The sequence below is a fragment of the Streptomyces mesophilus genome (genome assembly GCF_040300965.1).
In the GTDB taxonomy this organism is placed as follows: Bacteria; Actinomycetota; Actinomycetes; order Streptomycetales; family Streptomycetaceae; genus Streptomyces; species Streptomyces mesophilus_A.
The window spans coordinates 1-48,073 of record NZ_JBEPEW010000057.1; the positions used below are offsets into that span (position 1 = coordinate 1).

Consider the following 48,073-nt stretch of genomic DNA (forward strand, 5'->3'; position numbering starts at 1 on the left):
CCCGCACCGGGTACGTGCCGGTGTCCGTGGCCGCCCCGGGTACGTGCCGCGAGCCACACGCCCAGGGGCAGCGCGGCCAGCATCGGCACCCCGGCCACGACACCGAGCAGCGCGAGCCCTTCACCTCTGCGCTCCGGCGGGATCAGCGGCACCGTCAGCGCGCTGCCCGCGACGAGCGTCAGGGCGAAGCCGAGACCGCGGACGAGACAGAGCGCGACGATCCAGCCGATCTGTCCGGAGGCGGGCAGCAGCAGCGCCGGAGCACCCAGCAGGAACAGGCCCGCCGCGAGCGTCGGACGATTGCCGAAGCGGGCGGTCAGGACGGGGCTGAGCAGGACGCCGGCGACCGTGGCGAACATCAGCGCGCCGGTGGTGAGACCGGCGGTGTCGCCGCTGCCGCCGGAGGCCTGTGCGTACAAGGGCACGACCGACAGCAGCAGGTAGTAGCTCGCGGACGCCCCGATGACCGAGACGCAGCGGATCAGAAGCGGCCGGGTGACCAACCGCGGTCTCCAGGCGGTGGGTTCGGTGGGCTGCGAGCCGGTCGCCTGGGCCATGCCGGGAACCTAGGGGGCGGCCCCGCCACGGGCAAGGTGATGTCCTGCCGTACACGGTCCGGATGCCGGTGCCACCCGTGCCGCCACCGGCGGGAGTTGACGGCGCCGTCCGTGCCGGCCACCGGCGGGAGTTGACGGTGCCGTCCGTGCCGCCACCGGCGGGAGTTGACGGTGCCGTCCGTGCCGTCACCAGCGGGAATCGTGCCTGGCCACTATTAGTCAGGCATTAGCTTCACAGCCCCCTTGACGGTGCTTTCACCCCGGCGGCAAGGTTCGGTCTCATCCGCAAGCAGTCGACGGCGCCCAGCGCGCGGTCGGAGGCTAATGCGCATTAGTCAGGGGAGTCGAGCATGGCCGAGGTCCGGTTGGCGAAGGCTCGGCGGGGGCGTCCGCGCCAGGCGGAGGTGGCCCGCCTCGCCGGGGTTTCGCAGACCACGGTGTCGCTGGTGCTCAGCGGCAACAAGCAGGGCATCGCGCTCCACCCGGACACCCGCGCCCGAGTGCTCCAGGCGGCACGGCAGCTGGGGTACGCACCCGACCCCGCCGCGCAGCGCCTCGCCGCCGCCCGCAACGATCTGCTCGGGGTGTTCAGCTTCACCGCCACGTTCCCGACGGACGTGGCGCACTCGTACTACCCGATCCTCGTCGGAGTCGAGCAGGAGGCCGTGGCCCGCGGCTACGACCTGGTCCTGTTCACCGGCTCGAGCTCCGCGCCCGCCCAGGGCGGCCGGACGGACTCGCTCGACCGGGTGCGGCTCGCCGACGGGTGCCTGTTCCTCGGGCGGCATGTCCCGGCCGACGAGCTGCGCCGGCTCGTCGAACAGGGCTACCCCGCCGTGCACATCGGCCGCCGCGACGAACTCGACGGTCTCGCCTGGGTCGGCGCCGACTACGCCGAGGCCACCGCCGAAGTCGTACGAAGGCTCGCGGACCTCGGCCACCGCGGCATGGCGCTCGTGTGCGAGACCGACGAGGCGCTGGCCTCCACGGACCGGGAACGTGGATTCCGGGGCGCGCTCGCGCAGGCCGGGCTCTCCGGCGGCGTGGTCCGCGCCGCCGACCCCGCGGCCGAGATCACCGGCGACTGGGTACGGGCTCGACTCGCCGCGGGCATCACCGCGTTCGTGGCCGAGGAGACCGACACCTGCGCCGTCTGGCGGGCACTGCTCACGGCCGTCGAGGAGGCCGGTCTCACCGCGCCCGCGGAGGTCTCGCTCGCCCTGCTCGGCTCACCGCCCGCCGATCTGGCCCACCACCTGGAACCGACCGGCTTCGACATCCCCAAGGCGGAGCTCGGCGCTGCCGCCGTACGCACGCTCACGGCCCTGCTGACCGCCGGCGAGGCCGACTACTCGCCGCTGGTGCCTTGCGAGTTCAGGCCGGGCCTTACGGCCGGCCGGGCACCGGCCACGTAACCGAACAGCACCTCATCCGACGCGTTCCGCAGCCCATGCGCTGTGGCGCGCCCGCACGCCCTGACCCACCCACGCCCGCACGCCTGCCCAACCGACGAAGGAGCCGCACCCATGTCGTTCGACCGTCGCCGTTTCCTGCAGACCACCCTGACCTCAGGCACCGCACTCGCCTTCGGCGCCCTCGGCGCCCGCCCGGCACTCGCCGCACCGGGAGGCTTCCCCGACTACCGCTACGTCCGCACTCTCCTGACGCCTTCGCAGCTCGAGTACAACCCCACGGGCGAGATCATCTTCCCGTGCGTCCGCGGCGTGTACGACAAGTTGTCCTCACCGCTGGGCCGTTACTACCTCTACTACGCGCCCCACGACGCCCCCGGCGGCATCTGCCTCGCGTACGCGGACCGCCTCGAGGGCCCGTACACCGAGTACGCGAACAACCCGATCGTGAAGAACGACTGGTCCCCGCACTACAAGGTCAGCCATGTCTCGTCCCCGCACGTGATGTGGAACGCCGAACACCGCGAGCTGTGGCTGTACTTCCACGGCGAGAACACCACCACGCGCCTGGCCCGCTCCAAGGACGGCATCCACTTCACGTACGACAAGACGGTCCTCACCACGTCGATGCTGCCGTCCGGCACCACCGAGGCCTCGTACGCCCGCGTCTTCCGGCACGATCTGCCGAGCCGGGGCGCCCGCTACGTCATGGTCTTCATGCGCAACGACACCACCAACCACCGCGACATCGGCTGGGGTTGGTCGCCGGACGGGCGGGACTGGCAGTTCGCCGCCGAGCCGCTGATCGACCACGCGGCGGTCGGTGCGGTCAACGTGTCCGGTGCGCACCTGCTGACACGTGACGGCAGCACCTACGTCGTCTACCACACGGACAAGTCCAGCGGCGGCAACATCCTGATCACCGAGGTGGGCAACGACTTCACCCGCCGCAACCACCTCGGGGTCTTCTACGACTCCAGCTCCGCGGCCCCGGAGAGCGGCCGCGCGGCCGCACCGTGCTTCGGCACGGACGGCGGAGTCCCGTACATGATCTACGAGGCGGGCGACCGGCTGGCCGGCTCGATCGCGTTGGCGCGGGGCTGATGTGCGCGGCGGGCGGGGCGGTACGTCCTGCCCCGCCCGCCGCCTCACACCACCCTGACCCGCACCCCCGCCTCGCCGATCGCCGTCAACTCGCCCTCAGGAGCGCCCGAATCCGTGATGAGGGTGTGCACGGCGGACAGGGGGCAGATCTTCGCGAAGGTCGTGCGGCCGAGCTTGGTGTGGTCCGCGACCACGACCGTGCTGCCGGCATGGTGCGCGAAGGCGCGGTCGGTCGCGGCTTCCAGCTGGTCGTGGGTGGTGCAGCCGTGGGCCGCGCTGATGCCGTCCACGCCCAGGAAGGCGATGTCGGTGTGGTGGTCGGCGAGGGTCTTCTCGGCGATGGGGCCGACCAGTTCGTAACTCTCCTTGCGCGCGGTGCCGCCGATGACGATCAGCGTGACCTCCGGGTGCAGCACCATCGAGGCGGCGATGTTGACCGCGTTGGTGACGATCGTGACGGGGCCGCGCTCGGCGAGGAGCCGGGCCACCTCGCTGGTGGTGCTGCCGCCCGTGAGACCGACGACCGCACCCGCAGGGACGAGATCGGCGGCCGCACGGGCGATGGCCAGTTTCTGCGGGGAGCGCTGGTCCAGGCGGTGCTGCAAGGGCAGTTCGAGGCTCAGGCCCCCGCGTACCGCACCTCCGTGGGTGCGCTCCACGAGGCGCTGCTCGCTCAACTGCTGCAGATCCCGGCGCACGGTGGCCTGCGAGACGCCGAGCAGCAGGGCGAGCCGGCCGACGTCCGCGCTGCCATGCGCGGCGACGAGCTCGAGTATCCGCAGGTGACGGTCGCTTCTCAGCACGCGGTGAGCATAGTCCCGGGCGGCTCCCGCGGTCCCCGTATGAGCAAGAATGATGCGCGAATCTGCGCGAGTTGAGGACTGATCGCTCAAGTTCTGTCTCTTGACACGGCAGTCCGCGCTCGATTTACTCCCTGGCACGCCGATGTCGAACCTCGGCGCAGAGGTACGCCTAGCCGGTAGGTGGCCATTGCCACGAGCCCGGACTGAGTCGCCAGGACCGTTGAGGGTCCGAGGCGGGGACGTGCCCTCCACATGTGGAGCTCTGCGATGAGCCTCAATCGTGTGTCGAGCAAGTACACGGCGGCGGGTGCCGCCCTCGCGGCCGGCGCGGCCGTCTGTCTCCTTCTCCCGTCGACGGCATCGGCCGGGGCGGCGGCGGTGCCGCTGCCGCCGCCGCACGCCGGCTTCGACTACCAGATCGGCGGGGCGTACACCCCGCCGTCCGGGGTGCGGGTGGTCAGCCGTGACCACGAAGCGTCCCCGGCCCCCGGCCTGTACAACATCTGCTACGTGAACGCCTTCCAGGCGCAGCCCGGCGCCGAGGGGGAGTGGGACGACGACCTGCTTCTGCGGGACGGCGACGGCGAGGTCGTCTACGACGGCGACTGGGGCGAGGCCGTCCTGGACCTGCGCACGGCCGACAAGCGGCAGCGCATCGCCGCCAAGGTGGGCGCGTGGATCGACGGCTGCGCGGACAAGGGGTTCCAGGCCGTCGAGCCGGACAACTACGACACGTTCACGCGCTTCCCGGACCACCTCACGGCGAACCACGCGAAGGCCTTCATGGCCCTGCTCGCCGACCGCGCCCACGGCAACGGACTCGCGATCGCCCAGAAGAACACCGCCGAACTCGCCGGCGTGGGCAAGGAGACCGGCCTCGACTTCGCCGTGGTCGAGGAGTGCGGCGCGTACAACGAGTGCGGTGAGTTCACCGCCGAGTACGGCGACCACGTGGTCGTCGTCGAGTACAGCGCGAGCGGGCTGCGCAAGGCCTGCGACGGGTGGGGCGATCAGCTGAGCATCGTCCGCCGCGACGTGGACGTCTCACCCGCGGGCAGCAGCGGGTATCTGCGCCAGACCTGCTGACCGTCATTCCCCTGTAAGGGCACGGATCCGTGGGCACACCGTCCGGCGTGCCCACGGACATGCCCGCCCCTGCGAACCGCGAACCCCTTGGAGGCAGCCATGACCGCAGCACCCCGTGGACCCGGAGCGCCGGCCCGCCGCAGCGTGCTGCGCGCCGGTTCGGCGGCGGCGCTCGCGGGCGCACTCCCCGTCGCGCTCTCCGGCTGCGCCGGCGGCGCGTCCGACGGGGTCGGTGCCGACGGCAGCGTCACCATCCAGCTCTGGCACGGCCAGACGGACACCGCACTGAAGGTGATCAAGGACCTGGTCGCCGAGTTCCATCGCACCCACCCCCGTATCCATGTCGACCTGGGCGGTGGCGTGCTCGCCGACGCCATGCTGCAGAAGGTCACCGCGGCGCTCGCCTCGGGGGCCTACCCCGACGTGGCGTTCATCTTCGGCTCCGACCTGGCGAGCATCGCCCGCAGCCCGCAGGTAGTCGATCTCACCGAGCACGTACGCGGCGGCCCCACGCCCTGGACCAGCTACTGGCCGTCGGCCCGCGAGGCGGTCACCATCAACGGCCGGGTCCGTGCGGTGCCGGCGATGGTCGACTGCCTGGCCATGGTCTGCAACAAGAAACTGTTCGCCGAGGCCGGCCTCGACCTGCCCGAACCGGGCTGGACCTGGGCCGAGTTCACAGACCTTGCGCGCCGTCTCACCGACGCGGACAGAGGCCGCTTCGGCACCGGCTGGCCCGGCACCGGGGACGAGGACACGGTGTGGCGCCTGTGGCCCCTGATCTGGGGCGCGGGCGGCGAGGTGATCGCCGAGGACGGCAAGCACATCGGCTTCGCCGAGGAAGGCGTACGGGCCCTGGAGGTCGTACGTGACCTGGTGCGAGACAAGAGCGTGTACGTGGACCCGAAGCCCGGCAGCGAGCAGATGTACAAGGTGTTCCTGTCCGGACGGATGGCCATGGTGCCCACCGGGCCCTGGCAGCTGCCGGACATCACCCAGGCGAAGCTCGACTACCACGTGGTGCCGCTGCCCACCTTCGACGGCACCGCCGTCACCATCTCGGGCCCGGACACCTGGACGGTCTTCGACAACGGCGAGGCCCGCGCCGAGGCCGCCCGCACCTTCGTCACCTGGCTCACTCAGCCCGCCCAGGACAGCCGTTGGGACGTGGAGGCCGGCAGCCTGCCGCTGAGCAGCGGCAGCGAGAAGAGCCCCGCCTGGCGGCAGCATGCCACCGGCACACCGGGCATGCCCGTGTTCACCGAGGCGCTGACCTCGGCCCGGGTGCGTCCCGTGCACCCCGCGTACCCCCGTATCTCCCAGGCCCTTGGAGAGGCCATCGTCTCCGTGCTGCTCGGCCGCGCCACGCCCGCGGCGGCGATCCGCACCTGCGCCGAAGACGCCAACGCCGCCCTTCTGATACCGCGTTGAGGACCCCTGATGCCGAGACTTCCCACACCCCTGACCCTGCCACCCGACCGTGCAGTCAGCCGTGGTCTGCGCCGACGGCGCCGCGCCGAGGCCGCCACCGCCTGGGCCTTCGTCTCGCCGGCCGTGCTCGTCATCCTCGGCCTCAGCGTGGTCCCGGTGCTCTGGTCGCTGCTGCTCTCCTTCCGCGCCAGCGACCTGGTCACCCCCAGCCGCTGGGTCGGTCTGGACAACTACCGTGCCCTGGCGCAGGACCCGCACTTCCACGAGGCCGTACGGAACACCCTCGTCTACACGCTCCTGTACGTGCCCTTGAGCATCGTGGCCGGTCTCGCGCTCGCCCTGGTGCTCAACCGCAGGATCCGTTTCGTGGGGCTGTACCGCACCCTGTTCTTCGTCCCGTTCGTCGTCTCGGCCACCGCCCAGGGCGTGCTGTTCTCCTTCGTCCTCGATCCCGAGTTCGGCGCGGCCAACTCGGTCCTGCACCATCTCGGCGTCTCCGCCCAGGGCTTCCTCACCGACCCCTCCCAGGCCCTGTACGTCCTGGTCGCCATCACCCTGTGGAGCGGCACCGGTCTGTGCACGGTCGTCTATCTGGCGGCGCTGCAGGACGTGCCCCAGGAGCTGATCGAGGCGGCCCGCCTGGACGGAGCCCGGCGCCGGCACCTCCTGCGCCACGTCACCCTGCCGGCGCTCACCCCGGTGAGCGTGTTCCTGCTCCTGTGGCAGACCATCCAGGCCCTTCAGGTCTTCGACCTGGTGTATGTGACCACCAAGGGCGGTCCGCTCGGCTCGACCACGGTGATCGTCTACTTCATCTGGGAGCAGGCGTTCAAGAACTTCACCGCGGGATACGGAGCCGCCGCCGCGTACGTCCTCGCCCTGGCGCTGTTCGTGATGGCCGTGCTGCTGCGGGCCGTCCGTGGCCGCGCCCGTACGGAAGCAGCCGCCTCATGACCCTCACCGCCCTGCCCGAGGCCACCCGGCGTCCCGCCGCCGACACCACCGTCGCCCACCGCCGTATCCGACTCCCGTTCAGCGCTTGGCACTTGCTGCTCGCACCGCTCGCCCTGCTGTTCGCGCTGCCGCTGCTCTGGCTCCTTGTCAGCTCGGTGATGAGCGACGCCGAGATCAACCGCTTTCCGCCCGCCCTTTGGCCCTCCGACCTGGACCTCGGCGGCTACCGCTACGTCCTCGGCAACGCGATGTTCCCGCGCTGGCTGCTCAACTCCCTGATCGTCTCGGGGGTCGCGGTCGCCTCGAACCTCGTCTTCGGGGCACTCGGCGGCTATGCCTTCGCCCGGATGCGGTTCCGTGGCTCGCGGGCGCTGCTCGTGCTGATGCTGGCCACCATGGCGGTCCCGTTCCAGCTGACGATGATCCCCACCTTCCTGGTGATGAAGCAGCTCGGACTCATCGACACCCTGGGCGCGTTGATCGTGCCGTCCCTGGTCACACCGTTCGCGGTGTTCCTCCTGAGGCAGTTCTTCCTCTCGCTGCCACGGGAGCTGGAGGAGGCCGCGTGGATGGACGGCTGCTCCCGGCTGCGGGTGCTGTGGTCGATCGTGCTGCCGCTCGCCCGTCCCGCGCTCGCCACCGTCGCCGTCCTCACCTTCCTGACCACGTGGAACGACCTGTCCTGGCCGCTGATCGCGATCAATCACGACACCCAGTACACGCTGCAGCTGGGCCTGACCACGTTCCAGGGGCAGCACCACACCCGGTGGTCCGCGGTGATGGCCGGGAATGTGATCACCGTTCTGCCGGTGCTGCTCGCCTTCCTCGCCGCGCAGAAGACGTTCATCCGCTCCCTCACCTCCACCGGCCTGAAGGGCTGAGCCCCTTTCCCGTACGAGAAGGATCTCCATGCCGCACCAGTACGACCTGCTCGTCGTCGGGGACGCCAACCCCGATGTGATCCTCGGCCCGCTCACCGCACCCCTCGCCTTCGGACAGCGGGAACAGCTCGTGGAATCGGGCTCGTTCACCCTCGGCGGCTCGGCCGCGATCATGGCCTGCGGGGCCGCGCGCCTCGGCCTGCGGGTGGCCTTCGCGGGCCGCGTCGGGGACGACGACGCCGGGCGCTATCTGCGGGACACCCTCGCCGCGCGCGGCGTCGACACCCGTGGACTGAGCATGGACCCCGACCGGCCCACCCCGCTGACCGTCGTCCTCACCCGGGGCGACGACCGGGCCGTCCTCACCTCACCCGGCACGCTCGGAGCGATCAGCGGCGCGGACATCCCCGACGGACTCCTCGCCGACAGCCGGCACGTCCACGCCTCCTCGTACTTCCTGCAGCCGCGCCTGGCCGCCGACCTGCCCGGCGTCCTGCGCACCGCGCACGCCCACGGCGCGACGACCTCCCTCGACACCCAGGACGACCCGGCCGACCGGTGGCAGGGGCTCGACGCCGTGCTGGCGGAGACCGACATCCTGCTGCCCAACGCCCAGGAAGCTCTGCGCCTCGCGGGCCCCGGCGCGACCGGCGTGCAGGCGGCGGCCCAACTCCTCGCCGCGCGCGGCCCGTTGACCGTGGTCAAGAACGGCGCGGGCGGCGCACTGTGCCACGACGGCCGCACCTCGTACTCCGCACCCGGCCTGCCGGTCGAGGTCACGGACACGGTCGGCGCGGGCGACAGCTTCGACGCCGGCTTCGTCGCCGCGACGCTGGACGGTCGACCACCGCAGGAGGCACTCGAGTTCGCCGTCGTCTGCGGCGCCCTGTCCACCCGGGCCCACGGCGGCACCACGGCCCAGCCCACCTGGGACGAGGCCCTCACCCACCTCACCCGTACCGGAGCACCCCTCGCATGAGCCCCACCAGCCGTATGAACCGTCCGAAGATCGCCTTCATCGGCGCCGGCAGCGTCGTCTTCACCCAGGGCCTGCTCGCCGACCTCTTCGCCTTCCCGGAGCTGCGGGACGTCCATATCGCCCTGCACGACATCGACCCCGAGCGTCTGACCACCGCGCAGGCGGCCGCCGCCTACATAGCGCGCCACCGGGACGCCCACGCCACCGTCACCGCGCACACCGACCGCCGTGCGGCCCTCGCGGACGCCGACTTCGTCATCAACATCGTGCAGATCGGCATGGGCGAGGCCACCCGCACCGACTTCGACGTCCCCGCCGGCTACGGGATTCGCCAGACCATCGGCGACACGCTCGGCATCGGCGGCATCTTCCGCGCCCTGCGCACGTTCCCGTTCCTCGCGGAACTCGGTGAGGACATCGCCGAGATGTGCCCGGACGCGTGGCTGCTCAACTACACCAACCCCATGGCCATGAACGTCCAGTACCTCACCGCCGCCACCGGTCTCACCAACGTCGTGGGCCTGTGCCACTCGGTCTACTGGACGATGCAGGACCTGGCCAAGCTCGTGAACGTCCCGTACGAGGAGCTCACCTACCGGGCCGCCGGGGTCAACCACCAGGCCTGGGTCCTGCGCTTCGAGCACGAAGGCCGCGACCTCTACCCGCTCCTCGACGAACTGATCGCGTCCGACGCCCAGTTGAGGCGCCGGGTGCGCGTCGACATGTACCGGCGCCTCGGCTTCTACCCGACCGAGACCAGTGAGCACTCCAGCGAGTACGTGCCCTGGTACCTGCGCCACGACAGCGAGGTGGAGCGCCTGCGGCTGCCGATCGGCGCGTACGTCGGGATCGTCGACGACAACGTGGCCCAGTACCACCGTACGAAGGAAGCACTCGCCTCCGGCGAGCCGCTGGCCGTCGAGGGCACGATGGAGTACGCCCCGCAGATCATCCACAGCGTCGTCACCGGCACGCCGCGCACCGTCTACGGAAACGTCCCCAACCACGGTCTGATCGACAACCTGCCCGCACACGGAGTCGTCGAAGTGCCCTGCCTGGTCGACGCCTCCGGTGTCCAGCCCACCCGGATCGGCGCGCTGCCGCCCCAGCTGGCGGCGCTCAACCGCACGTATCTGAGCACGAACGATCTGGTGGTGCGGGCTGCGCTGGAGGACGAACCACGGCGCATACGGCACGCCGCCATGACCGACCCGGCCACGGCCGCCGCGCTCCCCGTCCAGCGGATCTGGCAGCTGTGCGACGACATGGTGCGGGCGCACGGCGAGCGGCTGCAGCCGGGACTGCGGGCGCTGCTCGGCGACTGAGGCCCGGGTGTGCAGCCTCTGGCTGGGCGGCTGAGGCCCGGGTGCACTGCCCTCGCTGCTCGGCGGCTGGCGCTCAGGCGCGCTGACCTCGCTCGAAATACGTGATGAGGTCCGCGTCGAGGTCGGGGACGGAGCGCGGTGTGCCGCCGTCCCGCAGCGACTCCGTGGCGCCCGCGCCCGCCGCCACGGCCATCCGCGCCGCGACCGGGGAGGTGTCGGTGCGGCCGCCCTCGCGGGCGAACCGTACGAACTCCGCCACGATCAGGGGATCGGCGCCGGCATGCCCGGCGTCGTCCCCGGCGTCGGGCACCGTGTACGCGGCGTCGGCCTCGCCCCGGTACTCCGAGCGGCGGGCGTTCCACACCTTCACCACCGAGCCCGGGCCGTCGCCGAAGTTCTCCAGGCGGCCCGCGTCGCCGATGACGGTGTAGTTGCGCCAGTAGTCCGGCGTGAAATGGCACTGCTGGTAGGCCGCCAGCACGCCGTTGTCCAGGCGCAGGTTGACCAGGGAGACGTCCTCCACGTCGATCACCGGGTTGAGGCCGCGCTGGGTGTGCGGTGGCCAGTGCCCGTCCTCGGTGTACCAGTCCGCGGACTTGGGCTCGCCCGGAGCCCGCCGGTGCGGCACATCCCCGTACACCATGAGCTCGCCGAGGGCCTGCACCTGCCGTGTGTACCCGCCCGCGAGCCAGTGCAGTACGTCGAGGTCATGGGCGGCCTTCTGCAGCAACAGGCCTGTCGTGAACCGGCGTTCGGCGTGCCAGTCCTTGAAGTACCAGTCCCCTCCGTACCCCACGAAGTGCCGTACCCACACCGTCCTGACCGTGCCGATCCCACCCCGCGCGATGAGGTCGCGCATCAGCCGGACGACCGGCATGTGCCGCATGTTGTGGCCGACATACAGCCGTGTGCCCGTCGCGCGGGCGGTCCGCAGCACCAAGTCGCAGCGTTCGACCGTGATGTCGAGGGGCTTCTCCACGAACACGGGCCTGCCCGCGCGCAGTGCCGCACAGGCAAGGTCCGCATGGGTGTGGTCCGGGGTGAGGACGAGGACCGCTTCGACGTCCGGGTGGCCGATCACCTCCCTGTGGTCGCCGGTGATCCGCGCGCCAGGGAAGTCCTTGGCGGCCCGGTCCCGTACGGCCTCGTCGTGGTCGGCCAGCGCGACCACTCGCGACCCGCTGCCCGGCCGGTGCGCGAGCCGGGCGAGCGAGCCGCGCAGCCCGTAGCCGAGTACGCCCAGGCGCAGGTCGGGGGAGGTGCCGGTCATCGGATGCCTGCCTTTCTGAACGGTGGGGCGAGTTCGAGGGCGCGCCGGACGCCCCGGGGAGGGGGCGGCCGGCGCGCCGGGGCGCAGACGGATCAGCCGACCGTGATCCGGTCGATGTCGGGTGCCCAGCCCGACGGGTTGGCGATGGTGATGCGATTGCCCGTGCCCGCCTGCAGGTTCAGCTGCACGGTGGCCGTCGAGGTCGTCCACCAGTCGGCAGTCGGGCCGAACTGGACGGTCCCTGCCGTGCCGTCGTTGGCCCGGACGGTGGCGCTGCGGGCCGTCGCGGTCGCGTAGTGCACGGTCACCGTGCGCGTACCGCCGCTGCCGCCGTCGACACCGTTGAACGTGAGCGTCGCTCCGTTGCCCAGATAGCCGACCTTGGCGCCACCGGAGCAGCCGGCGCACTCGGCGGTGACGGCGCCGCCCGCGAGGGTGTTGCCGGCTGACTCGGCCTCATAGCTCTTCGGATCGTTGCCCTGGCCCGCGCCGACGCTCATGTCCCCGAGGCCGAGCCAGCCGTCCGCCTGCTGCCCGGCATTGGCGAACCGCAGCTTCTTGGCCGCCGAACTCACGTCCTCCAGGGGGTTCTTGGCCTTCATGACCAGCTGGTAGTCGCCCGCGGCCACGGCCGAGAGGTCCACCGTCGTGTCGAAGTAGTACGGGCGGCCGTAGTCCAGATACGTGGGGTCGGAGCCGACACCCCAGTCCGGGAACGCGCGGATCTTCAACGGCATGACCTTGCGCAGATCCCAGGAGGTCTTCCAGGTCTTGACCAGGTTCCCGTCGGCGTCCTTCAGGCCGAGGCTGACCTCCCAGGGGTAGTAGAAGGGCGCCACACCGTTGTTGCCGATCTGCACGCCCACCTTGGTGCTGCCCTGGGCCGTGCCGTGGAAGTACGCGTTCCTGACGCCGAGGTCGTACCCCATGAGCCGGACCGCGGCGGCCACCTTGGGATCGGAGGCGGCGTACTCGCCACTGCGCTCGTTGATCTTCCATGTGGTGTGCTCCAGCTCGATGCACGCCTTCATGTTGTCCACGGAACCGGTGCCGCCGGGCCAGTCGGCGAACGCGGTGCTCTGGATCTCCGGCCGCACCTCACCGCCCATGGAGGCGGTGGTCCACTTGTTCTCCACGCCCTGTTCGAGGGCCTTCTGCAACTGGGCCCAGGGAGCTCCGCCCATCGAGACCGGCAGGGTCACGCCGGCCGCCGGACTGCCCTCGCGGTAGCAGAAGGAGTCGTCGTGGTAGCCGATGGCCGGGAGGCTGTTGGCCGCACCGCCCGCGGATTCGGGGTAGCGGACTTCCAGACGGGTCTTCTTGAAGGCGTTGTTGTACGCGTTGATCAGCTCGGCGCCGTTCGCGTCGGTCGGCATGTAGTTCGGGTACGAGTCGCCGCCCGTGTCCGTGTCGTAGGGCCAGGTGTGCCACTCGCCCCACAGGCCGACCAGGCCCAGGTGGATGTAGCCCAGGCGCGGATCGCCGTCGTAGCGCGCGCCGAACGCGGCGATGAAGTCCTTGAGCGCGGTGCGCAGATACGGGCTGTCGTAGTCGGGGCTCGTGGTGCCCCAGTAGGTGTTCTCACGGTTGGCGACGTGCCCGGCGAAGCAGGGCGGGATGGCGTTCGCGGGGTGGGTGCCGGTGCCGCCCGGATACTCCATGTAGAAGCGGATCGCCGCCTGATGGCCGGCCTGCGCGATCTCCTGCAGGGCGCTGTCGAGCACGCCCCAGTCGTAACTCCCGCAGTTCGATGCGCTGTTCATGACCTCCGAGAGGCCGAAGTACGCCCAGGTCAGGGAGTGCGGGTAGCCGGCGTTCTGGTTGCCGCCGGGCTGGTAGAAGCGGGCGAAGCCCTTGAGCGGATTGTCCACGGGGGAGTCGGCGGGGGCGAGGGCGTGCACCGGGAGCGCGGGGTCGGGGCTCGGTCCGGGTGCCGGGCGCTCGGGAACTCCCGCCGCTGTGACGGCCGGTGCCTTCTTACGGGCCTGTGCGTCGGGGTCCGCGGCCTGGGCGCCGGCGGGCAGCGCCACCAGGGCGAGCGCCGCGGCCGCGGCACACAGGGCTGCCGAGAGCCCTCTGCCGCGTCTGCGCAGGGACGTACGCATGGATCAACCTCCAAGTGGACGGGGGGAGTTGCAGGTCGGTTCCGTGAGCCCGGATCGTCACCGGGTTTATGCGCCAGCATTGACAAACTTTCGCTGTTGCTCATCAATATGTGTGCACGGCGCGGCACTGACAAGAGGTGCGGCACGAGATCTCTTCGGAGGCGTAACCATGGGCGCCAAGACGGCAGTTGCGCCGCCGGGCCAGAGCCCCGGCATACGGTCCGCCGCGGTCAAGGAGCCGAAAAGGCCAGGCAGGCGGCGTGACGACCGCAAGGCGGCCTGGCTGTTCCTGGCCCCGGCGCTGCTCGGCTTCCTGGTCTTCTACGCGTATCCGACGATCCGCGGCGTCCACTACTCGCTCACCGACTACAACATGCTCGCCCCGCCGAACTTCGTCGGCGCGGAGAACTACACGCAGCTGATCGGCGACGAGCAGTTCTGGAACGCCCTGAAGGTCACCGCCTACTACGTGGTCCTCAACATCGGCTCACAGACCCTGCTCGCCCTGCTCCTGGCCACCCTGATGCACCGGCTGACCCGGTCGGTGGCGCTGCGGGCGATGCTGCTCGTGCCGTGGCTGGTGCCCAATGTCACCGTGGGTCTCATCTGGCTGTGGCTGCTCGACACCAACCTGGGCTTCTTCAACCACATCCTCGAAGTCCTGGGCGTGGGGACCACCGGCTTCTTCAACTCGCCCGGTCTGGCCATGCCGACCATGGCGGCGATCAACACCTGGGCGTACACGGGCTACACGGCCCTGCTCCTGTACGCCGGAATGCTGCAGGTCCCCGAGCACCTCTACGAGAGCGCATCCCTCGACGGGGCCGGGGAATGGCGGATGTTCAGCCGGATCACCCTGCCGCTGCTTCGGCCCGTGCTCGCCCTCGTCCTGGTGGTCTCGCTGATCGGCTCGTTCCAGATCTTCGACACCATCGCGGTCACCACCCGGGGCGGGCCGATGGGCGCCACCCGGGTCATCTACTACTACATCTACGAACAGGCCTTCGCCCAGTTCCACATGGGCTACGCCTCGGCCGTCGCGGTGATCCTCGCGCTGCTGCTCGGCGTGCTCACCGCGGTGCAGATGCGCCTGCTGCGGGCCTCCCGCTCGGACCTGGCCTGAGGAGACGGACACCATGACCAGCACCCGTATCCGCAGGAAGCCCACGCCGGGCCGGATCGCCGCGTGGACCCTGCTCTTCCTCGCCCTCGTCGCGACCCTCTTCCCGTTCTACTGGATGATCCGCACCGCCCTCACGCCGGCGGCCGACCTGTACTCCGACTCCACGGGCCTCGTACCCGAGCACCCCACGATGATCAACTTTCTGCGGGTGCTCGGTCTGACCAGCCAGGAGGAGGCCGTCGCCGCCGGCGGATCCGGCGCCCAGGTGGACTTCCTGCGCTATCTGCTCAACTCGGTGGTCTACAGCGGTCTGATCGCCGGACTGCAGACGCTGTTCTGCGCGATGGCCGGGTACGCCTTCGCGCGGCTCAGGTTCCCGGGACGTGACGCGGTGTTCGGCGTGCTGATCGCCGCGCTCATGGTGCCGCCGATCTTCACGCTGCTGCCCAACTTCGTCCTGGTCAAGAACCTCGGCTGGCTGAACACCTTCACCGGCATGGTCGCGCCCACCCTCCTGATGACCCCGTTCGCCGTCTTCTTCCTGCGGCAGTTCTTCCTCTCCATCCCGCGCGAGGTGGAGGAGGCGGCCGTACTCGACGGGGTCGGACCCTGGGGCGTGTTCTGGCGGGTGGTGATGCCGATGAGCCGCGGCCCGCTGATCACCATCGGTCTGACGACCACGGTGTGGGCCTGGAAGGACTACCTCTGGCCGCTCCTGAGCGGCCGCGATGAGGAGACCCGGGTGCTCACGGTCGCGCTCGGCGTCTTCCTGCAGCAGTCGCCCAACACCCAGCCCGACTGGACCGGTCTCATGGCCGGCTCGGCGCTGTCGGTGCTGCCCGTGCTCCTGCTCCTGATCCTCGTGGGGCGCCGCCTGGTGGAGTCGCTCAACTTCACCGGGATCAAGTAACCGCTCTGCCGCAGTACCGCCCTCACCCACGCCCTCCCGTAACCCAATCCTTCAGAGAGGTTCGCCATCATGCGATCCACATACCGGCGCGCGGGCGCAGCCCTGCTGTGCCTGGCCGCCACCGCGGGTCTCGTTTCCTGCGGGGGTTCCGACAGCGCAGGAGGCAAGACCACGCTCGACTACTGGCTCTGGGACGACAAGCAGCTCCCCGCGTACAAGGAGTGCGCGGACGCCTTCGAGAAGGCCAACCCGGACATCGGCGTGAAGATCACGCAGACGGCCTGGAACCAGTACTGGCAGAACCTCACCACCCAGCTGGCCTCCGGCGACGCCCCGGACGTGTGGACGAACCAGAGCACGTACTACCCGCAGTTCGCGACCAACGGCCAACTCCTGGACGTGCAGCCGCTGGTCGACCGGGACAAGGTCGATCTGTCCGGCTACCAGTCCGGTCTTGCCGAGGTCTGGGTCAAGGACGGCAAGCGCTACGGGCTGCCGAAGGACTGGGACAGCATGGCGCTGGTCTACGACACCGCCCACCTGGAGAAGCAGGGCGTCTCCGCCGCGGACGTCGCCGACCTGACCTGGAACGCGGACGACGGCGGCACCTTGGAGCAGGTGATAGCCAAGGCCACGGTCGACAGCAAGGGACGCAACGGACTCGATCCCGGCTTCGACAAGAAGCACGTGAAGACGTACGGCTATCTGCCCGAGTGGAAGGACGGCTCGACCGGTCAGAACGGCTGGGGCCCGCTGGCCGCCGCGAACGGCTTCACGTATCTCGACAAGAACCCCTGGGGCACGCACTACAACTACGACGACCCCAAGCTCGCCGAGACCCTCGCCTGGTTCCGGCACATCATCGACAAGGGGTACGCGCCGGGCTTCGACAAGCAGTCGGAGGTGGCCAACGCCGAGCTGGTCACCGCCGGCAAGGGCGCGATCACCATCGTGGGTTCCTGGACCATCTCCACGTTCACCGACCCCAAGGCGAAGGACAGGTTCGCCTTCGCTCCGCTGCCCGCGGGCCCCGAGGGCCGCAAGAGCTCCCTCAACGGACTCTCCGACGCGATCTGGGCGGGCACCGAGCACAAGGAGGAGGCCTGGAAGTGGGTCAAGTTCCTCGCCTCGCCCGAGTGCCAGAACAAGGTCGGCGCCCGGGCCGTGGTCTTCCCCGCCCTCAAGTCCGGTACGGAGCAGGCCCTCGCGGCCCACAAGGCGGCCGGCCGTGACGTCAAGGCGTTCACCGACGTGGCCGCCGACAAGAACAGCACCTTCCTGCTGCCCGTCACCGAGCACGGCACCGAGATCAACCCGCTCGTGCAGGACGCCGTCCAGTCGGTGATCCTCGGGCAGGCGCAGCCCGGTCCGGCCATGAAGGGCGTCAACGACAAGGTCAACGGCCTCTTCAAGTAACGCACTTCACCAGCAGGGGCGGCAGGGCGTGCCTGCCGCCCGCTCCCTCCCGTACAGATGCAAGGAGATCCATGGCCCAGCTCCTGGACGTCGGCGCACACACCTTCGCCGTCGAACTCGAAGGCGACGGAGCCCCACGGCCCGTCGACGGCGGACTGCTGCTGCCGCCCGGACGCGTCGCCGTGCTGCACGGTCTCGGCGACGCACTCTTCTACCGGCACGGACACAACTCCTGGAGCCCGTGCGGATGGCGCCGGCTCTCCGAGGCGCCGCTGCGCATCGAAAGCGCCGAGCGCCGGCTGACCGCCGACGACACGGTCTGGGACGACCCCGCCCGCCACCACTCCTCCGCCCTCGCCGCGCTGGAGGGCCCCGACGGCCGGATCCTGCTGCTCGGCGCACTCGGCCTCGACGTACCGCGCCTGGCCGCCGACCAGGACACCCTCGTCGGCTGGTACGAGTCCGCGGGCGCGCCCTGGTTCCTCGCGTACGGCACCGAGGAGGAGGTCTTCGGGGCGTACGTGGCACAGCTCGCCGAGCGCCTGGGGCGCAGCACCAAGCGGGCCGGCAACGTGTGGTGCAGCTGGTACGCGTACTACGAGAACATCACCGAGGAACTGCTCACCAAGGACATCACCGCCCTGCGCGGACTGCCCTTCGACGTCGTGCAGGTGGACGACGGCTGGGAGCGGGCCGTGGGGGACTGGCACGCCAATGACAAATTCCCCTCCGGAATGCGGGCGTTGGTGGACCGCATCAACGACGCGGGGCTGCGTGCCGGCCTGTGGATCGCCCCGTTCATCGCGCTCCCCGACTCCGAAACCGCCCGCGAGCGGCCGGAGTTGCTGCTGCGCGGCGCGGACGGCGAACCGGTGGTCACCGGGCACAACTGGGGGACCGGCTACTACGCGCTCGACCTCACCCGGCCCGCCGCCCAGGACCACGTACGCGAGATGATCCGGCGGATCACCCAGGACTGGGGGTTCGGCTACCTCAAGGCCGACTTCATCGGCGCCGCCGCGGCCCCGGGCGTCCGCGCCTCGGGGGTCGGGCGCGAGGAGGCGTACCGGCTCGGTCTGGAGATCATCCGGGAGGCGGCCGGTCCCGACACCTATCTCCTCGGCAGCGGGGCGCCGTTGCTGCCTTCGCTCGGACTGCTCGACGGCATCCGCAGCGGACCCGATGTCGCACCCCAGTGGGAGCATTACGCGACCCAGGACCCCTCCGACGCACTGGCCCGCAACGCCGTGGTCAACACCCTGCACCGGCTGTGGCAGTCGCCGCTGCTCGAAGTCGACCCGGACGTCGTGTACTTCCGCAGCCGGCTCAATCTCCTCACGGAGCATCAGCAGAGCTGGCTGCGCGACCTCGCCGACATCTGCGGCTTCCGTGCGGTCTCGGACCCGCCGGGCTGGCTGCACCCCGATGAACTCCAGGCGCTCACCGAGTACTTGGCGGCCGCGCCGGAGATCCGCAGGCTCGGCCGGTACCGGTTCGCGCTGGACGGGCGCGAGGTCGACTTCACACCGGCCGTGGAGCCGGAGGCGCAGCAGCGCTATCCGATCTCCTGACACGATCGGCCCGGGGCCGGCTCCAGGGATTCTCCCGGGCGCCCCTCGGGAATTAGTAAACTGCCCAGCGATATCCAGCGGCGGGTACCGCGCGATCCCCACCAGGGAGTAGACCAGCATGGCGACCACGGGCACCGACCTGTCCCGGATGCGCGAGATGAACCAGCTGTCCATCGTGTGGGCGCTGCGCGGCAACCCGCCCTCGACCGTCACCGAACTCGCCGGCCGGACGGGCCTGTCCCGTCCCGCCGTCGACGTTCTGGTGCAGGCACTGGTCACCGACGGCTGGGCCGCGGTGGAGGAACCGGGCGCCAAGAGCGTGGTGGGGCGTCCGGCCCGCCGCTACCGCTTCCGCGCCGACGCCGGCCATGCGCTCGGCATCGACATCGGGGTGCACAAGGTCCTGGTGATGCTGAGCGATCTCGAGGGCAATCTGGTCAGGACCGTGCGCCGGCCCGCCGACCCGGACGCGGACCCCGCCGCCCGGCTCGCGACGGTCGACGAGACCATCGACGAGCTCCTGGCCGCGGCCGGCATGACCGAGTCCGACATCTGGGGCCTGACCGTCGGCGTGACCGGACCGGTCGACGCGAGCGGCCGTACCTCCCTGTTCACACCCCTGCCGGGCTGGGGCGAGGCCGACCCGGCCGGCCATCTCGCCGGCCGGTTCCGCTGCCCCATCCAGGTCGAGAACGACTGCAAACTCGCCGCGGTGGCCGAGCGCTGGAAGGGCGTGGCGCAGGACGCGGACGACATCGTGTACCTGCTCGCCGGCATCCGTACCGGGGCGGGCCTCATCCTCGACGGCACCCTGCGCCGCGGCCACGGCGGCGCGGCGGGCGAGATCGGTGCGCTCAAGGCGGTCCGCTGGCTCGATGCCCCCGGGCACCTGGCCGCCTGCCCGGGAGTGCCCGCGAGCGCCCGGCCGGGAGAGGCTGCCGCATGGGTGTTCCAGGCCGCCCGCGAGGGCAACCGCGAGGCGAAGACGGCCGTACGCCGGTATACGCGGGATCTCGCCGTCGGCGTCGCGGCGTTGGTGCTCGCCCTCGACCCCGAGATCGTGGTCCTCGGCGGCGGCTTCTCGCGGTCCGCGGACATCATCCTCGACCCCTTGCAACGCGAACTCACCAAGCACTGCCTGCGCCTTCCCGAGCTGCGCACCTCCACCCTCGGCGACGAGAGCGTGGCCCTGGGCGGACTGCGCCTGGCCCTCGACGACATCGACAACCGCATGCTCAGCGCGGAACTCGCGGCGCCCCGCGCACCGCGGGGATAGGTTCGGCGGGCACGCTGCGGGGATAGATTCGGCGGGCACGCCGCGGGTTGGATTCGGCGGGCACGCCGCGGCCCCTCGAAGAACCTCGCCTACGTGAGGAGCTCCATGCCCACCGCACTCACCGCCGATCAGTTCGCCGGGCGCCTCACGGAACTCGCCACGCCCGAGCGCCGGGCTCAGCTGCACCGGGCGCTGCAACCGGGCCGGGGCAGGGCCGAGGAGGACCTGCTCCTCGGGGTGCGTATGGGCAGTGTGTTCACGCTGGCCAAGGAGTTCATCGAGCTCGCGCCGCGGGAGATCGACCGGCTCCTCGACAGTCCCGTCCACGAGGTGCGTGTCGGCGCCGTGAGCATCATGGGCAAGCAGGCGCTGCACAAGAAGACCGGCCAGGACCGCCGCCGCGAACTGTACGAGCTCTATCTGCGGCGCACCGACGCCATCAACACCTGGGACCTGGTGGACGTCAGCGCCCACCAGGTGATCGGCGCCTACCTCCACGACTTCGACGAGCCCCGCACCGTACTCAGGGACCTCGCGGGGTCCCCGCGGTGGTGGGAGCGGCGCATCGCGATGTTCGCCACCTTGTACCTGCTGCGCAAGGGCGAGCTCGACGACACCTACGAGCTGGCCGAGTTGCTCGTGCACGACCCGCACGACCTCGTGCAGAAGGTCGTCGGCGGGATGCTCAGGGAGGCGGGCAAGCACGACCGCGACCGGCTGCTCGCCTTCCTCGACCGCCACGCGGCCACGGCCCCGCGCCCGTTGCTGCGGGACGCGGTCGAGCACCTCGAAAAGGAGCTGCGCGCCCACTACCTGGGCCTTGCCCGCTGACGCGCACGCGGGCGGCAACGTGCGCTTGCCCACTTCGGTTCCTCCTGGCAGGTAGCCGCCATGGCGGCTTCCCGCCTGCCTCAGGACATCGTTCTGCAACGTTCAACCACTGAGACTCTCCCCAGCACCCGGGAAACAACCCCCGCCCGGGGCTCGTCGCAGGAGAGGCAGTTCCATGAACAGAGCACCCTCGGGGCGCACGGCACGGCTGCTGACAGCCGGGCTCGCGCTCGTTCTGCTCCCGGCGGGACAGCAGGCAGTGGCCGCCGATGACCCGGCAGCCGTGCCCAGGACCCCCGTCAAGCAGGGCCATGCCGCGCACACCGTCACTCTGATCACCGGCGACAAGGTGACCGTCACCGACGTCGGCGGCAAGAAGGCGGTCTCGGTCGAGCGGGCCAAGGGCGCTCACGGCAAGGTCTTCACGACGACCGACCACGACGGAGACATCAGCGTCGTACCGGACGAGGCGCGTGCGTTCCTCGCCGCAGGCAAGCTCGACAAGCGGCTCTTCGACGTCAGCGAGCTGATACGGCAGGGGCTCGCCGATGCCGAGAGCGGCAAGAAGGCCGGCAGGACCGCGGGGTTGCCGCTCATCGTCACGTACGGCAAGGGCGCACGGGCCGCCACGCCCGAGGGCGCCGACCGCGTGCGCGCGCTGCCGAGCGTGAACGGTGCGGCCGTCGAGGCCGAGCGGAACGCCGAGCTGTGGGGCGCCCTCACCGACGACGGTGCGCGCACCAAGGCGTTCGGCGGCGGGATCGACAAGATCTGGCTGGACGGCAAGGTCGAGGCGACCATGGCCGAGTCCAACGCCCAGATCGGCAGCGCGAAGGCCTGGGAGGCCGGCCTCACCGGCAAGGGCGTCAAGGTCGCCGTGCTCGACACCGGCGCGGACCTCACCCACCCCGACCTCGCGGACCGGGTGACGCAGAGCAAGTCGTTCATCGAGGGCGAGGAGATCGCCGACCGCAACGGGCACGGCACGCACGTCGCCTCGACCGTCGGCGGCAGCGGAGCGGCGAGCGACGGCAAGGAGAAGGGCGTCGCGCCCGGCGCCGACATCGCTGTCGGCAAGGTGCTCTCCGACGCGGGCGAGGGCACCGACTCGCAGATCATCGCCGGTATGGAGTGGGCCGCGAAGGACATCGACGCGAAGATCATCTCGATGAGCCTCGGCAGCCGCGAGCCGAGCGACGGCACGGACCCGATGGCGCAGGCCGTCAACAACCTCACCGCCGAGACCGGTTCGCTGTTCGTGATCGCCGCGGGCAACTCGGGCTACAACGGCGCGATCGGCTCGCCCGGCGCCGCCGACGCCGCGCTCACCATCGGCGCCGTGGACAGCACCGACACCCGCGCGGGCTTCACCAGCATGGGCCCGCGCATGGGCGACAACGCCCTCAAGCCCGACCTCTCCGCGCCCGGCGTCGAGATCCTCGCGGCCCGCTCTTCCCTCAGCGAGGGCGAAGGCTCGTACATGAGCATCAGCGGTACGTCGATGGCGACCCCGCACGTCTCGGGCGTCGCGGCCCTGCTCGCCGAGCAGCACCCCGACTGGACGCCGCAGCAGCTCAAGGACGCGCTGATGTCGACGTCCAAGACGCTCACCGACTCCCCGTACGACCTCGGTGCGGGCCGTGTCTCGGTCCCCGACGCGGTCGAGGCGCAGGTCACGGCGACGGGCAGCGCGGACTTCGGCTTCTACGGCTGGCCGTACGAGGGCAACGAGCCGGTCACCAAGACCCTCACCTACACCAACCACACCGACCAGCCCGTCGAGTTGACGCTCGCCGCCGAGGGCGCGGACTACGTCACGCTCGCCGACAGCACGCTCACCGTCCCGGCGAACGGCACCGCCTCCACGACCGCCACCGCCGACGGCGCGAAGGCCCCGGTCGGGAACAACGGCGGCCAGATCACCGCCAAGGCGGGCGACAAGACGGTCGCGCACACCGCGTGGGGCCTGGTGAAGGAGGAGGAGCGCTACACCCTGACGGTCAACGTCAAGGACCGCGACGGCTCCCCGATCGCCGGTTCGTTCAGCCTGCTCAAGCTGGTCGCCGGTGAGAAGGGCTGGGGTTACGACGTCGGCGCGTCCGGCACCGTCAAGCTCCGCCTCCAGCCCGGGACTTACGCGCTCGACGGCTTCGCGGACGTCAAGGGCGGCAACGGCAAGGACTCGCTCGGCCTCGGCTACTTCAACGAGTCCGGGATCAAGCTCGACCAGGACCGCGAGATCACCCTCGACGGGCGCGAGCTGCGCGAGATCGATGCCGAGGTCGACCAGCGCACCGAGACCCGCCAGCTGATCATGCAGTACACCCGCGAGGCGAACGGCACGGGTCTCTCAGGCAGTGTGCAGGTCCCGCTGACGTACGACTCGGTCTTCGCGGCGCCTTCGAAGAAGCCCGCGACGGGCACGTACGAGTACCGGACCGTGTGGCGCCTGGGCAAGCCGATGCTCTCCGTCGAGGCGGGCGGCCGGCGCATCGGTGAGGCCACCGTGCAGGGCGGCGGGACGATTCTGGACGACGACCTCGAGCTGTCGGTGGTCGATGCGGGGGATGGCAGCGCTGCCGCTTACGCCGGAAAGAACGTGCGGGGCAAGGCGGTTATCGTCCGCGCGACGGGCAACCTCTCCGCCGTGGAGATCGGCCGGAACGCCCAGGACGCGGGCGCCAAGGCGCTGTTCGTGAGCGACGCGCAGGCGGGCCGGCTGATGGACTGGTTCGGCACCGAGGCGTACGAGGACCGGCCGCTGCATATCGCGACGGTCAACGCGGCGGACGCGGACAGGCTCTCGGACGCGGCCCGGCAGGGGCGCAAGCTGGAGCTGGAGGGTACGGAGTACACGCCGTACAAGTACGACCTGGCCGACGGCCACTCGGGAGCGATTCCGGACCGCGACCTGACCTTCGAGCCCGGGCGGCGTGAACTCGCCGTCCTGGACACGAAGTTCCACGCGGCGAAGCCGGTCGACGGCAGCGACCAGCGCGTCTCCATGAGCAGCGCGTACCCGATCGGCGTCGGCTTCCCCGAGCGGATCTCCTTCCCGCAGGAGCGCACCGACTACGTCTCCACGGGTGAGGGCCAGGCCTGGTACGAATCCATGACCGTCGGCCCCGGCAAGATCGAGTCGCGCAGTGGCGACATCGTCTACAAGGGCGGCACCCGTCAGGAGCTCAACTGGTTCAAGCCCGTTCTGCACCCGTGGCTCGGCACCGGGCTCGGCTGGGGTCAGCAGCGCTACGGCAACAACGTCCAGTTCAACGTGCCCGGCTGGGGCGACTCGGGCCCGGACCACACCGGGTTCGGCGATGTGTGGAGCGAGGAGTCCGGGGTCACGCAGCAGACCAAGGTCTACGTGGACGGCAAGCTGGTCGACGAGAGCGGTGACTCCAGCGGTTACGCCTGGTCCGAGAACGTCGAGTCCCGCGTCCAGGACTTCAAGGTGGTCACGGACACGACCGCCGACCCGGCCCAGTGGCACACGTCGACCCGCGGCCACTCCGAGTGGACGGTCAAGTCCGGCCCCACACCGGCGGACCGCTACACCTACCTCCCCATGCTGAACCTCGGCTTCGACGTGGACACCGACCTCGCGGGCGACGTCCGCGGCGGACGGATCGTCCCGGTCGGGATCTTCGCCGAGTACGTGAAGGGCGCGGCGGACACGGGCCGTATCGGCGCCGGCACCCTCGAGGTGTCGTACGACGACGGCGCGACCTGGAAGTCCGTGAAGCTCCTCGACGGCAAGGGCGCGTCGTGGAAGACGCTGCTCGCCGTCCCGCGCGACGCGGAGTTCGTCTCGCTGCGGGCGTCGGTCGAGGACGACCGGGGCGCGTCGGTGAAGCAGGAGATCATCCGCGCGTTCGGGGTGAAGTAGCCCTCAGCACACGCGGTCCGACGACCCGGCAAGGCGTTCTGCCTTGCCGGGCGGTCGTTTTGGGGCTGCCGCCTGGTGGACGCTCAGGCAGCCGGTCCGATGGGCGGTCGCAGAGGCCCCCTGCCCGAACCTCGGCCGGACATCAGTGCTCGCACAGGCAGAACGGGTGGCCGGCCGGGTCGGCGTAGACGCGCCAGTTGGCCTCGGGGTGGAGGTGGTCCGTGCGTTGCAGGACGGTGGCGCCGAGGGCCAGGGCGCGCTGTTCCTCGGCGTCCAGGTCGTCCACGTCGAAGTCGAGGTGCAGCTGTTGCGGGTGGTCCTGGCCCGGCCAGACGGGCGGCCGGTAGCCCTCCACCCGCTGGCAGGCCAGGGGAGTGCCCTCGAACCCGTGGACCTCGATCCAGTCGGTCTCCTTCGGGTCCGTGACGATGCGGCCGCCGAGCAGATCCGCGTAGAACCGCGCGAGTTCCAGCGGATCGGCGCAGTCCAGCGCGACCGCCTGCAGCTTTCGAATCACTTCCGGCACTCCTTGTTCCGTGCGACGTCCTGTGAGCCGTCCTGTGTGACGTCTCATGCGACGCGGGGGCACGCGAGTGCGTACCCGGCACCGCCACCGGGCATGCCCGCCCGGGCTACGTGAGATCCAGCCGGTCGAGTACCCGCCGCACGGAGTCCCGTACGACCGCGCGGGACTCGTCGGTACGGTCGATGCCCTCGAAGGAGTGATGACCGTTCGGCACGTCGATCACCTCCAGGCGGGCGTCGGCGGCGCGGGCCGCCGCGACGAACTCCGTGACCGTCGCCGCGATCGCCGAGGTCTCCAGGCCCGCGCGGACGAGCAGCAGAGGGAGCTGCCCCGCCCTCGCGACCACATCCGCCGGGCGGACCTGTCCCGGGCCCAGACCCCAGCTCGCGAGCGGGGCCATGATCGGGTAGTTCGCCGCGAGACAGCGCAGCCACGGCGGAGGGGCGCTCAGCCAGTCCGCCGTCATCGGACCGCTGCCGGAGAAGAACCACAGGGCGATACGGGACGCGTCGACCCGCGGGTCGGCCCTGACCTGTTCCACCGCGGCGGCCAGGTCCGCCGAGGCCACCGGGTAGTCGGCCACGTCGTGGAGCCGGTGGTCGAGCGTCACCCCGACCGCCCCCTGCGCGGCCGCGTACCGGGCGTATCCGACGAAGGTCGGCCACTCGCGGGGCGACGGCCGCATGCCCGCGGGGACAGGGCCCCCGTGGACGAACACCACCGCGGGCCGCGGACCCGTGGCGGCGGGCAGGAACAGGTCCACGTTGCCGTGGTGTTCGGGCGCGATCTCCGGTACGTCCAGGAGGAAGGGCCGCAGATACCCCGGTGTCTCGGCGGGTTCGTCGTCCGCCGACAGGCTCACCCCCTCACCGGCCGCTGCCGCGAGGAGGGCCTCCGCGAGCTCCGCCGGGCGGGACAGCATCGGCCAGTGCCCGGTGGGCAGTTCGAAGAAGGTGACCTCCGGTCGCGCCAGCGCCCGCAGCGCCGGATCGCCGAAGCCGACGAGCATCCGTACCGTCTCGATCGTCGCCCCGCTCTCCGCGCAGAGCACCCCCGTGGTCGGCAGGTCCGCGGCCGCCCCCGTAAGCCGCAACGGCTGCAGCAGCGTCCCCGTCGGATGCGGTGCGGCGAGTGCGGTGAGCCGGTCCAGATGTGCGTCGGAGAGTCCCGCCGTGCTGCCCCACCGCGCCCACTCCGCACGCCCAGGGACCGCCAACAGCTCCTCGTCCGCCAGGTGTTCGCGCAGTGCGGGGTCGGGGACCGTGGCCAGTCCCACCGAGCCGTCCTGCACCAGCGGCGCGTCCACGTACACGATCCGCGCCACCCGGTCCGCGCGGCGGTCCGCCGCACCCACCGCGGGGAGAACCCCGTAGTCGTGCCCGACGAGCACCACGTCCCGCGCGCTGCCGGTGCCGTCCCCGGCCCGCGCGCCCGTGTCCTCGGCGCCCCGTTCACCCCGCGCACCTGTGCCCCGCGAGCCGTCCGCGTCGATGGCCGCCACCACCTGTGCGATATGCGCCTCGAGATCCACTGCACCCTCAAGGCCCTCAAGGCCCTCGACGCCCTCGTGCGGACGCGGCACCTCCACCACATCCGCCTTCGCGCCGGCCGCCAGCAGCCGCTCGACCGTCTCCTGCCACACCTGGGCCCCCGTGAACAGCCCCGGAACCACAATGAATCGGGTCATCCCGCACCTCCGCACTCCGTCGCCCGCGGACCGGTCCGTCGCCGGTTCCGCGGTCGCGGGTACGTTAGGAACTCCCCTAAAGGGAGGTTCAAGTGCCGACGCCGTCCGACGGTTCGTGGAGTATCGGCGAGCTCGCCGAGCATGCGCGGACCACCGTGAAGACCGTCCGTTTCTACTCGGACCGCGGCCTGCTGCCGGAGCTCTCGCGCAGTGGCGGCGGCCACCGCAGGTACGGCCCCGAGGCCCTGGAGCGGCTCCGCCTGATCCGCTCCCTGCGCGGGCTCGGTGTCCCCCTGCCGGAGGTCCACCGCATCGTCGACGAACGGTCCGGCGCGCTGGAGGACGCGGTTGCCGGACAGCTGCGCACGCTCGGCTCCCAGCTGACCGCCCTGCGCTGGCAGGAGGCCGCACTCCGCCTCGTACAGGAATCCGATCCCGCGGAACGCGCCGACCGCCTGCAACTGATCGGAGCGCTCGGCACCCCGCCGAGCACCGCGCCGCTCGCACGGTTCTGGCGTGCGTGGCTGCCCGCGCGGATGCCGGCGAAGTCCACCGCGGACTTCCTGGAGGTGGCCGTGCCGCAGCCGCCGGACAGCCCGTCGTCCGGGCAGGTCCTGGCGTTCGCGCGGCTCAACGCCCTGGTGTCGCGCCCCTGTTCCGGCACCGCGCGGCCCCAGCCCGCCGCGCACGGGGCCGCGGGCGCGCGCGAGTCCGCGCTGCTCTACGCGGGTCTGGCCGAGGCGTACGAACTGGCGGGCCGGCAGATCCTGGAGGGCGCGGCCCCGCACTCCGGTGACGCGCTGGTCTGCTTCGTGGACACGTACGCGACCGTGGCCGGGCACCGTGACAGTCCGGGGTTCCGGCGCGGTCTGGCGCGTCAACTCGCGGACGACCCACGGTTCGACGGCTACTGGGAGCTCGTGGCGGAGGTGACGACCGGCCCCGGAGAACGGGCCGCCCCGACGCCGGGCGAGGCACACGACTGGCTGCTCGCGGCACTGGAGGCGGAGGTGCGGCAGGAGGCGGCCTGACAGGTCCGCTCGGGGGAGGTGGCGTACGAGGTGGGTGCCCCCCGCCTACGCGCCCCCGGTGTCACCCTCCGCACGGCCGCCTACGCGCCCCCGGTGTCACCCTCCGGCCCGGCCGCCCACGCGCCCCGGTGTCACCGTCCGGCCCATCCGCCTACGCCGCCCCCGCAAGGCCGTCCAACCGCGCCCGCTGCCCGGCGCTCAGCTCGATCCCCGACGCGGCGACGTTCTCCTCCAGATGCGCGAGCCGCGCCGTGCCCGGGATCGGCAGCATGACGGGGGAGTGCCCGAGCAGCCAGGCGAGGGCGATCTGCGTCGGCGTGGCGTCCAACTCGGCCGCCACAGCGGCCACTTCCGCATCCGCGCCCGACTTCCCCCACGCGACCGTACGCCAGGGCAGAAACGCGATGCCCTCCTGCTCGCATACGGCGAGCACCGGCTCGTGCTCACGGTCGAGCAGGTTGTAGCGGTTCTGGACACTGGCGATCTCGACGACCCCGCGCGCCTCGCGCAGCTCGTCGACCGTCACCTCGGACAGCCCGATCCGTCCGATCTTTCCCGCCTCCCGAAGCTCGCGCAGCACCCCGAACTGGTCGGCGAGCGGCGTCTTCGGATCGATCCGGTGCAGCTGAAGGAGCTCGACGCGCTCGACCCGCAGCCGCCGCAACGCGTTGTCGACCTGCCCGCGCAGCACCTCGGGCCGCCCGTCGAGCTCCCACTCGCCCGCCGGTCCGCGCCGCTCCAGACCGATCTTGGTGGTGACCAGGAGCTCCCGCGGATACGGATACAGCGCCTCGGCGAGCAACTCCTCATTGCTGCCGCCGCCGTACATGTATGCGGTGTCGATCAGCGTGACACCCAGCTCGACGGCCCGCCGGGCCACCGCGAGGGAGTTCTCGCGGTCCGGCCCCGGCTCGGTGGGCAGATGCATGGCCCCGAATCCGAGCCGTCGTACTTCGAGATCCCCGGAGATACGGAACACCTCGGATGTCATGTGCCGACCCCTCCCAGAGTGAAGGCGACACGGTAGCAAGCGAGTTGAACGCGCAGGTGGCAGCATTTGCTGCAGGACCTCCCAAGGCGCCCCGGAAGACCGTAAGTTGACGTCAGACGCTTGGAGCAGAGGGAGAGCCGACCGTGGTGTACGAAGAGTCCGAGAAGTCCGGGTCCGAGGGCGGAAGCCGGATCGACATATCACGACCGCACTCGGCGCGGATCTGGAACTACCTGCTCGGCGGCAAGGACAACTACGCGATCGATCGGGTGGCAGGCGACAAGGTCGTCGAGGTGTACCCCGGCATGCGGGACGTCACCCGCCAGTCCCGTCAGATGCTCACCCGCGTCGTCTCCTACCTCGCGGGCGAGGCGGGGATCCGGCAGTTCCTGGACATCGGCACCGGACTGCCGACCGCCAACAACACCCATGAGGTCGCCCAGTCCACAGCCCCCGACTCGCGCATCGTCTACGTGGACAACGACCCGCTGGTCCTCGTCCACGCCCAGGCGCTCCTGACGAGCACGCCCGAGGGCAAGTGCGACTACCTCGAGGCGGACGTCCGCGACCCCGAGACGATCCTGCGCGAGGCCGCCCGCACCCTGGACTTCTCACAGCCCGTCGCCCTGATGCTGATGGGCATCATGGGCCTGGTCACGGACGAGCAGAAGCCGAAGGCCGTCGTGGACCATCTGCTCTCCGCCCTGCCGTCCGGCAGCTATCTCGCGCTGTACGACGGCTCCGACGCCGACCCCGCGTATGTCGAGGCCATCGCCCGCCACAACGCGAACAGCGGCGCCGTCCCGTACACCCCGCGCAGCATCGAGCAGATCGCCCATTACTTCGACGGCCTCGAACTCCTCGAGCCCGGTGTGGTCTCGGTCGAACGCTGGCGCCCGCAGCCCAACCCATGGGGCGAGCCGGTCAAGGTCTCGTGCGCGGGCGGGCTGGCCCGCAAGCCCTGACCCGTGCGTCCAGGGGGCCGGGGTTCAGCCGATGTACGCGTCCGTGAACTCCGGTCCTTCGAGCGCCTGCCGGCAGCCCTCGTGATCGTCCGGGGGGCCGCCCTTCGTGAGGACCAGGGCGTAACCCTGTCCCGTGCGGCAGCCCTTGTCGCTCCACTCGCCGGCCATGACCGTCCAGACGGCGCCGGCGGCGACGATGATGATGATCAGGAACAACCGCGCCTTCATGGCCCCCCCTTTGTGCGCAAGCCCGCCCCATGGCCCGTGTGCGCAGCCCGCTCCCATGGCCCGTGTGCGTAAGCCGCTCCCATGGCCCGTGTGCGTAAGCCGCTCCCATGGCCCGTGTGCGTAAGCCGCTCCCATGGCCCGTGTGCGTCAGCCCGCCCCATGGTGGCGGGCGCCCCGCGCCGTCGCCAGACCCGGTGGCGCGCGGGCTTCAGCCGCTCTTGGGCGCCTGCGCGGAGTCCGTGCCCTGATGGCCGCGGCGGGCGTCGCGGTCGAAGATGCCCAGGATCTCGCAGGGGCCGCCGGCGCTGCCGATCGCGTGCGGCAGCATCGTCGGGAACTCGGCGGCCTGGTTGGTCTCGATCCGCAGCCGGCGACCGGCCAGGAGCAGGACCGCCGTGCCGGAGAGCACCACGAGCCACTCGCGGCCGGGGTGCGCCCGCATCCGCGCGGTGTTCTCCGGGGGCGGCTCTGTCATCCGCTGACGTACCACCGTCATGCCGGGCTCGGCCCTGATCGGCCAGCGCATCAGGCCGTGCGAGGCGTCGATCATGGGGCTGATGATCACGTCGTCCGAGGCGTTCTCGACCAGCTGGTCCAGTGAGGTGTCCAGGGCGCGCGCCAGGGTGACCAGCTGGTCAAGGGCGAGGCGGCGCTGACCGTTCTCGATCCGGCTCAGGGTCGACTGGCTGACCTTCGCGCGGGCGGCCAGTTCCTCGAGGGACCAGCCCTGGGCCACGCGCAGGGCGCGGATGCGTTTGCGGACGAGGCCGTCCAGATCATCAGTGTCTTGCGTCATGGGCAAGATTGTATGTCTGAGGGGCAAGGTGCGCTTAGCGTTGCTCACGTATCCCCGACTCCCCGTCCGCCCGCGGCGGCTTTCGCGCGCCCTTTTCCGGAGGACCCATGTCTCCAGCCGTGACCCCACCCCCGACCCTCGAATCCGCGACCGACGCCCGTCGGCGGCGCTCCATCCTGATCGCCGTCTGCATCGCGCTGATGGCCGTCATCGCCTCGGTCTCCGGCCTGAACGTGGCCCAGCCCGACCTGGCCGTCGAATTCGGCGCCTCGCAGTCCGCGATCCTGTGGATGATCAACCTCTACACGCTGACCCTGGCGGCGCTGCTGCTGCCGCTCGGCGCGCTCGGCGACCGGCTGGGGCGCAAGCGCATGCTGATCGCGGGTCTTGTGCTCTTCGGTCTCGCGAGCGTCGCCGGCGGGCTCGCGCCCTCCACGGAGGTCATGCTCGGTGCGCGTCTGCTCAGCGGGGTGGGCGCCGCGATGATCATGCCGATCACGCTCGCCGTCATCACCTCCACCTTCCCGGAGGAGGAACGCGGCCGCGCCATCGGCGTCTGGACTGGTGTCGCCGGAGGCGGCGGCATCCTGGGCATGTTCCTGTCGGCCGCCCTGGTCGACGTCGCGAACTGGCGCTGGCTGTTCGTGCTGCCCGTCGTCCTGGTCGTGGTGGCGCTGGCGATGACGCTGCGGTCCGTCCCCGACTCCCGTGAGAACTCCCGTCATGCGTACGACAGCACCGGAGCCCTGGCCTCCATCGTCGCCGTCGTCGGCCTCATCTACTTCCTCCAGGAGGGGCCCGAGCGGGGCTGGAGCGAGCCGCTGACGCTGGTCAGCCTCGCCGTCGGAGCGCTCGCCGCCGTGTTCTTCGTGCTCTGGGAGCTGCGCCGCCGCGAGGGTGCGCTGCTCGACGTACGACTGTTCCGTGCGCGTGGACTGGCCGGCGGCTCGCTCACGCTGCTCGCGGTCTTCGGTGTGCAGGCCGGGATCTTCGTCGTCCTCTTCCCGTTCCTCCAGGTCGTGCTCGGCTGGTCCGGACTGCTGTCCACCGCGGCCCTGATGCCCATGGCCGTACTGATGATGATGACGTCCGGGCTCGCCCCCAAGCTCGCCGGCCGCATCGGCCCCAAGGCCACCATGGCCACCGGAATCGCCTTGTCCGGAGCGGGACTCGGCCTCATGGCCGCGCTCGTCTCCGTCGACGGCGGCTATCCGTCGCTGCTGCCCGGCATGCTCGTGATGGGCGTCGGCATGGGTCTGTCGATGACGCCGTCCACCGAGGCCATCACCTCCTCCCTGCCCCGGGAACGCCAGGGCGTGGCCTCCGCGCTCAACGACGTCACCCGCGAGTTCGGCACCGCCCTCGGCATCGCCCTGCTCGGCGCGCTCCTCTCCGCCGGCTACCGCGACGCGATCGGGGAACGGCTCGACGGCTTCCCGTCCGAGGCCGCGGGACCGGCCCGCGAGGGCGTCGCCAACGCCCTCGACGCCGCCCACGCGGCCGGCCCCCAGGCCCGGGAACTGATCCGCACGGCCCGCGAGTCCTTCGTCGACGGCTGGCAACAGGCCATGTGGGCGGGCGTGTTCGTGATGGCCGCCCTGTTCGTGTACGTGGCGCTGCGGGGGCCCGAGCGCGGGGCGGGCGGGGTCGAGGAACCTGAGGCGACGGAGCCCCTCGCCGTGTGACCCCGCCCCACAGGGTGGGCCGGTCAACCACCGGCCCACCCTTGCGTGTTCGCGTACGGCTCCGCGTCCGGACGACAGCGCCGACGCCCGCAGGCGGCTCGGCCCCGCGGGCGGGTTGTCAGACCTGCCTGCCATGATCCCGGCATGTTGTACGAGACCTTGGTGGGCGAGGCCCGTGGGCGAGATGCGCTCGATGATGTGCGGCCGGACGCGCTGGAGCGCATACCCGCCGACGCACCCTGGGCAGCCGCGCTCAGGGGACGTGTCGAGGCCGGGCGGACGAGCGAACTCGCCGGTCTCGTACGGCACCTCGCCGCCCTCTCGTCCCCGCGCCCCACACAGAAGTGGCGGCGTACCTGCCTCGATCTCGTGGCTGCCGCGAAAGCGGACGAGCTCGTCGCGGCCACGCTCCGGGACCTCGCCGAGGGCGAGTCCCTGTGCACCCGGGACCACGGTGCGCACACGGCCTGGATCGGCGGCGACTACCACTATCACTACGTCGTGCACAGCAGCGACACCGACCTCGCCCGAGGCGCCGTCTGGGCGGCGGCCCTGACCAGCGGGCCGGACGCGGTACGTCACCTCGGCGTGCTCGCCCTCCGGGTGAGTGGCGCCGAGCGCGGCGTCATCGAGGACCTCAAACTCTCCGGCGCCGCCATCAACGCCCTCGCCGACACCGGCGCCCCCGCCTCCCTCGAAGAGCTCTGGCGGCTGCAGGCGAAGATCAAGCACCGCGCCCTGCGCAAGCAGCTCGACACCGCCCTGACGACCGCCGCCGGAAAGCAGGGCATCACCCCGCAGCAGCTCGTCGAGCGCAGCGTGCCCCGCCATGGTCTCGGCCAGGACAGCGCGCTGGAGAGCGAGTTGGGCGAGCACCGCATACGGATCGCGATCGAGGACGCCACGACCGTACGCCTCACCTTCACCCGCCCCGACGGCACCACCGCCCGCACCGCACCCCCGGCCGTGAAGGACGGATTCCCCGAGGAGCTCAAGGCGCTGAAGGCGTACGCCAAGGAGCTCCGCGGCACCCTGGCGAGCGAACGCGCCCGCGTGGAGGGCCTGTTGTCCACCGACCGCGTGTGGCCGTACGAGGAGTGGTGCCGCCACTACCGCGAGCACCCGGTCACCGGCGTGCTGGTGCGCGGTCTGATCTGGGAGTTCCGCGACGGGACCGGTGAGTGGCGGGCCGCCGCGCCGGGCACCGTGCCGGAAGGCGGCACCGCCGCACACGTAAGGCTCTGGCACCCGATCAGGGCCGAGGCGGACGAAGTCCGGGCGTGGCGCGAGCGGTTGATGGCCGACCGCCTGCGCCAGCCCTTCAAGCAGGCCTTCCGTGAGATCTATCTGCTCACCCCGGCCGAGGAGCGGACCCGCCTCTACTCCAACCGCTTCGCCGCGCACATCGTCCACTACCAACAGCTGTACGCCCTGTTCAAGGTGCGCGGCTGGCAGTCCAACTACCTCAGCGGCCATGACGGCGGCTACGAGGGCATCGCGCGGGCCGAGTTCGGCGACGGCGCGTGGCGGGCGCTGTTCCACCATGAGCCCGCGGTGGACGACTTCCGCTACTCACCGGAGCACGCCGCCACCGACCAGGTCCGCTTCGAGCGCCGCAGCGGCCGGCAGTGGCGCGAGGCGCCGCTCGACGAGGTGCCGGCACCGGTGTTCAGCGAGGCCATGCGCGATGTCGACCTCTTCGTCGGCGTGACCTCGATCGCCGCCGACCCCCAGTGGACCGACCGCGGCGAGGCCCGGTACACCGACTACTGGCGGACCGCGACCTTCGGCGCCCTCACGGCCACCGCCGAGATCCGCCGCGAGGCCCTGGAGCGGATCGTGCCCCGGCTGAGGAAGCTCGCCGACCGCTGCACCTTCGAGGGCCGCTTCCTGGTCGTGCGCGGCGACTTGGCCACGTACAAGATCCATCTGGGCTCGGCCAACATCCTCATGGAGCCCGATGACGCCTACCTCTGCATCGTCCCGGCGGCGCGCCCGCCGAGGACGAGCGGTCCGGTGTTCCTGCCCTTCGAGGACGAGCGGCTCTCGCTGATCCTCAGCAAGGCGCTGATGCTGGCCGCCGACACGAAGATCACTGACGGGACGATCCTCCGGCAGATCGAGCGGGGTGCCCGATGAGCCCCGAGGCGGAACGACTGCTCCGGGCACTGACCGACCCGGCCCACGCTGTCGACGGGACAGCCCCCGCCGAATTGGCCGGGGTCAGTGCCGAGGACCTCGGTACTCTGCATGTCGCCGCACGTCGTCTCCGGGCCGAGGGCCACCGGTCGCAAGCCGTGGCGCGGGTGTGGTCAGCCGTGATGGGCGCCGTGGTGGAGCGAGAGGTGCGGTACACGCCGGATGCCTGCCGGGGGATGTTCGAGGCGCTCTTCGAGGCGTACCGACAGGACGCCCCGGTCCATCCACGAGAGGTGCTCACGGCGGTTGAGCAGTGCACGGGACCGGTTCCGGAGCTGCCTGAACTGATCGATTCCCTCGTGCGGTTGGTCTGCGAGAAGCAGCGGCTCCATCAGCCGTACGTGCTCCTCGTGCTCGCCCGGCAGGCGGGTGAGGAGACCGTGCAGGCGGTCGTGGCGCGGCTGGCGCAGGACTTCGGCCCGATCGTCGCCGAGGAGATGGCGGTCCTGGCGGGTATCGGGCGCACCGCGTACGGCCTGCTGCTCCGCCTGGACAGGGATCATCGGTACGGGGAGACCGACGAGGGGTTGTGGCACAGCCTCGCCGAGAGTTCCGCTTACGTGGCCTTCGCGCGGCGGGCGTGGGAAGCGGCCCTTGCGCGGGCCGAGGCGATACGGACGGGGAAGATCCCGTACCGGGCGGACAAGGCGTTCACCGACCGCGAGATCGGCACGCTGGGGCAGGCGCTGCGGGTTGCGCTGGTGCGGGACGAGGCCTGGCTGCCCGAGGTGTGCGGGCGTGTGCTGCCCGCCATCGCGCTGGCCCCGGGTGCCGCCAAGACTCTCCCCTCGCAGGCGCTCCTCTACGAAGTCGTCCGCGCCGTACAGGACTTCCCCACCCCGGAACTGGTCGCCGCCCTGCGCACCGTACGCCGCACCGTGCGGCACGCCGGCGTGCCCAAGCAGCTCGACAAGATGCTGAAGAAGGCCGACATCGCGCTGGCCGAGCGGACCGAGGTGGCCCTGCGCCTGCCGCGGCTCGACTTCGACGAGGACGGAGTCGTGCGCAGGTCCGCCGGTGCGTACGAGGGCGTGGTCACCGTGACCGACACCGCCGTGCTGACCTGGGAGAAGGACGGACGCACGGTCAAGAGCGTCCCGGCCGCCGTACGGCGCGACCACGGCGACCTCGTCAAGGAACTGCGCGATCTCGTCAAGCGCGTCAACGCCCAACTCACCACCCTGCTCAGGGCTTTGGAGGGCGGCTTCGTCCTCTACGACGCGACCCACGCGTACGCCTTTTGGCGCTCCGAGCTGGCCGGGCATCCGCTCGCCCGGACGCTCGTACGCCGGCTGATCTGGGAGATCGAACTCGGGCCCGGCCGCTGGCAGGCCGTACTGCCCGAGACCGACGAGGACCTCCCCGAGGCACCCGACGACGCTCGCGTGCGGCTGTGGCATCCGCAGCGCGCGCAACCCGAGACCGTACGGACCTGGCGCGAACTGCTCACGGAACGGCAGCTGCGCCAGCCCTTCAAGCAGGCCTTCCGCGAGATCTACCTGCTCACCCCCGCCGAGGAGCGGACCCGCCTCTACTCCAACCGTTTCGCGGCCCATGTCGTCCACTACCGCAAGATGTTCGCCCTGTTCCGGGCGCGGGGCTGGAAGAGCAGACTCCTCGGCGGCTGGGACGCCGGTGAGGAGGACTGGGCCGAGCGGCTCATGGACTCGGGCCGGTGGCGGGTCACGTTCCGCCACCTGTGGACGGAATCGGAAGGCGTGCACGAACTCGCCTCCACCGACCAAGTCCGCTTCCAGTACCGGGAGTCAGGGACCTGGCGCGAGGCGCCGCTCGCCGATGTGCCGCCGCTGGTGTTCAGCGAGGCCATGCGCGATGTGGACCTGTTCGTCGGCGTCTGCTCCATCGCCGCCGATCCCGACTGGACCGACGGCGGGCCCGAACGCGCCTACTGGGAGCGGGCCGGATTCGCCGAGCTGACCGAGAGCGCCGAGGCACGCAAGGAGGTGCTCGCGCGGCTGCTGCCCCGGCTGAAGATCGCGGAACGCTGCACGCTCGACGGCCGCTTCCTCGTCGTACGCGGTGACTTGACCACGTACCGGATCCATCTCGGCTCGGCGAACATCCTGATGGAGCCGGACGGCGCCTACCTGTGCATCGTGCCGGACCGCCGCCAGGCCACCAAGGGCGGCCAGGTGTTCCTGCCGTTCGAGGACGAGCGGCTCGGGCTCATCCTCAGCAAGGCCCTGCTGCTCGCCGCCGATACGGAGATCGGCGACCAGAGCATCCTGCGGCAGATCAAGCGCGGAGCCTGACTTCGGGCCCGTCTTGTGGATCATGCCGGGCTCGCGGGGCCCGATCCACAAGGCGGGCCCCGGGCTCAGGAGCGGCTCGTGCTTCCGCAGGGCTCAGGAGCGGATCGCGCCTCCGCAGGGCTCAGGAGCGGCTCGCGCTCCCGCACTCCCCACCGCGCCCGGTCCCCTCGAGACCTTCGCTGCGGTCGTACGGGTCGACCCCCTCGTTCCCGCCGCCGCGTTCGTGGTCCTCGGCGAAGGTGGGGGAGAGGAAGCCGACGACATCACAACCGCCGTTGGTCGTATGCACCTTGTACGAGGAGAACGAGAACGTGCCCCGTTCCGTCCGCACCTTCGACGGGTCGTCCCAGCTCAGCACCAGCTCACGGCGCACGATGGTGCGGGTGACCTCGTCGCTGTCGCTCTCGGCACGGACGAACGGGTACACGAAGGTGACGTCTGCGGTCACTTCGAGGGCGCCGTACTCGCCCTCCTCGTACGAGAGCCGGCCGCGCGTCTTGACGACCTCGCCGACGAGCTCGACCTCGTCGGTGCGGTAGCGCGTGAACAGGAGCAGCGGGTCGGCGTCCCGCGTCGGCTCGGTGAGCGCCGTGGTCAACAGCGGCTTGACGTCCCGCTGTTGAGGGTTCACGAGGGCGATCGCCGCGTCGGGGCGCTTGCCGCGCAGCACGGCGGGATCGAGATTCGACGCGACGACGAAGGCCCGGGACTTCTCGAGGGCGTCCTCGACCGCGGCCCTGTCCATCCAGCCCGTCGCCCGCGCCTCGGGCACATGGATGCCGGCCGCCCCGTCGGCCCACTGGGCGGCCGGAGAGCCCTTGAACGGCTCGTCCCGGGTGGGCTGTTCGGCCCCGCCGCCCGCCGGCGCTCCGGACGGGCGCGTGGACTCCGCGGCCAGGGGGCGGTCGTCGGTGCCGCTGCCGCCGAACCAGCCGGACAGGGCGCCGGGTGTGAGCGCCACGATCAGCCCGGCGACGGCGAGCAGCAACGCAAGGACCTGCCAGGTCTTGAACCGCCGCTGCCGCGGGGGCTGGTGAGCGCGCCACCCCTGCGGGCCGTCGGGGGTGTCGCGCAGCCGCTCCGCGACCATCCGCGCCCGTGCCGAGGGCTCCTCGGGCGCGCCGGGGCTGCCCGCCTCGGCCTCCCGCAGGAAGCGCTCCCACTCCTCGTCCGGTATGGACGACTCGTCCTTGTTCGTACCCAACTCCCGTCCCCCTTCTTCCCGCGAGCGATGATCCCACAGGGGAAGAAGGGGCACATGGGGCGTGTGCGGTCAGGCTGCCGGATGGACGGTGATGAATGCAGCGCGGACCTGCGAGGCATCGCCCCGCTGCCAGGCGCCGCTGACGTGACCGTCTCCTCCCGGCACGAGCGCACGCATCAGCCGGAGGGTCACACCGCTCGTCAGCCCGATCCCGGTCCCGCTCTCCGTGTCGGTGACGGAGCCGATCCCGGCCGCCCCGAGCGGCGCACCCTCGTACGCGACCCGGACGTCGCGGTCCTCCTGATCGCTGACGCTCTGCGCCTGCGCCGTCGCGCGTCCGTCGATCAGCGCCGCCAACTCGCCGACCAGGACCGGGTCATGGCACCCGTCGTAGACCCACCGCTTGCCGAGAACGCCGTGCTCCGTGGTGCCGATGAGGGCCTCTTCGGCGCCCTGCAACGGCGCGCCGCGGTAGGTCATCGGAACGAGATACCAAGCCTCCGTGCTGCTGTACGACGCATCGCCGTACGACGCATCGCCGTACGACGCATCGCCGTACGACGCATCGCCGTACGACGCATCGCCGTACGACGCACCGGCATCGCTGACGACCATGAACTCGATCCCGACCTCACCCTCGGGGTCGTCGAGCCGGAAGCCGCCCGCCTTGGAGAGCTGCGGCCCCTCGGGACCGCCCCGGTACCACGGGCGGCCGGGCAGCCAGTCCGTGAGGAGTTCCAGCTTGGTCGGCTTGAGCGTCGTGTGATGGATCTCGGCCATACGGAAGTGACCTCCAAGGAGTTGGGCTGAGCATCGCCGTACCCAACCCTTTCACCGGGCTGTTTCATCCCGGCCCGGCGGGCTGGAGTCGCGTCCGCCCGGATCACCGGGACGGAACTCGCGCACCCAGGATTGACCGGCGGCCCTGCTGGGCACCTTCGTGAGCGATGAACCAAATGCACGAAAAGCGCGCCTTTCCGGTGTGCTGCAAGGAACCGGCGTAAGAGGTACAGAAATGCCGTTGCCGGACCCCGCCACCTCCCACAGCTCCCTCGCCTCTCTCACCTCCCTCCACTCCTTGCTCAAGTTCATCGAGCACCGCATCTGGGTCGCCGTCGGCTGCTGCGCCCTGGCCACGGCCTCCACCGTGGCGCTGGCCCGCCGGGCCCACGCCCAGGCGGGACTGCTGCTGCTCACCGCTTCCGCGCTGATGCTCGCCGCCGTACTGCTCGACCTGGCCCCCGAGGCCTGGCACGAGACCGTGCTCCTCGGTGTCCCCGGCTGGCTGCCGCCCGCGGTCGCCCTCGCCTCGTACGGCGTGGTCGGCCTGTGCACCCGTGGCCACGGACGGGCCCGCCGCCACCCCGGCCACGCACCGGGACGGCACCGCCGCCTCACCGAGACGGCCGGTGTGGTGTCGGCCGGACTCGGCACCGCGGCTGCACTCGGCGTCCACCGCGTCATGGAGGGCACGACCCTCGCCCTGATCCTCTCCGTCCCGGTCTTCCTCGCGCTGCTCGTGCTCTCCGTCGGCAACGGTCTGACGCTCGGTGTGATGCTCCAGGACAGCGGCCGGGATCCGCTTCCCTGGCTGGCGCTCGCCTGCCTGGGCCCCGCCCTCGGCGTACTCCTGAGCGTCCTCCACCCCTTCCCCGAGGTACTGCTTCCGTCGGCGCTCGCCGTGGTGGCGGGGATCATCGTGCGCCACGCGGTCGTCGGCCTGCGCCTCGCCATGCGCCGGCACGGGAACGGCCGCCCTCCGCACTGGCATCTCGCGACGGCGACGGCGACGGTCCTCGCGACGGGGGCGCTGCTCCTTGCGGCGCACTGAGGACCGCACTCCACACCGGTTCAGAGAGAGAAGCGAGGCATACGTGAACGAACACGAGGTGGCCGAGCGCGCGCCGCACGAGCACGAGGTCGACGGGCGCGAGATGTTCGAACGGCACCCCGAAGTCCCGGGCCGGCAACGCCCGTTGCTGACCCCCGACGACGTCCACCACAAGTGGTTCACGACCACGCGTCTGCGCGAGGGCTACGACCTCGGCGAGGTGGACACCTTCCTGCAGGACGTGGAGTACTCCCTCGCCTGCCTCCACCGCGACAACGCCGACCTCCGCCGCCAGCCCCCGCCCGCGGACACAGGCCAGGACGCCGCCCGCATCATCGCGCTGGCCGACCGCACCGCGGGCCAGGCGATCGCCGCCGCCTGCGCCGAGGCCCAGCGCATCATCGACGAGGCCCGCGCGAAGGCCGACCACCTGGAACAGGAAGCGGCGGCACGAGCGGCCCAGGCCTCCGCTCACGCCGAACAGGCGGCAGCCGACCACCTGCACACCCTGGACCGCGAGATCCGCGCGAAGCGCTCCGAACTGGAAGCCCTCACCAGCTCCCGCCTCACCCTCGAACGACAACTGACCGGCCTGCGCACCCTCCTCGCCGACTACCGAAGCCGCGTGACGGTCCACTTCGACGGCCAGCTCGAGGACCTGGAGCGGCAGACGGAGCAGTATCTTGGGTCGGCTTGGCCGTCCATGGAGCGGGGTGGGTGAGGCGGCCGGGCTCCATGGGGGGCGGGAAGCGTGGACGCGGTGTGGGGCGGGCTGGGCGAGCGGGTGTCCAGGGGTGTGGCCAAGGGGTGGCTGGCAGGGCTGGGCCTCAACCTGGCCGCACCGACAGAGGTGTTGATACGGCTCTTCGACTTGGGCGATGCCAAATTCCTGTGGTGGCGTGAGGTACCGGAGGCCGTACTAGACGCGGCGGTGGAGCACCCGTCGATATGGGCCTGGGCCAGGGCGGCCGACTCGGGCCGGCTCTCCGCCGCACAGTGGGAGCGCCTGCTCGCCCACACCGAGGGCCTGCCCGAGCACGCAGCGCTCGTGGAGATGGCGGAGCAACCGAGGGTCTCTGTGTGGCAGGGCATACGCAAGGGGATTCAGCGTCCGCCCGACGACGAAGCACGGCCTCCGGCGACTCCCGCCGAGATCGATGCCTGGGCCGCATCCGTCCCCGACATCCCGGCGGAGGCCCGCGAGGCTGCCCTGTGGTGGGTCGCGGCACTGCACGACCGGCCCGAAGCCATGCGGCAGTTGGCCGCCTCGCCGAACCGCTGGATACGCAGGAGCGTGGCCCGCGCCCGCCGACTGCCCCCGGACATCATCGGGACACTGGCCCGTGACGAGGACCGGGTGGTGCACCTCTTCCTGGCCGAATCCTGCGAGGACGCACCGGCCGAGCTGCTGCTCGACGTATGGACCTGGTGGGAGCGGAACGGCAGCTTCACCTTCCCCGGCCGGCCCCGCAACCACCCGAACTTCCCCCGCGACAGACTCCTGCGCTTCGCCGACGACCCGCGCCCCCGAGTCCGGTTGCTCGCCCTCGACGACCCCGAGTCACCCGCCCACCTGGTGGAGCGGTTCTCGCACGACGCCCACGGCGACGTACGCATGCGGGCAGCCGAGGACCCCCGCCTGGAGCCGGCGTCCGCGGCCCGGCTCGCGGAAGACACCGAGTGGCGGGTTCGCAACCGCGCGCGCAAGAACCCCGCGCTTCCGCCCTCCCTGCTCGTACGCCTCCTCCTGGACGAGGAGAGCGCCGAAGAAGCGGCGCACAACCCGGCGATCCCCCTCCCCGCCATGCACCGGATGCTCGACACCGCGGCTCACCACGATTGGACGCCCCGCAGATCCCGGCCCCGATGAGTTTCCGGCGCACATCCGGTCTGTCTCCATGAAGGGCCACCCCAGGCCCACCGACACCCGGGAGCTGTCATGAGCAAGGTAGTCATGCAAAACGTCGTCTCCGTGGACGGATTCATCGCCGACAAGAACGACGACCCGGGCCCGCTCTTCGAGTGGTACGCCAACGGCGACGTGGACCTCGGCGGCCCGGGCCTGCGCGTCTCGAAGGTCTCGGCCGCGTATGTGAAGCCCATGTGGGACGGCCTCGGGACCCTGGTGATCGGCCGGCACCTCTTCGACCTCACCAACGGCTGGGAGGGCACGCCCCCGGCCGGCCGGCACGTGGTCGTCGTCTCGCACCGGCCGAAGCCGGACGGCTGGCATCCCGAGGCCTCGTACCACTTCGAAGGCGACGTCACCCGGGCGATCGCCAAGGCGAAGGAGCTGGCGGGCGAGGACTACGTGGGCGTGGCGGCCGGCGACGTGGGCGGGCAGGCGCTCGCGCTCGGCCTCGTGGACGAGGTCGCGATGGACGTCGCACCGGTGGTCTTCGGCTCCGGCAAGCGCTACTTCGGCGCGGTCGACGCCCAGCACCTCCTCGAGGACCCCCACGTCGTCATCCAGGGCGACCGCGTGCTGCACCTCGCCTACCGCGTAAGGCGGCAGACCACCTGAAACCGTCTGGGTGGACACGCGTAGAGCCCCCTTGCCAACGCCCTGGAACAAGTCCACGATGGTCGCTTCTCGGTGGCCCCGGCCTGCGGTCTCGCCCCGGAAAAACGGGGCTTGACGTGGGCTTCGAAACAGGAGCACCAGCATGGACTTCGGACTCGTTCTGCAGACCGACCCGCCGGCCGCGCACGTCGTCAGCCTGATGAAACGGGCCGAACGCAATCGCTTCCGCTACGGATGGACCTTCGACTCGGCCGTGCTCTGGCAGGAGCCCTTCGTCATCTACAGCCAGATCCTGGCCCAGACGCAGCGGCTGACCGTGGGGCCGATGGTCACCAACCCGGGCACCCGTACCTGGGAGGTCACCGCCTCCACGTTCGCGACGCTGAACGACATGTACGGCAACCGCACCGTGTGCGGGATCGGACGCGGTGACTCGGCGATGCGGGTGGCCGGGCGCAAGCCCAACACCCTGGCGCGGCTCGGCGAGGCGATCGATGTCATCCGCGATCTGGCGGAGGGCCGCGAGGCCCAAGTCGACGGTGCGGCCGTGCGGTTGCCCTGGGTGCGGGACGGGAAGCTGCCGGTGTGGATGGCGGCGTACGGCCCGAAGGCGCTCGCGCTCGCGGGGCAGAAGGCCGACGGTTTCATCCTCCAGCTCGCCGATCCGTTCCTCACGGAGTGGATGGTCCGCGCGGTCCGTGACGCCGCCACGGCCGCGGGACGCGACCCCGCCGACATCAAGATCTGTGTCGCGGCGCCCGCCTACGTGAGCGACGATCTGGCGCACGCCCGCGAGCAGTGCCGCTGGTTCGGCGGCATGGTCGGCAATCACGTCGCCGACCTGGTCGCCCGCTACGGGGAGCATTCGGGTCTCGTACCCGAGGCGCTCACGGCGTACATCAAGCAGCGCGAGGGCTACGACTACAGCCACCACGGCCGCGCCGGGAATCCTTCCACGGACTTCGTCCCCGACGAGATCGTGGACCGTTTCTGTCTGCTCGGACCGGTCGAGGCCCACCTCGAGAAGCTGCGAGTGCTGAGGGATCTGGGTGTCGACCAGTTCGCCGTGTACGCGATGCACGACGCCCGCGAGCAGGTCGTCGACGTCTACGGAGCGGAGGTCATCCCCGCGATGGGATGAGAGGTCATCCCCGCGTCGGGATGACGGGTGTGCAAGCAGGGCCGGTCGGAACCGACCGGAGCACGTCAGAGCACGTCAGGGCAATCCTCAACACTCCCCAAGAGGAATGGACCGGGCATGACGTACGCGAATCCCTCACCCCACGTGGGTGAACCAGCCGTCCCCGCAACCCAGTTGGTCACCGCCGACGGCCAGGTCGAGCTGGCCCCCGGCGCCTATCCCGCAGACAGTGCGTACGCCAACGACGACCTCAAGCCCGTGCCGGTAGCGGAGCGGCACTGGACCACGTACAACTTCGCGGCGCTGTGGATCGGCATGGCGCACTGCATCCCATCCTGGACCCTCGCATCGGGGCTGATCGCACTCGGGATGGACTGGAGACAGGCGGTGTTCACCATCGCACTCGCCAATGTCCTGGTGCTCTTCCCGATGCTGCTCACCGGGCACGCGGGCCCGAAGTACGGCATTCCGTTCCCGATCCTCGCCCGTGCCGCGTTCGGCATCCGCGGCGCGAACCTGCCCGCGCTGCTGCGGGCGGCGGTGGCCTGCGGATGGTTCGGCATCCAGACCTGGATCGGCGGGCAGGGGATCTTCGTTCTCCTGGACAAGCTGTTCGACGGTTCGCTGGCGAAGACGGGTGTGATCGGCGGCCAGCCATGGGCGCTGTGGCTCTGCTTCGCTCTGTTCTGGCTGCTCCAACTGGCCATCATCTACCGGGGGATGGAGACGCTGCGCCGCTTCGAGAACTGGGCGGCGCCCTTCGTGCTGCTCGGCGCGGGCGTGCTGCTGTGGTGGATAGCCGACAAGGCGGGCGGCTTCGGCCCGCTGCTCGACCAGCCCTCGACGCTCGGCTGGGGCGCGGAGTTCTGGCCGGTCTTCTTCCCGGCTCTGATGGGCATGATCGGCTTCTGGTCGACGCTCAGTCTCAACATCCCCGACTTCACCCGCTTCGGCCGTGGACAGCGAGCCCAGGTCTGGGGGCAGACACTTGGGCTGCCGACGACCATGACTCTGTTCGCGTTCATGTCGGTCCTGGTGACCTCGGGCTCCCAGGCGATCTACGGCGAACCGATCTGGGAGCCGATCCCGCTGGCGGCCAAGGCCGACAATGCCTTCGGACTCGTCTTCGCACTGATCACCGTCCTGGTGGCGACGATCTCGGTGAACCTGGCGGCGAACGTGGTCTCTCCCGCGTACGACCTCTCGAACCTGGCGCCGCGTCTGATCAGCTTCCGCACCGGCGCGCTGATCACGGGCGTGGTCGGTGTACTGATCTTCCCGTGGGAGCTGATCTCCACGCCGGAGTTCTACATCTTCGTCTGGCTGGGCGTGGTCGGCGGTCTGCTCGGCACGGTCGCGGGCATCCTCATCACCGACTACTGGCTGCTGCGCCGCACCCGTCTCGCCCTGCGGGAGTTGTACGTGAAGGAGGGCCGCTACTGGTACAGCGGCGGGTGGAACTGGCGTGCCGTGCTCGCGTTCACGGTCGGCGCGCTGCTGGCGGTCGGGGGTTCGCACTCGGCGCCCGGGAAGGGGCCGTTCCCCGAGGACGGGCTGATCCCGTTCCTCAAACCGCTGTCGGATTACGGATGGGCCGTGGGGCTCGCGTCGGCGGCGGTGCTGTATTTGGCGCTGTCCTCGCGTACCCGGAACGAGGCGACGGAGGGCTGACGCCGGCATGTCCGATGGACGCCGGGGCCGGCCCCGGCGTCCGTCCGGTCCTCACGCCGTGGCGTCGGCGATCGCCTCGTCCAGGATCGCCAGGCCCAGCGCGAGCTCCTCCTCCGTCGCGGTCAGCGGCGGCGCGATACGGAACACGCCGCCCATCCCCGGCAGTTGGACGATGTTCATATGCAGGCCCAGCTCCAGGCAGCGGCGGGTGACGCGGGCCCCCAGCTCGTCCGAGCTCTCCTTCGTCGCACGGTCCACGACGAGTTCGAGCCCGGCGAGCAGCCCGCGGCCGCGGATGTCGCCCACGACCTCGTGCCGCTCCGCCAGCTCTTCGAGGCCCTTGCGCAGATACGTACCGAGCGACCGCGCCCGCGCGTCGAGCCCGTCGCGCGCCAGGACGTCGAGGACGGTGTTGCCGACGGCGGCCGGCAGCGGGTCGGAGACATGCGTGGTGAAGAACAGGAACCCGCGCTCGTACGCCTCCTGTTCGATCTCCGCGCTGGTCACTACGGCCGCGAGCGGCAGCCCCGCGCCGAGGGTCTTGGAGAGCGTCAGGATGTCCGGTACGACACCGTCGCGCTCGAACGCGTACCAGGACCCGGTGCGGCACAGGCCTGTCTGGGCCTCGTCGAGGATCAGCAGCATGCCGCGCTCGCGGCACTTGTCCCGCAGGGCGGCGAGGTAGCCCTCGGGCGGTTCGATGATGCCGCCCGAGCTGAGGATCGGCTCGACGATGCAGGCGGCGAGGCTGCCGGTGGACTGTGCGTCGATCATCTCGAAGGCGAAGTCCAGCTGGCGCCGCCAGTCGAGTGCGCCGTCGGGGGTGGTGAAGTCGGGGCGGTACGCGTGCGGTACGGGGATCGCGAAGTGGCCCGGCGCGGACGGACCGTACCCCTTGCGGCCCGCGCTGTAGGTCGCGGACGCGGCGGCCTGGGTCATGCCGTGCCAGGAGCGGGCGAACGACACGATCTCGTGCTTGCCGGTGACCAGCTTGGCCATCCGGATCGCGGCCTCGTTCGACTCCGCGCCCGTCGTCAGGAGAAGGGTCTTCTCCAGCGGCGCGGGGAGCGTTTCGGCGAGGCGGCGGGCGAGGTCGACGACCGGGCGGCTCAGCATGCCGCTGTAGAGGTGGTCGAGGCTCGCGATCTGGCGGCGGACCGTCCGGACGATCTCCGGGTGACTGTGGCCGAGGATCGCGCTCATCTGCCCGGAGGTGAAGTCGAGGAGCTTCCGGCCCTCCGCGGTGTACACGAAGCTGCCGGCGGCGCGCTCGATGATCTCGTGGGTGAACTCCCCGCCGTAGCGGACGAGATGCCGCTCGGCTTCGGCCCAGAAGCCGGAAGCGGCGGCCGGGTTCGGCGAGTTGTCACCCCCTGGTGCTCCCGCGCCCTCGCCCGGCATCGAGCTTGTGTCCTTGCCCGTGAATGCGCTCATGCCTTCGACCGTAGGTTCGCCACGAGCGTCGCGTCCATCTCACACTTCCGGACTTCCTGTACGGCTCAGCCGCACAACAATGGCGGCATGATGAACCCCTGGAGGCTGCGCCTGCTCAGCCAGCTGGACACGCTCGGCACGGTCCGCGCGGTGGCCCAGGCCGCCCACATGAGCCCGTCGAGCGTGTCCCAGCAGCTGGCCGTACTCGAGTCGGAGACGCGTACGCAGCTCCTGGAACGCACCGGACGCAGAGTGCGGCTGACCTCGGCCGGGCTGATCCTTGCCCGCAGGGCCCGGGCGCTGCTCGACCATATGGACAGTGTCGAGGCGGAGCTGCGCGGGTTCGGCGAGGAGCCGTCGGGGCTTGTGCGCCTCGGCGCCTTCCAGAGCGCGATCCACAGCATGGCGGTGCCGGCGGTGACCCGTCTCGCGCGGGAACATCCGCACCTGGACGTCGAGTTGCTCGAACTCGAACCGCATGCGAGCGTGCCCGCGCTGCGGGTGGGCGACGCGGACCTGGTGATCACGACCACGGACTTCGACGAACTGCCGCTCGGCCCCGACCTCGACCTCGTGCCCCTGGCCACGGACCCGGTCCTGGTGGTCCTCCCGCCCGATCACCCTGCCGCGGCCGGGCGCGGTCCGATCGACCTCGCGGCGCTCGCGGACGAGTCCTGGGCGTTCGACATCCCGCAGTCGTACATGGCGAACCTGACGCTGCGCCTGTGCCGACAGGCGGGGTTCGAACCTCGGGTGGTGTGCCGCTTCAGCAATTATCTGATGTCCCTGCAGCACGTAGAGGCCGGCCTCTCGATCACGCTGCTGCCCGGTTTGGCGGTGGACCCGCGCTACCGGGTGACGACCCGCCCCCTCGCCACGCCCGTGAGCCGCCGCATCACCGCGGCCCTGCGCCGAGGGGTGCCGCCGAGGGCGGCGGTACGGGCCGCAGCTCGTCCAGGACGGC

39 protein-coding genes are annotated in these 48,073 nt (G+C 70.9%); 27 read left to right on the top strand and 12 right to left on the bottom strand.

All coding sequences use genetic code 11. The features are described 5' to 3' along the window. Window positions 1–557, bottom strand: a 557-nt coding sequence (locus ABT367_RS20735; RefSeq protein ID WP_352254543.1) for an MFS transporter, incomplete at its 3' end; no start/stop codon positions are given. A 350-nt stretch (window positions 558–907) separates the two neighbouring features. Between ABT367_RS20735 and ABT367_RS20740 the strand changes: the two genes are divergently transcribed. Both ABT367_RS20740 and ABT367_RS20745 read left to right on the top strand, forming a co-directional pair. Next, window positions 908–1,972, top strand: a complete 1,065-nt coding sequence (locus ABT367_RS20740) for a LacI family DNA-binding transcriptional regulator (protein ID WP_352254544.1) — start codon at window positions 908–910, stop codon at window positions 1,970–1,972. A 111-nt stretch (window positions 1,973–2,083) separates the two neighbouring features. After that, window positions 2,084–3,073, top strand: coding sequence for a hypothetical protein (locus ABT367_RS20745; RefSeq protein ID WP_352254545.1), 990 nt, complete (start codon window positions 2,084–2,086; stop codon window positions 3,071–3,073). Window positions 3,074–3,117: 44 nt separating this feature from the next. Here ABT367_RS20745 and ABT367_RS20750 read toward each other — a convergent pair whose 3' ends face one another. Next, window positions 3,118–3,876 carry a DeoR/GlpR family DNA-binding transcription regulator gene (locus ABT367_RS20750; protein ID WP_352254546.1) on the bottom strand — a complete coding sequence of 253 codons (759 nt, stop codon included), beginning with the start codon at window positions 3,874–3,876 and terminating at the stop codon, window positions 3,118–3,120. 267 nt (window positions 3,877–4,143) lie between these two features. On the opposite strand from ABT367_RS20750, the gene ABT367_RS20755 reads away from it, so the two are divergent. From ABT367_RS20755 to ABT367_RS20780, 6 genes are all read left to right on the top strand, one after another. Beyond that, window positions 4,144–4,962: an endo alpha-1,4 polygalactosaminidase gene (locus ABT367_RS20755; protein WP_352254547.1), complete on the top strand. Its 819-nt coding sequence runs from the start codon at window positions 4,144–4,146 to the stop codon at window positions 4,960–4,962. 99 nt (window positions 4,963–5,061) lie between these two features. Then, complete coding sequence (locus tag ABT367_RS20760; RefSeq protein ID WP_352254548.1) at window positions 5,062–6,393, top strand: ABC transporter substrate-binding protein; 1,332 nt, start codon at window positions 5,062–5,064, stop codon at window positions 6,391–6,393. A gap of 9 nt (window positions 6,394–6,402) precedes the next feature. Further along, window positions 6,403–7,347, top strand: coding sequence for a carbohydrate ABC transporter permease (locus tag ABT367_RS20765; RefSeq protein ID WP_352254549.1), 945 nt, complete (start codon window positions 6,403–6,405; stop codon window positions 7,345–7,347). Next, entirely contained in the window at window positions 7,344–8,228 is an 885-nt protein-coding gene (locus ABT367_RS20770) for a carbohydrate ABC transporter permease (protein WP_352254550.1), read from the top strand. Before ABT367_RS20765 ends, ABT367_RS20770 begins: the two co-directional genes overlap by 4 nt. Window positions 8,229–8,256: 28 nt before the next feature. Further along, entirely contained in the window at window positions 8,257–9,207 is a 951-nt protein-coding gene (locus ABT367_RS20775; protein WP_352254551.1) for a carbohydrate kinase family protein, read from the top strand. Window positions 9,208–9,221: 14 nt separating this feature from the next. Further along, a complete protein-coding gene (locus ABT367_RS20780) occupies window positions 9,222–10,532 on the top strand; it encodes an alpha-glucosidase/alpha-galactosidase (RefSeq protein WP_352254579.1) in 1,311 nt (436 codons plus the stop codon). A gap of 73 nt (window positions 10,533–10,605) precedes the next feature. On the opposite strand, the gene ABT367_RS20785 is transcribed toward ABT367_RS20780, so the two are convergent. Together ABT367_RS20785 and ABT367_RS20790 are read right to left on the bottom strand one after the other, a co-directional pair. Then, window positions 10,606–11,802 carry a Gfo/Idh/MocA family protein gene (locus ABT367_RS20785; RefSeq protein ID WP_352254552.1) on the bottom strand — a complete coding sequence of 399 codons (1,197 nt, stop codon included), beginning with the start codon at window positions 11,800–11,802 and terminating at the stop codon, window positions 10,606–10,608. Window positions 11,803–11,894: 92 nt separating this feature from the next. Next, complete coding sequence (locus tag ABT367_RS20790) at window positions 11,895–13,907, bottom strand: DUF4832 domain-containing protein (protein WP_352254553.1); 2,013 nt, start codon at window positions 13,905–13,907, stop codon at window positions 11,895–11,897. Between the two features lie 169 nt (window positions 13,908–14,076). Here ABT367_RS20790 and ABT367_RS20795 point away from each other — a divergent pair, with 169 nt between their 5' ends. The 7 genes from ABT367_RS20795 (at window position 14,077) to ABT367_RS20825 (ending at window position 24,923) form a co-directional block, all read left to right on the top strand. Further along, entirely contained in the window at window positions 14,077–15,030 is a 954-nt protein-coding gene (locus tag ABT367_RS20795; RefSeq protein WP_352254554.1) for a carbohydrate ABC transporter permease, read from the top strand. A gap of 13 nt (window positions 15,031–15,043) precedes the next feature. Continuing rightward, the gene (locus tag ABT367_RS20800; protein ID WP_352254555.1) at window positions 15,044–15,940 is read left to right on the top strand and encodes a carbohydrate ABC transporter permease; all 897 of its coding nucleotides are present in this window, start codon (window positions 15,044–15,046) and stop codon (window positions 15,938–15,940) included. 69 nt (window positions 15,941–16,009) lie between these two features. Continuing rightward, entirely contained in the window at window positions 16,010–17,356 is a 1,347-nt protein-coding gene (locus ABT367_RS20805; protein ID WP_352254556.1) for an ABC transporter substrate-binding protein, read from the top strand. Between the two features lie 71 nt (window positions 17,357–17,427). Continuing rightward, the gene (locus tag ABT367_RS20810) at window positions 17,428–18,927 is read left to right on the top strand and encodes a glycoside hydrolase family 36 protein (RefSeq protein ID WP_352254557.1); all 1,500 of its coding nucleotides are present in this window, start codon (window positions 17,428–17,430) and stop codon (window positions 18,925–18,927) included. A 118-nt stretch (window positions 18,928–19,045) separates the two neighbouring features. Further along, window positions 19,046–20,203, top strand: coding sequence for an ROK family transcriptional regulator (locus ABT367_RS20815; RefSeq protein WP_352254558.1), 1,158 nt, complete (start codon window positions 19,046–19,048; stop codon window positions 20,201–20,203). Window positions 20,204–20,308: 105 nt separating this feature from the next. Further along, window positions 20,309–21,034: a DNA alkylation repair protein gene (locus ABT367_RS20820; protein WP_352254559.1), complete on the top strand. Its 726-nt coding sequence runs from the start codon at window positions 20,309–20,311 to the stop codon at window positions 21,032–21,034. A 175-nt stretch (window positions 21,035–21,209) separates the two neighbouring features. Further along, the gene (locus tag ABT367_RS20825; protein WP_352254560.1) at window positions 21,210–24,923 is read left to right on the top strand and encodes a S8 family serine peptidase; all 3,714 of its coding nucleotides are present in this window, start codon (window positions 21,210–21,212) and stop codon (window positions 24,921–24,923) included. Between the two features lie 142 nt (window positions 24,924–25,065). Here the strand turns inward: ABT367_RS20825 and ABT367_RS20830 are convergent, their stop codons facing one another. Continuing rightward, window positions 25,066–25,440, bottom strand: a complete 375-nt coding sequence (locus tag ABT367_RS20830) for a VOC family protein (RefSeq protein WP_352254561.1) — start codon at window positions 25,438–25,440, stop codon at window positions 25,066–25,068. Window positions 25,441–25,555: 115 nt separating this feature from the next. Continuing rightward, window positions 25,556–27,136: an alpha/beta hydrolase gene (locus tag ABT367_RS20835; protein WP_352254562.1), complete on the bottom strand. Its 1,581-nt coding sequence runs from the start codon at window positions 27,134–27,136 to the stop codon at window positions 25,556–25,558. Between the two features lie 92 nt (window positions 27,137–27,228). Between ABT367_RS20835 and ABT367_RS20840 the strand changes: the two genes are divergently transcribed. After that, the gene (locus ABT367_RS20840) at window positions 27,229–28,167 is read left to right on the top strand and encodes a MerR family transcriptional regulator (RefSeq protein WP_352254563.1); all 939 of its coding nucleotides are present in this window, start codon (window positions 27,229–27,231) and stop codon (window positions 28,165–28,167) included. Between the two features lie 151 nt (window positions 28,168–28,318). Here ABT367_RS20840 and ABT367_RS20845 read toward each other — a convergent pair whose 3' ends face one another. After that, on the bottom strand, window positions 28,319–29,158 hold the full coding sequence (locus tag ABT367_RS20845; protein WP_352254564.1) for an aldo/keto reductase: 840 nt from the start codon (window positions 29,156–29,158) through the stop codon (window positions 28,319–28,321). 146 nt (window positions 29,159–29,304) lie between these two features. Here ABT367_RS20845 and ABT367_RS20850 point away from each other — a divergent pair, with 146 nt between their 5' ends. Beyond that, on the top strand, window positions 29,305–30,123 hold the full coding sequence (locus tag ABT367_RS20850) for an SAM-dependent methyltransferase (RefSeq protein WP_352254580.1): 819 nt from the start codon (window positions 29,305–29,307) through the stop codon (window positions 30,121–30,123). A gap of 24 nt (window positions 30,124–30,147) precedes the next feature. Here ABT367_RS20850 and ABT367_RS20855 read toward each other — a convergent pair whose 3' ends face one another. Together ABT367_RS20855 and ABT367_RS20860 are read right to left on the bottom strand one after the other, a co-directional pair. Beyond that, entirely contained in the window at window positions 30,148–30,351 is a 204-nt protein-coding gene (locus ABT367_RS20855) for a hypothetical protein (RefSeq protein ID WP_352254565.1), read from the bottom strand. Window positions 30,352–30,559: 208 nt separating this feature from the next. Continuing rightward, the gene (locus ABT367_RS20860) at window positions 30,560–31,147 is read right to left on the bottom strand and encodes an XRE family transcriptional regulator (protein ID WP_352254566.1); all 588 of its coding nucleotides are present in this window, start codon (window positions 31,145–31,147) and stop codon (window positions 30,560–30,562) included. Window positions 31,148–31,254: 107 nt separating this feature from the next. On the opposite strand from ABT367_RS20860, the gene ABT367_RS20865 reads away from it, so the two are divergent. From ABT367_RS20865 to ABT367_RS20875, 3 genes are all read left to right on the top strand, one after another. Then, window positions 31,255–32,832, top strand: coding sequence for an MFS transporter (locus ABT367_RS20865; RefSeq protein WP_352254567.1), 1,578 nt, complete (start codon window positions 31,255–31,257; stop codon window positions 32,830–32,832). A gap of 144 nt (window positions 32,833–32,976) precedes the next feature. Then, window positions 32,977–34,971, top strand: coding sequence for a DUF4132 domain-containing protein (locus ABT367_RS20870; protein ID WP_352254568.1), 1,995 nt, complete (start codon window positions 32,977–32,979; stop codon window positions 34,969–34,971). Beyond that, window positions 34,968–37,304, top strand: a complete 2,337-nt coding sequence (locus tag ABT367_RS20875) for a DUF4132 domain-containing protein (RefSeq protein WP_352254569.1) — start codon at window positions 34,968–34,970, stop codon at window positions 37,302–37,304. The genes ABT367_RS20870 and ABT367_RS20875 overlap by 4 nt, the downstream gene beginning before the upstream one ends. A 121-nt stretch (window positions 37,305–37,425) precedes the next feature. Here ABT367_RS20875 and ABT367_RS20880 read toward each other — a convergent pair whose 3' ends face one another. Together ABT367_RS20880 and ABT367_RS20885 are read right to left on the bottom strand one after the other, a co-directional pair. Next, window positions 37,426–38,508 (bottom strand): hypothetical protein, encoded by a 1,083-nt coding sequence (locus ABT367_RS20880; protein WP_352254570.1) that lies wholly within the window; start codon window positions 38,506–38,508, stop codon window positions 37,426–37,428. A gap of 69 nt (window positions 38,509–38,577) precedes the next feature. Further along, complete coding sequence (locus ABT367_RS20885; protein WP_352254571.1) at window positions 38,578–39,288, bottom strand: maltokinase N-terminal cap-like domain-containing protein; 711 nt, start codon at window positions 39,286–39,288, stop codon at window positions 38,578–38,580. A 235-nt stretch (window positions 39,289–39,523) separates the two neighbouring features. On the opposite strand from ABT367_RS20885, the gene ABT367_RS20890 reads away from it, so the two are divergent. The 6 genes from ABT367_RS20890 to ABT367_RS20915 all read left to right on the top strand — a co-directional run bounded on the left by ABT367_RS20890 (window position 39,524) and on the right by ABT367_RS20915 (window position 45,675). Beyond that, window positions 39,524–40,339 (top strand): hypothetical protein, encoded by an 816-nt coding sequence (locus tag ABT367_RS20890; protein WP_352254572.1) that lies wholly within the window; start codon window positions 39,524–39,526, stop codon window positions 40,337–40,339. A gap of 43 nt (window positions 40,340–40,382) precedes the next feature. After that, window positions 40,383–41,060 carry a DivIVA domain-containing protein gene (locus tag ABT367_RS20895; RefSeq protein WP_352254573.1) on the top strand — a complete coding sequence of 226 codons (678 nt, stop codon included), beginning with the start codon at window positions 40,383–40,385 and terminating at the stop codon, window positions 41,058–41,060. A gap of 30 nt (window positions 41,061–41,090) precedes the next feature. Further along, window positions 41,091–42,209: a hypothetical protein gene (locus ABT367_RS20900; RefSeq protein WP_352254574.1), complete on the top strand. Its 1,119-nt coding sequence runs from the start codon at window positions 41,091–41,093 to the stop codon at window positions 42,207–42,209. Between the two features lie 69 nt (window positions 42,210–42,278). After that, on the top strand, window positions 42,279–42,863 hold the full coding sequence (locus ABT367_RS20905; protein WP_352254575.1) for a dihydrofolate reductase family protein: 585 nt from the start codon (window positions 42,279–42,281) through the stop codon (window positions 42,861–42,863). 142 nt (window positions 42,864–43,005) lie between these two features. Further along, on the top strand, window positions 43,006–44,004 hold the full coding sequence (locus ABT367_RS20910) for a TIGR03842 family LLM class F420-dependent oxidoreductase (protein WP_352254576.1): 999 nt from the start codon (window positions 43,006–43,008) through the stop codon (window positions 44,002–44,004). Between the two features lie 117 nt (window positions 44,005–44,121). Beyond that, complete coding sequence (locus ABT367_RS20915; protein WP_352254577.1) at window positions 44,122–45,675, top strand: NCS1 family nucleobase:cation symporter-1; 1,554 nt, start codon at window positions 44,122–44,124, stop codon at window positions 45,673–45,675. Between the two features lie 51 nt (window positions 45,676–45,726). Here the strand turns inward: ABT367_RS20915 and ABT367_RS20920 are convergent, their stop codons facing one another. Further along, on the bottom strand, window positions 45,727–47,076 hold the full coding sequence (locus ABT367_RS20920; protein WP_352254581.1) for an aspartate aminotransferase family protein: 1,350 nt from the start codon (window positions 47,074–47,076) through the stop codon (window positions 45,727–45,729). A gap of 120 nt (window positions 47,077–47,196) precedes the next feature. Between ABT367_RS20920 and ABT367_RS20925 the strand changes: the two genes are divergently transcribed. Further along, window positions 47,197–48,073: LysR substrate-binding domain-containing protein (locus tag ABT367_RS20925; protein WP_352254578.1), on the top strand; the 877-nt coding region annotated here is incomplete at its 3' end.

Excerpts from the sequence above, each read along its gene's own strand:
- ABT367_RS20740 (WP_352254544.1), top strand. The coding sequence starts at position 908 with ATGGCCGAGGTCCGGTTGGCGAAGGCTCGGCGGGGGCGTCCGCGCCAG.
- ABT367_RS20745 (WP_352254545.1), top strand. The coding sequence starts at position 2,084 with ATGTCGTTCGACCGTCGCCGTTTCCTGCAGACCACCCTGACCTCAGGC.
- ABT367_RS20755 (WP_352254547.1), top strand. The coding sequence starts at position 4,144 with ATGAGCCTCAATCGTGTGTCGAGCAAGTACACGGCGGCGGGTGCCGCC.
- ABT367_RS20760 (WP_352254548.1), top strand. The coding sequence starts at position 5,062 with ATGACCGCAGCACCCCGTGGACCCGGAGCGCCGGCCCGCCGCAGCGTG.
- ABT367_RS20765 (WP_352254549.1), top strand. The coding sequence starts at position 6,403 with ATGCCGAGACTTCCCACACCCCTGACCCTGCCACCCGACCGTGCAGTC.
- ABT367_RS20770 (WP_352254550.1), top strand. The coding sequence starts at position 7,344 with ATGACCCTCACCGCCCTGCCCGAGGCCACCCGGCGTCCCGCCGCCGAC.
- ABT367_RS20775 (WP_352254551.1), top strand. The coding sequence starts at position 8,257 with ATGCCGCACCAGTACGACCTGCTCGTCGTCGGGGACGCCAACCCCGAT.
- ABT367_RS20780 (WP_352254579.1), top strand. The coding sequence starts at position 9,222 with ATGAACCGTCCGAAGATCGCCTTCATCGGCGCCGGCAGCGTCGTCTTC.
- ABT367_RS20785 (WP_352254552.1), bottom strand. The coding sequence starts at position 11,802 with ATGACCGGCACCTCCCCCGACCTGCGCCTGGGCGTACTCGGCTACGGG.
- ABT367_RS20790 (WP_352254553.1), bottom strand. The coding sequence starts at position 13,907 with ATGCGTACGTCCCTGCGCAGACGCGGCAGAGGGCTCTCGGCAGCCCTG.
- ABT367_RS20795 (WP_352254554.1), top strand. The coding sequence starts at position 14,077 with ATGGGCGCCAAGACGGCAGTTGCGCCGCCGGGCCAGAGCCCCGGCATA.
- ABT367_RS20800 (WP_352254555.1), top strand. The coding sequence starts at position 15,044 with ATGACCAGCACCCGTATCCGCAGGAAGCCCACGCCGGGCCGGATCGCC.
- ABT367_RS20805 (WP_352254556.1), top strand. The coding sequence starts at position 16,010 with ATGCGATCCACATACCGGCGCGCGGGCGCAGCCCTGCTGTGCCTGGCC.
- ABT367_RS20810 (WP_352254557.1), top strand. The coding sequence starts at position 17,428 with ATGGCCCAGCTCCTGGACGTCGGCGCACACACCTTCGCCGTCGAACTC.
- ABT367_RS20815 (WP_352254558.1), top strand. The coding sequence starts at position 19,046 with ATGGCGACCACGGGCACCGACCTGTCCCGGATGCGCGAGATGAACCAG.
- ABT367_RS20820 (WP_352254559.1), top strand. The coding sequence starts at position 20,309 with ATGCCCACCGCACTCACCGCCGATCAGTTCGCCGGGCGCCTCACGGAA.
- ABT367_RS20825 (WP_352254560.1), top strand. The coding sequence starts at position 21,210 with ATGAACAGAGCACCCTCGGGGCGCACGGCACGGCTGCTGACAGCCGGG.
- ABT367_RS20835 (WP_352254562.1), bottom strand. The coding sequence starts at position 27,136 with ATGACCCGATTCATTGTGGTTCCGGGGCTGTTCACGGGGGCCCAGGTG.
- ABT367_RS20845 (WP_352254564.1), bottom strand. The coding sequence starts at position 29,158 with ATGACATCCGAGGTGTTCCGTATCTCCGGGGATCTCGAAGTACGACGG.
- ABT367_RS20855 (WP_352254565.1), bottom strand. The coding sequence starts at position 30,351 with ATGAAGGCGCGGTTGTTCCTGATCATCATCATCGTCGCCGCCGGCGCC.
- ABT367_RS20860 (WP_352254566.1), bottom strand. The coding sequence starts at position 31,147 with ATGACGCAAGACACTGATGATCTGGACGGCCTCGTCCGCAAACGCATC.
- ABT367_RS20865 (WP_352254567.1), top strand. The coding sequence starts at position 31,255 with ATGTCTCCAGCCGTGACCCCACCCCCGACCCTCGAATCCGCGACCGAC.
- ABT367_RS20870 (WP_352254568.1), top strand. The coding sequence starts at position 32,977 with ATGTTGTACGAGACCTTGGTGGGCGAGGCCCGTGGGCGAGATGCGCTC.
- ABT367_RS20875 (WP_352254569.1), top strand. The coding sequence starts at position 34,968 with ATGAGCCCCGAGGCGGAACGACTGCTCCGGGCACTGACCGACCCGGCC.
- ABT367_RS20885 (WP_352254571.1), bottom strand. The coding sequence starts at position 39,288 with ATGGCCGAGATCCATCACACGACGCTCAAGCCGACCAAGCTGGAACTC.
- ABT367_RS20890 (WP_352254572.1), top strand. The coding sequence starts at position 39,524 with ATGCCGTTGCCGGACCCCGCCACCTCCCACAGCTCCCTCGCCTCTCTC.
- ABT367_RS20905 (WP_352254575.1), top strand. The coding sequence starts at position 42,279 with ATGAGCAAGGTAGTCATGCAAAACGTCGTCTCCGTGGACGGATTCATC.
- ABT367_RS20910 (WP_352254576.1), top strand. The coding sequence starts at position 43,006 with ATGGACTTCGGACTCGTTCTGCAGACCGACCCGCCGGCCGCGCACGTC.
- ABT367_RS20915 (WP_352254577.1), top strand. The coding sequence starts at position 44,122 with ATGACGTACGCGAATCCCTCACCCCACGTGGGTGAACCAGCCGTCCCC.
- ABT367_RS20920 (WP_352254581.1), bottom strand. The coding sequence starts at position 47,076 with ATGCCGGGCGAGGGCGCGGGAGCACCAGGGGGTGACAACTCGCCGAAC.